Raw genomic sequence first — 56,743 nt, forward strand, 5'->3', positions numbered from 1 at the left:
CCCAGCGGAATTGATTCGCCATGCAGGCCATCGGGATAGCCGCTGCCATCGAAGGCTTCATGGTGGGCGCGGATCACCCGCGCCACTGCGGTGGCATCGCTGCGCCCGGTGGCCAGGAAAATGTGTTCGCCGCGCACGGGATGCTCGCGCATGATGTCGCGCTCCTCGGTGGTGTGGCGGCGCGGGCTCAGCAGCACGTCATCGGGAATGCCGATCTTGCCGACGTCATGGAAACGCGCGGCCAGGCCGATCAACGCGCAGGTTTCGTCCTGCTGGTCGCAGTGCGCGGCCAGGCGCTGGGCCAGCACGCCCACGCGGTCGCAGTGGTAGCGGGTGTAAGCATCGCGCATCTGCAGCGACATCGACAGCGCATCGATCAGGCAGGCATGTTCGTGCAGCAGGTCTGGGGCTTGGGAGTGGGGCATCGGTGTGCAGGCGCAGGCAGTGCGCGAAAGCGACCGGCCCGCAGCTGCGGGCCGGTCTGGAAGAGTGGCACCTAGGGTAACGCGTGCGGCCTGTGCACCGTGTGGCGCGCTGGCCGCATGCGCGATCAGCCGGTGGTCTGCAGCTGGATGCGGTTGGCCTTGGCGAACGCGTCCTGCGCATCGCTCAGTGCCTGCATGTCGGTGTCCATCTTCGTGGTGGCTTCATCCAGTGCCTGCAGCAGCGGCGTCACCTGCTCTTCGCTGTAACCATCGGGCAGGGCAGCGATCTTCTGCATCACCGCGAACATGTCGGCGGTGCTCTGCACCGAGTCGCGCAGGTCCTGGTGCAGGGCATCGGCATCCTTGCCGTGGGTCAGCAGCTCGATATGGGTCAGGCGGTCGGTGGCTTCCTTGTGGGCGTTGCCCAGGCCGAAGCGGAACTGTTCCAGGCTCTTGCCGTCCTGCAGCGCGGCGTGGAAGGCTTCGCCACGCGCGCCTTCGGTCCACAGCTGGACCGTGTTCACCATGCTGTTCCAGCTGGCAACGTTCTCGTACAGGTAATCGCGGTTGCTCATGCCACTGTGGCAGGCGGCCAGCAGGCCCAGGCTGGTGGCCAGCAGAAGGGGGGCGAATCGATTCACATCAACACTCCTTGTCGCGGGCGCAGGAACAAAAAGCGTGCCCTTCCGCCGCCCGCAGCGGAAAGGCACCGGGGGATTGCAGTCAGCGCACGGCCAGGGTCAGCAGCAGGGCGCGCGCGGCGTTGAAACGGTCTTCCGGCAACGGCAGCGGGTGCTTGATGCGCAGCTTGTCCGGCCCTTCCATCGCGTACAGGTTGGGCTGCTTCTGGATCAGCTGGATCACCGCCATCGGGTCGATGTTCGGCTTGGATTCGAACACGATGCGACCGCCGTTCTCGCCAAGATCCAGCTTGCGGATGCCCAGCGTGTTGGCCTGCAGCTTCAGCTCGGCAATGGCGAACAGGTTCTTGGCTGGATCCGGCAGCAGGCCGAAGCGATCGATCATCTCCACCTGCAGTTCGCGCAGCTCGGTGCTGTCGCGCGCGCTGGAAATGCGCTTGTACAGGGTCAGGCGGGTGTGCACGTCCGGCAGATAGTCTTCCGGAATCAGCGCCGGCACATGCAGTTCGACCTCGGCACCGCGCACTTCTTCGCCGGCATCCAGGTCGGGCAGCTTGCCCTGGCGGATGCTGCGCACGGCGCGTTCCAGCAGTTCGGTGTACAGGCTGAAGCCCACCTCGGCCATCTGCCCGCTCTGGTCTTCGCCCAGCAGTTCGCCGGCGCCGCGGATCTCCAGATCGTGCGTGGCCAGGGTGAAGCCGGCGCCCAGTTCGTCCATCGAGGCGATCGCTTCCAGGCGCTTTTCCGCATCCGGGGTGATCGAGCGGCGGTCGGGCACCACCAGATAGGCATAGGCGCGGTGGTGCGAACGGCCCACGCGGCCGCGCAGCTGGTGCAGCTGGGCCAGGCCGAAGCGGTCGGCGCGGTTGATGATGATGGTGTTGGCGTTGGGAATGTCGATGCCCGATTCGATGATCGTGGTCGACAGCAGCACGTTGAAGCGCTGCTTCTGGAAGTCCAGCATCACCTTTTCCAGCTCGCGCTCGGGCATCTGCCCGTGGGCGATGCCGATGCGCGCTTCGGGCACCAGCTCGGACAGCTCGCGCTGCATGCGGCCGATGCTTTCCACGTCGTTGTGCAGGAAGTACAGCTGGCCACCGCGCGAGAGTTCGCGCTGGAAGGCCTCGCGCAGCAGCGCGTTGTCCCACTGGGTGATGAAGGTCTGCACCGCCAGCCGGTTCGGCGGCGGGGTGGCGATGATCGACAGGTCGCGCAGGCCGGCCATGGCCATGTTCAAGGTGCGCGGGATGGGGGTTGCGGTCAGGGTCAGCAGGTGCACGTTGGCGCGCAGCGCCTTCAGTGCTTCCTTCTGGCGAACGCCGAAACGCTGCTCCTCGTCGACGATGACCATGCCCAGGTCCTTGAACTTCACGTCCGGCTGCAGCAGGCGATGGGTGCCGACGATCACATCGATGGTGCCGGCGGCGACCTTCTCCAGCTCGGCCTTGATTTCCTTGCTGGTCTTGAAGCGCGACAGCACTTCGACCTTCATCGGGTAATCGGCGAAGCGGTCGCGGAAGTTGCGGAAGTGCTGTTCGGCCAGCAAGGTGGTCGGCACCAGCACGGCCACCTGCTTGCCGGCACTGGCGGCGGCAAAGGCGGCGCGCACGGCCACTTCGGTCTTGCCGAAGCCCACGTCGCCGCAGACCACGCGGTCCATCGGCTGGCTGCTGGCCAGGTCGCGCAGGGTGGCGTCGATGGCGGCCAGCTGGTCGGGGGTTTCTTCGAACGGGAAGCCGGCCGCGAACGGTTCGTACATGGCGCGGTCCACGTGCAGCGCCAGACCGGCGCGGGCCTGGCGGCGCGCCTGGATTTCCAGCAGTTCGGCGGCCACGTCGCGCACCTTTTCGGCGGCCTTGCGCTTGGCCTTGCTCCACTGTTCGCCACCCAGCGAGTGCAGCGGCGCGGTTTCCGCCGATGCGCCGGAATAGCGGCTGATCAGGTGCAGCTGGGCCACCGGCACGTACAGGCGATCGCCCTTGGCGTACTCGATTTCCAGGAATTCGCCGGGCATGCCGCCCACGTCCATCGCGATCAGGCCCCGGTAGCGGCCCACGCCATGGTCTTCGTGCACGATGGGCGCGCCTTCGGTCAGCTCGCCCAGGTCGCGGATGATCGCCTCGGGTTCGCGGCCGGCACGGCGCGTGCGGCGGGTGCTGCCCGCGCGCTCGGGGAACAGCTGGCGCTCGGTGAGCACCGCGATGCGCGGTTCGTCCAGCGCGAAACCGTCTTCCAGTGCCGCCACGGTAATGGCGAAGCGCTCGGCGCTGTCCAGGAAGGCCGGCAGATCGGCCACCACCGGCGGCTTCAGTTCGGCCGCCTGCAGCACTTCCAGCAGGGCTTCGCGGCGGCCCGGGGAATCGGCCGCGATCAGCACCCGGCCCGGGTAATGGGCCAGGAAGGATTTCAATGCATCGCCGGCCGGTGCCTCGCGCGCGGCCACCGGCAGCGGCGGCAGCGGCTGGTCGCCCAGCGCATGCGCATCGGCGATGCGCGCATGGTCGGCCGCCCACACTTCGATGCGCGCGGTATCGTTCAGGCGCTCACGCAGCAGGTCCGGCGACAGATACAGCGCCGACGGCGGCAGCAGCGGCCGTTCCACATCGTGGCGGCGCTGCTCGTAGCGCTCTGCGGTCTGGGTCCAGAACGTTTCGGCGGCCTCGCCGGCGCCGGCACACAGCACCGGCAGACTGCCTGCGGGCAGGTAGTCGAACAGGGTGGCGGTGCGTTCGAAGAACAGCGGCAGGTAGTACTCGATGCCGGCCGGTGCCAGGCCGGATTTCAGATCCTGGTACAGCGCGCTGCGGCGGGTATCCACGTCGAAGCGTTCGCGCAGGGTGGCCAGCACGCGGGCGATGCTGGCCTCGTCCATCGGCACTTCGCGGCCGGGCAGCATGTGCACGGCCTCGACCTTGTCCAGCGAGCGCTGGCTTTCCGGGTCGAAGGCGCGGATCGAATCGATGTCCTCGTCCAGCAGTTCCACCCGCAGCGGCTCGTCGGCGCCCATCGGGAACACGTCCAGCAGGCCACCGCGCACGGCGAAATCACCCGGGTCCATCACCTGCGGCACGTTGCGATAGCCGGCGCTTTCCAGCCGGCGCTTCTCGGCCTCCAGGTCCAGGCGCTGGCCGACCTTCAGGTCGAAGCTGCCGCCGATGACATAGCTCTGCGGCGCCAGCTGCTGCAGCAGCGTCTGCACCGGCACGATCACCACGCCACGCTTCAGCGTGGGCAGGCGGTGCAGGGCGGCCAGGCGCTGCGAGATGATGTCCGGGTGCGGGCTGAAGCGGTCGTAGGGCAGCGTTTCCCAATCGGGGAAGGCAACCACCGGCAGCGACGGATCGGCGCCCAGCAGGGTGTGCAGATCGGCTTCCAGCTGGCTGGCGCCGTGGTTGTCACGGGCGATGACCAGCAGCGGCGCCGTGTGCGCACGTGCGGCCTGCACCAGGTACCAGGCCAGTGCAGTGGGCGAGGCGGGGGCGCGCCACCAGGCGCGAAGCTGGCCGGCACGGGGCAGCGGCGGGGCGGGGTATGGAGTACGCGACATGGACCGCCGATCTTAACAGATGCCCTTGTCGTGACCGTGTGCGTAACGTCGCGGTAGCGCCGGGCCATGCCCGGCGAACGTCGCGGTGGGGTCGGCACGCCGGGCAAGGCCCGGCGTCACCTCAGTTGTCCAGTTCCAGCACCATGCGCACCAGGCCTTCGGCGCCGTTGGGGTGCGGTACCGGCTTGAAGCCCAGCGAGGCGGCCAGCTGCTTCATCGGCTCGTTCTCGGCGGCCACATCGCCGTACAGGCGGTCCAGGTACTTGCCGCGGCCCCACTTCACCAGCTTGCGCATCAGCTGCCGGCCCAAGCCCTGGCCGATCAGGAAGCGGCTGATCAGGATCGCGTACTCGGCTTCACGGGTACCGGGAATGATCGAGGCGCGCGCCACCGCGCCCACCACGGCTTCGCCGGCCGGCAGCGATTCGGCCGCGACCAGGGTGATCTCGGTCTTGGGATTGGGGTGGGTCAGGCGCTGGGTCGTTTCCGGCGAAAGCTCGGTGACCGCCTGCAGGAAACGGTCGCGGATTTCTTCCGGCCCGAACAGGCTGAAGGCGGCCTGCAGCGGCGCGCCGTCTTCCGGGCGGATGGGGCGGATCAGCAGCTCGTGGCCGCTGGGAGCCTTGAAGATCTCATGCCAGGGCGGCATGCGGTTGCGAGTGGCCATACCGGGTGGTTCCTTGGTGGTCCATCGATTGTGGCATCACCGAGGCTGTGTTCCGTGAACAAAAGGCTCACGCAGGTACAGCCTCGTGAAGATGGCAGATCGTCGCTTATTCGGCGGTCTTCAGCCAGTCCAGGCGGGTCGTGGCACCCGGTTCACCCAGGTGCTGGCGCAGCGCCGGCAGGGCCGGGCCGACCACCCGGTCGAACTGCCAGGGGGCGTTGAGCACCAGCATGCCGCTGCCGTTGAGGCGCAGCGGGGAATCATCCGGGCGCACCAGGAATTCGATGGTCAGGGCCGACTTCACCGGCAGGGCGGTGGCCTTGCGCAGGAAGTGCAGGATGGTGCGGCGCTGCTTGATCGGGAACCAGACCGCGCAGGTGGCCTGCGGCCAGCGCGCCAGCGTTTCGGCCAGCGCGGCCAGGATCGCCTGGTACTCGGCATCCTGCGCTTCGTAGGGCGGATCGATCAGTACCAGGCCGCGGCCGATCTTGCTGCCGTTGACCTTGGGCGGCAGCAGGGCACGCAGCTGGCCGTAGCCGTCGCCGGGGTGCACGCCCACGCGGCTGTCATGGGCGAACAGGGCCTTCAGCGAAGCGGCTTCGTCCTCCTGCAGTTCGCACACCGCCATGCGGTCCTGCGCGCGCATGGCCTGGGCGGTCAGCAGCGGCGAGCCGGGGTAGGTGATCATCGCCCCCACCGGGTTGTCGGCCTGCACCGCCTTCAGGTAGCGCTCCACCACCTCGGGCAGCTTGGGCTGGGCCATCAGGCGCATGACCCCGGATTCGGCTTCCAGCGTCTTGCGGCTCTCTTCGCTGGCCAGCAGGTAGCGGCCGGCGCCGCCGTGGGTGTCCAGCACGAAGAACGGGCTGTCCTTGCGCTTGAAGCTGTCGATCAGGGCCAACTGCACGATGTGTTTGAGGACATCGGCATGGTTGCCGGCATGGAAGGCGTGGCGATAGTTCATGGGCGGCAGTGTACGGGGCGGCGGCCGCAGCGGCTATGCTGCGCGCCATGACAGCGCCCGTTGCCCATGTGCTGGTGGTCGAAGACGAAGCCGCCATTGCCGAAACCGTGCTCTACGCCCTGCGCAGCGAAGGCTATGCGGCCAGCCACTGCCTGTTGGGAGGGGAGGCTCTGCAGCGCCTGCAGGACGGGGGCATCGACCTGCTGGTGCTGGATGTGGGCCTGCCCGACCTGGGCGGCTTCGAAGTCTGCCGGCGCCTGCGTGCGCTGCCCGGCGCGGTGGCGCAGCTGCCGGTGATCTTCCTGACCGCCCGCAATGACGAACTGGACCGGGTGCTGGGCCTGGAACTGGGCGCGGACGATTACATGACCAAGCCGTTCTCGCCGCGTGAGCTGGTGGCGCGGGTACGGGCGCGCCTGCGCCGGGTGCCAGCGCCCGTCATCGTCGCCCCGGGCCCGGTCGAGGACGGCGGCTGGCGCGAAACCGGTGCCTTCGCGATCGATCGCGAGGGCCGGCGCATCCGTTTCCAGGGCCAGCCGCTGGAGCTGACCCGCTACGAATACGCCTTGCTGGACGCCTTGCTGCAGCGCCCCGGCGCCATCCTCAGCCGCGCCCAGCTGATGGACCGTGGCTGGGACAGCAGCGCCGACAGCGCCGACCGTACTGTCGACACCCACGTGAAGACCCTGCGCGCCAAGCTGCGCGCGGCCGGTGCCAGCGACGACCCGATCCGCACCCACCGCGGCGTGGGTTACGCACTGCAGGTGTAGCCATGCGGCTGATGCTGAAACTGTTCCTGGGCTTCTTCCTGATCGTGGGCATCGCCGCATTCTTCGTGATGCGCGTGTTCGTGAACGAAGTGAAGCCCGGCGTGCGCCAGGCGATGGAATCGACCCTGGTGGATGCGGCCAACGTGCTGGCCGAAATGGCCGCCGCCGACGTCAAGGCCGGCACCATCGGCAGCGGCAGCTTCACCCGCAACCTGGCCAAGGCGCGGCAGCGCGACCTGAAGGCCATGGTCTGGCGCTTTCCCAAGCGTGCGCTGGACTACCGGGTCACCATCACCGACGCCCGCGGCATCGTGATCTACGATTCGCTGGGGCGCGACGTGGGGCGCGACAATTCGCGCTGGAACGATGTCTACCGCACCCTGCGCGGCGAGTACGGCGCGCGGTCCAGCCCGGAGATTCCGGGCGAGGAAGGCAACACGGTGATGCACGTGGCTGCGCCGGTGTACGACCCGGCCGATGGCCAGACCCTGATCGGCGTGCTCAGCCTGGCCCAGCCCAATCGCAGCATTGATCCGTTCATCGCCGCCAGCCAGCGCGCCATCATCGAGCGCGGTGCGTGGCTGATCGGCCTGTCGGCGCTGGTGGGCATCCTGGTGACCGTGTGGCTGACCCGTGGCCTGGGCCAGCTCAGCCGCTACGCACGCGCGGTGACCAATGGCGAGCCGGTTCCGCCGCCACGACGCCGCCGCGACGAGATCGGCGAACTGGGTCAGGCGCTGGAAACCATGCGCCGCAAGCTGGAAGGCAAGGCCTATGTTGAACAGTACGTGCAGTCGCTCACGCATGAAATGAAGAGCCCGCTGGCGGCGATCCGTGGCGCGGCCGAGCTGCTGCAGGAACCGATGCCCGATGCGGATCGCGCGCATTTCGCGCGCAGCATCGTCGACCAGCAGCAACGGCTGACCGAAACCATCGACAAGCTGCTGGCGCTGGCCGAAGTGGAACAGCACGGCTGGCTGCAGACCCGTGCGCCGATCGAGGTGAGTGCCCTGCTGGATGAGGCCGCCGACGCCGCACAGGTGGCCGCGCAGGCGTCAGGCGTACAGGTTGTGGCCCACGCTGGGGCAGGCCTGCGCGTACACGGCGATGGCTACCTGGTGCGCCAGGCCCTGCACAATCTGATCGACAACGCGGTGGCGTTCTCGCCGCCCGGTTCGGTGGTGGAGCTGTCGGCACAGACCGAGGGCCAGGGCGTGCGCCTGCAGGTGGCCGACCGTGGCGCCGGTATTCCCGACTACGCGCGCGAACGGGTGTTCGAACGCTTCTACTCGCTGGCCCGGCCTGGCAGCGGTCGCCGCAGTTCCGGGTTGGGCCTGTCCTTCGTGCAGGAGGTGGCCCGCCTGCACGACGGCCGCGCTGCCCTGGCGGCACGCGACGGTGGCGGCACCCTGGCCGAACTGTGGTTGCCCGCCGGCAGCCCGGCCACGCGCGCCCGGCGCTGACTTCACACCCACTTCAAATTCGCCACAAACCCCGCTCACCGGCGGCGTCCATCCTGCAGTCCTCTCCAACGAGGATGGACCATGAAATCCCTGAAGATGCTGCTGCGGTTCGCCATTGTTGGCGGCCTGATCCTGCTGCTGCTGATTCCCCTGATGATGATCCGCGGCGTCATCAATGAGCGCAGCGCGTACCGTGATGAAGCGTATTCGCGCGTGGCCGAAAGCCGCGCCGGCACCCAGCGACTGATCGGCCCGGTGCGGGTGGTGCCGTGGGTAGAGCGCCAGCAGGTGGAAGTGGTGGACGCGCAGGGCGTGAAGAAGACCGAGACGCAGACGACCGAAGGGCAGTGGCTGCAGGTGCCGACCACCCTGGAAGTGAACGGCGAACTGCTGCCCAGCCAGCGCTCGGTGGGGCTCTTCAAGGTGCCGGTGTACAGCTGGAACGGCCAGGTCAAGGCCAGCTTCGCCGCCGACGACTACCCGGCGAAGGCCGGCCGCAGCTACGGCCAGCCGTACGTGGCGCTGGGCGTGTCCGACGCCCGCGGCCTGGTGGGCACGCCGAATCTACGCGTGGATGGCCAGCAGGTGCGGCTGCTGCCGGGTGTGGGCGCGGCCGATGCGCTGGGCCGTGGCCTGCATGCGCCGGTGGCCGGTTTTGCCGATGCCGGTGGCGGCACCCTGGCCGCCAGCAGTGTGGAACTGGAATTGCGCCTGGACGGCAGCCGTGCGCTGTCGGTGGTGCCGCTGGGCGATGACAACCAGATCGCGCTGCGCTCGAGCTGGCCGCACCCCTCGTTCACCGGTGCCTTCCTGCCCAACGAGCGCCGCGTCGATGGCCAGGGCTTCGATGCGCGCTGGGCGGTATCGTCGCTGGCCTCCGATGCGCAGCACCAGTTGCGCAAGGGCGGCAATCTGGACGCACAGGCGGTGGCGGTTTCGCTGGTGGACCCGGTGGACAGCTACACCCAGGCCGATCGTGCGTCCAAGTACGGCGTGCTGTTCATCGTGCTCACCTTCGTTGGTTTCATTCTGTTCGAGCTGATCAAGGCGCTGCGTATCCACCCGCTGCAGTACCTGATGGTGGGCCTGGCGCTGGCGATCTTCTTCCTGCTGCTGATCAGTCTGTCCGAGCACATCGCGTTCTGGCTGGCCTATCTGGTCTCGGCGGTGGCCTGCATCGGGCTGCAGGCGGTGTACCTGGCCAACGTGCTGGGGCACTGGAAGCGCGGGCTGGGCTTTGCGGCGATGCTGACGCTGCTGTATGGCGCGCTGTACGGGCTGCTGGTTTCGGAAAACAACGCGCTGCTGATGGGCTCGCTGCTGCTGTTCGCGATCCTGGCCGTGGCGATGTGGGTGACCCGCCGCGTGGACTGGTACGCGCTGGGCAGCGAGCTGAAGTAAGGAGCACACCATGGGCTGGCGCCAGGGATTGCGGCAACGGGCACAGCAGGGCATTCCTGCGCTGCTGGAAGTGGATGCACTGCTGCAGGCACATGGTGTGCTGGCGGCCCTGCCGGGGGCACGGATCGCCCCCGGCCTGGTCCGCTTCCAGCTGGCCGCGGTGACCTGCCAGGGCCTGCAGCAGCAAGGCCTGCAGTGGTTGGCCAGCGCCCGCCATGGGCGCGGCGCACTGGCCGGGCGGGTGCCACGCTACCGGCCTTGGCAGGCCGGCGCGGCCGCGCTGCAGGCCATCGGCATTGATGGTCTGCCGGCAGACTGGCCGGCGCACGCCGCGGTGTACGGCTGCAGCAGCATCGACCAGCAGCACTGGTTGCTGCTGCTGCCGGAACGGGCCCAGCTATGGCTGGGCTGGCGCGGGTGATCCACCGCGAACTGGTACGTGCGAACCGCCGGAACTGGTGGGTGCGAACCGCCGGAACTGGTGGGTGCGAACTGCCGGAACTGGTGGGTGCGAACCTTGGTTCGCACGCTTCATCCACGCATGGCGTGGATCCAGTGGATGCACCAGGGCCACCGCCCATGACCGATGGGACGGGGGGCGCCCGCCGCCGCTGGCTAGACTCGAAGGCTTGATGATCGAGCCGAAGGGCAGGGGTGCGGCGTGTTGAAGTGGAGTGGGCTGAAGTGGGGTGTACTGGCCGCAGCGCTGGTGATGGGCGGCAATGCAGGGGCGCAGCAGCGCGAAACGGTCGACCTGGACATGGTCAGCCGTATCCGCCAGGAGGCGTTCCACCGCTCGCAGGTGATGGACACCTTCGGCTATCTCACCGAACGCATCGGCCCGCGCCTGACCAATTCTCCGGCGATGGGCCGCGCCAACGCCTGGACCCGCGGTAAGTTCAGCGAATGGAAGCTGGACAACGTGCACGACGAAGCCTTCGATGACTTCGGCCGCGGCTGGGAGTTCACCTCGGCCAGCGTGGAAATGCTGGGCGACCGCGTGCAGCCGCTGCATGCCCTGCCCAAGGCGTGGACGCCGGGCACGAACGGGCCGGTGGAAGGCGAACTGCTGCAGGTGGAGATCAAGAAGCCGGAGGACATCGAGAAGTACCGCGGCAAGCTGCGCGGCAAGATCCTGCTGCTGGGCGAGGCGCGCGAGTACAAGCGCGGCACCGAGGCCGATTCGCACCGCCACGACGCCACCTCGCTGGAAGGCCTGCAGGAATTCACCCTGCCCAAGGATGCCGCCGCCGAGCGGGCCAAGCGGGTGAAGGAATACAAAGAGCGGCAGGAACTGGCGGCCAAGGTCAATGCGTTCTTCGTTGAAGAGGGCGCGCTGGCCTCGATCAGCATCAGCAGCTGGGACAACGGCATCATCCGCGTGGCCGGCGGCGGCTCGCGCAAGGCCGGCGAATCGGTCGGCATTCCCGAGCTGGCGATGATCGCCGAGCACTTCAATCCGCTGGTACGCGCGCTGGCGGCCAAGCAGAGCGTGCGCCTGCGCGTGGATGTGGCCGCTCGCTTCACCGACGAAGCCGACCAGCCCGGCTACAATACGCTGGCCGAGATCCGTGGCAGCAGCAAGCCCGATGAAGTGGTGATGATCGGCGCGCATCTGGATTCGTGGCACAGCGGCACCGGTGCGGCCGACAACGCCGCCGGCGTGGCGGTGATGATGGAGGCCATGCGCATCCTCAAGGCCACCGGCGCCAAGCCGAAGCGGACCATCCGGGTGGCGCTGTGGAGCGGCGAGGAACAGGGCCTGATCGGTTCGCAGGCGTATGTGGCCAAGCACTTCGGCCGCTTCCCCGAGCCCACCGACGCGGCGCAGAAGGCATTGCCGGCCTCGCTGCGCGAGCCCACCGGCGCGCTGCAGAAGACCCGCGATTACAGCAAGTTCCAGGTCTACTTCAACATGGACAACGGTTCGGGCCGCTTCCGTGGCATCTACGCCCAGGAAAACCTGGCGGCCCTGCCGATCTTCGAGGCCTGGCTGGCGCCGTTCCATGATGTGGGCGCCACCACCGTGGCCACCCGCAACACCGGCAGCACCGACCACATCAGCTTCGACCGCATCGGCCTGCCGGGCTTCCAGTTCATCCAGGACCGGCTGGATTACTTCACCAATGTCCACCACAGCCATCTGGACACCTGGGACCACGCCGAACCGGACGATCTGAAGCAGGCGGCGGCCATCGTGGCCTCGTTCGCCTACAACGCGGCGATGCGCGAGGCCTCATTCCCGCGCAAGGCTGAACCGCAGCCCTGAGAAAGCGGGCGGGAGGGGCTGGACGCGTCCGCCTCTCCTTGCCCTTGCGGGGCTGGTGGTAAAATCGGCGGATTCCCGTTCCCCGAGCGCCCCATGATCTGCCGCACCCGCTTCGCCCCCAGCCCCACCGGTTACCTGCACATCGGCGGTGCCCGCACCGCGCTGTACTGCTGGCTGGAGGCCCGCCACCGCGGCGGCGAGTTCGTGCTGCGCATCGAAGACACCGACCGTGAACGCAGCACCCAGGGCGCGATCGACGCGATCCTGGAGGCGATGGACTGGCTGGGCCTGGACTACGACGTCGGCCCGATCTACCAGACCGACCGCGTCGCCCGTTACCTGGAAGTGGCCGAACAGCTGGTGGCCGACGGCAAGGCGTACTACGCCTACGAAACCCGCGAAGAGCTGGACGCGATGCGCGAGGCCGCCATGGCCAAGCAGGAAAAGCCGCGCTACAACGGCGCCGCGCGCGACCTGGGCCTGCCGCGCAAGGACGACCCGAACCGCGTCATCCGCTTCAAGAACCCGCTGGATGGCACGGTGGTGTTCGACGACCTGATCAAGGGCCGCATCGAGATCGCCAACAGCGAGCTGGATGACATGGTCATCTTCCGCCCGGACGGCTACCCCACCTACAACTTCGCGGTGGTGGTGGACGACTGGGACATGGGCATCAGCGAGGTCATCCGCGGCGACGACCACATCAACAACACCCCGCGCCAGATCAACCTGTACGAAGGCATCGGCGCGCCGGTGCCGAAGTTCGGCCACATGCCGATGATCCTGGACGAGCAGGGCGCCAAGCTGTCCAAGCGCACCGGTGCGGCCGACGTGATGCAGTACAAGGACGCCGGCTACCTGCCCGACGCCCTGCTGAGCTACCTGGCCCGCCTGGGCTGGTCGCATGGCGACCAGGAACTGTTCAGCCGCCAGGAGCTGATCGACCTGTTCGACGTGACCAACTGCAATTCCAAGGCCTCGCGCCTGGACATGGCCAAGCTGGGCTGGGTCAACCAGCACTTCCTGAAGACCGAAGAACCGGCCAGCATCGTGCCGCACCTGGTTTACCAGCTTGAAAAGCTGGGCCTGGACGTGGCCGCCGGCCCGGCCCCGGTGGACGTGGTGATCGCCCTGCGGGAGCGGGTGCAGACGCTGAAGGAAATGGCCGAGAAGGCCGTGGTCTGGTACCAGCCGCTGACCGAGTACGACGAGGCGGCCGTGGCCAAGCACTTCAAGGCCGGCGCCGAACTGCCGCTGGGCAAGGCCCGCGAACTGCTGGCCGCGCTGCCGGAATGGACCGCCGAGGCGGTGGGAGTGGCCCTGCACGATGCCGCCGCCGCGCTGGAAATCGGCATGGGCAAGGTCGCCCAGCCGCTGCGCGTGGCCATCACCGGCACCCAGGTCAGCCCTGACATTTCCCATACCGTGTACCTGGCCGGCCGCGAGCAGGCCTTGAAACGCATCGATGTGGCCATTACCAAGGTAGCAACGGCCTGAGCCCTGCGGCCCAGCCCCGAACCGGAGAACGCGCATGCCCGCCAAACCTGCTTCTGCCTGTACCGCCCCGCACCACCACGTCCACGACGCATCGGATTTCGTGGCGGTGGTCGAGCGTGTCTCGCGCGAGCGTGGGCTGCGCCTGACCCCGATCCGCGCCAACGTGCTGAAGCTGATTGCCGAGGCCGGCAAGCCGGTGAAGGCCTACGAGCTGCTGGAATGGGTGCGCAGCGGCAAGGGCGTGGGCGCCGACGCCCCGCCCACCGTGTATCGTGCGCTGGATTTCCTGATGGCCAACGGCTTCGTGCACAAGCTGGAATCGGTGAACGCCTTCGTGGCCTGCCACCATCCCAGCAGCGCGGCGCACTCGGTGCCCTTCCTGATCTGCAACAGCTGCCACAGCGCGGTGGAGCTGGAAGATCGCGAGATCGTCACCCAGCTGGAAAAGCGCGCCAAGGAGCTGGGTTTCCAGCCGCAGGCGCAGACCCTGGAAGTGCACGGCCTTTGCGCGCGCTGCGCCGGGTAACGGACCGATAGTGCCGGCCGCTGGCCGGCAGCCCTCAACGTGGCAGCCTGGCCCTGAGGTGCTTGACAACCTTGCGCTTGGCATCGACCAGCACCGGGTCTTCCACCGCCAGTGCCTCGACCCAGGCAAGGGCCTGCGCCGGATCGGCCCGGCGCACGAAGAACAGCGCCTGGGCCAGGAAGTGCGGATTGGGATTCGGGTGGTCCCAGATGCGCCGGGCGATGCGCAGCACCGCTGCCTGGATATCCGGAGTGATCTCCACGCCGGCGTCTGCCGAAAGCGCCGTATTGAGGCAGTACAGCGACTGGCACGGCAGGTCGGTGGGGGCGCTCGCACGCGACCAGTCGGCGCGCTCGGCGACGTCGAGCAGGATGGCCACGGCCGCAGGCCCGCTGACATCGGCCAGCATGCCCAGTGCGAACGTCGCCAGTTTCGGGTCATCCAGCATCGGGCGCAGGCCCTCCACGCCGTGGCGCCCCCAGGCGGTGCACGCCCTGGCCCAGCCACCGAACGGCACGACCCGCGTGCCGTCGGCCAGCAGGCCATCATCCAGCCAGCCGTGCAACACCCGCAGCCGTTCGATTTCCTCGGCGCCTTCCGCCCCATGCTGCAGGGCATAGGCGATCAGGTCCTCAACTTCAATGTCGCCGCCGTATGCCAGCGGTGCAGTGCCTTTGGCCACTCGTCTGGCCAATGTGGTGAACTTCATGTCTGTTGCCTTTTCCCGGGGTAAGACAGTCGAGCACAGCTCGACGCTACAAAAAAAGTGGAGCCACAGGCTTGCCGCCTTCGGCGAGGCGGCACGGTGGGGCAGGACGGCAGTCGACGCTACCGGGCCCGCGCATCAGTCCATCGGCTTGGTCGCGGTATCCACCCGCGCGATCACCGACATGCCAGGCCGCAGCCGTGCCGCCAGCGGTTGCCCGGCGTCGATCGAAATCCGGATCGGCAAGCGCTGCACCACCTTGGTGAAGTTGCCGCTGGCGTTGTCCGGGCGCAGCACGCTGAATTCCGAGCCAGTGGCCGGCGCAATCTGCTCCACATGGCCGTGCAGCACCTGGCCCTGGAAGGCATCCACAGTGAACGTGACCGGTTGACCGATGCGCATCTGCCAGGTCTGGCCTTCCTTGTAGTTGGCCACTACCCACAATGCATCCGGCACCAGGAACAGCAGCTGCGAACCGGCGGCCACGTACTGGCCCACGCGCACGCTCGCCTCGCTGATCTGGCCATCGCGCGGGGCATGGATGACCGTGTTGGCCAGGTCGATGCGCGCCAGTTCCAGCTGCGCCTGCGCGCTTTCCACCTGTGCTTCCAGGCCCTTGCGCGCGACCTGGGTGGAGACCAGCGTTTCCTCGGCAATGCGGATCTGCGCCTGCGACTGCTGCACGCTGGCCTGCGCCGAGGCCTGGGTGGTGCGGAACTTGTCACGGTCGTTGATCGAGACCAGCTGCTGCGCCGCCAGTTCCTCGTAGCGCTTCAGCTCATTGCGCGAGCGTTGCAGTTCCGATTGCCCGGCCGCCAGGGTGGCGCGCGCCGATCCGATCTGCGCACGGTTCTGCGCCTGCGACTGGTCCGAATTGGCCAGCGCGGCGCGCGCACTGTCCAGCGTTGCCTCGGCCTGCGCCACCCGCTGTGCATAGATGCGGTCGTCGATGCGCAGCAGCGGCTCGCCCTGCTTCACGTGCTGGAAATCCTTCACCAGCACCTCGGTCACATAGCCGTTCACCTGCGGTGCCATGACCGTGATCTGCCCGCGCACATAGGCGTTGTCGGTCACCATCACGGTACTGGTGAACGGCCACAGGTGCCAGGCGCGCAGGATCAGGGCGATGCCCAGCAGCGCCACCACGATCATCACCACCACGCTGCGTGCACTGGGCCGCAGGTACTTGGGCGCGGCGGCCGCAGCCGGCGCCGCCGCCGGCGCGGCATCAGTGGGGGGCGGCGGGCTCACGTTGTCGGTGGTGTCAGGTTCGTCGGAACGTGGCGGCACGGGAGACATGGCAGGGGTACTCAGCGGGGTGCTGCGGCAGCCGCAGCGGGGGTAACGGGGTGGCGCTTTCGCCATTGCTTCAGCACGGCGGTGCGCAGCGACAACAGCAGCAGCCAGGCCAGGAAGCCGATGGCCAGCCAGCCACTCAGGGTGAACACATCGTTGAAGGCGCGCACATTGGCTTCGCGGCGGGTGGTCTGCGCCAGCTGTGCGCTGCCCTGCGCGCTGCGCAGCACCGGGTCGGTGATCTGCGCCGCATACACCTGCTGCTGGATGCGCAGGCGCTGCGCCACCACCGGATCGGCAGGATCGAGCTGGCTGGTCAACGCGCTGGAATACAGTTGTTCGCGGTGCAGCTGGAAGGTGCCCAGCACCGCCGAACCAGCCAGCCCGCCCAGTGTCTGGGTGATCGACAGGGTGACCAGGAAGGTGATCATGTGGTCCACGCCCTGCTTCAGCGCAGCGGAAATGCCGAGCATGATCAGCGGGCCCATGAACATGCCTGCGCCTACCGAGGCCAGGAACTGGCTGATGTAGAAATCGTGCGGGCGGTCCAGACTGGTGCGGTGCTGGTCCAGCACCGCGGCCGTGCCCAGCAGCAGGATGGCCATCAGAAGCTGCGGAATGAGACGCTTCGGCCCGAAGGTCAGCGAGGCCCCGGCGATGCCGGTGATCACCCCTGCCAGGATCACGCCGAACAGCGGCCGCATCTGGTCAGGGCCCATGCCCAGCGTCCGCATCAGGCTCACCACACCGTAGGACTGTTCGGTGGTGAGGAAGCGGATCAGGAACGCGCCGACGATGAAGTGCAGCACCGGCAATGTGGACAGCCAGCGGATCTGCAGCAGCGGGTTGCGGCGATAGTGCTCGATGACCAGTGCGGTGGTGGTCAGCGCGATCGACGCCACCAGCGCCCAGCCCAGCCACGCAGTGTCCAGCCACCAGCGCGTGTAGCCTTGGGCCAGCACCACCACCAGCAGCGCCACGGCCGGCGCCAGCAGCGCGAACGTGAGGAAATCCAGCGGCTCGAAGGCCTTGATCTGCACGCCGGGCGGGAGCTTCAGCAGCACCACCGCGGCGAACGCGCACAGCGCCAGGCCGGCTTCGAAGGAATACAACTGGTGCCACTGGCCGGTATCGACCAGCGTTGGCGAGACGATCCAGGCGATGGGCACCGCCAGCTGTGACAGCCCTACGCCGATCACCAGCAGGTTGCCGGTGAAGCGCCGGGGCAATGCCTGCAGCATGTACAGCGTGCCCAGGGTGGAACAGGCGGCGCCGGCAAAACCGCTGGCCGCGCGGGTCAGCAGGGTGGTTTCAAAGCTGCCCACGAACAGGTGCAGCACCGCCAGCGCCGCATACAGGCCCAGCCCGATTTCGGCGAACAGGCGGATGCCGTACTGCTGGCGGAACTTGAAGGCCAGCAGGTTGGCGGTCACGTTCACCATGGCGTAGGCGGCGACCAGCCAACTGCCCTGGGTGGGGGTAATGGCAAGCTGCCCCTGCAGGAACGGCAGGTTGGCGGTCACCAGCGCATTGCCCAGGCCACCGGTGATCGCCACCAGCAGCGACACCAGCGCGTAGGCCGCCCGCCGCTGCGGCGGGTGCCAGGGCATCGAGGCCGAGCCCGGCATGGTCGGCTTTTCGTGCTCCTCCCAATCCGGAATCGGTTTGAGATACGGCTGCACCATCAGCGGTCTCCGCTGGCTGTTCCCTGAAGGCCCCCACGCAGCAGCTGCAGGGCGCGCCCGGCAAGCTGCGCGCGCTCTTCGCGGGTCTTGCCGCGCAGGGCTGCGCCCAGCATGCCCGAGATCAGTGAAATATCCGTCTTCTCCAGATCCGGGCGGCACAGGCCGGCGGCCTTGGCACGCGCGATCGGTGCTTCCAGCAGGTCGCGCACGGTCTCGCGGGCGATGCGCATGGCGGCGACGTCTGAATCCACCGCGCGCCAGTAGTCGGCCAGCGCCGGCGAATCGATGATGCGTTGGGCCATGCCCTCGAAGACTTCGAACAGCGCATCGTCGCGGTCGCCCAGCTGTTCCACCTGACGACGGATGCGGTCCACCGTGCGCTGCAGCAGGGCCTGGATCAGGGCGGTGCGGTCGGGAAAATTGCGGTACAGGGTGGCGCGGCCCACCTGGGCGCGCTCGACCACCAGGTCCAGCGGCGCGGTGACGCCGTGTTGGCCGAACACATGGTCGGCGGCATCGAGGATCAGAGCCCGGCGGGCGGCAGCATCAGCGCGTTGTGCGGTCATGGCTTCATTATCGGACACATGTGTCCGGTTGGCGAGACGGTGAGTGACGGGAATGTCCGTTTGTTGCTGTACGCACATCTTTGTAAATGCGGTGTGAAGAAGATGATGAGCAGTAGCAACTGTTTTGTCAGGGGCTGCCGAGGGCCAACTCGGCGTCCGCTTGCGGGCATTGAGGATCACAAGCATTTTGCGCATGACCGCCACCAAGGCGACCTTGCTCACTTTGCCTTTGGCCTTCAGGCCAGCGTAAAAATCGCGCAGCCGTGGTTCGTACCGGATGGCTGTAAGGGCCGCCATGTAGAGAGCTTCACGCACCACCGCGCGCCCACCACTTATGCGCCGCTGGCCGTGCCACGTCCCACTTTCGCGGTTCATCGGCGCCACGATTCAGGAAGAATCCGGGGTGGGGACCCAAGCTACTTCACGGTCGCAAGACCTGGATCCACACGGTCGCCCACGCCGGGCTCTCGGCACCTAAAGTGCCAGATCGGCAAGAGATAAGATCCACGCCATGCGTGGATGATCGATCGCGAAAGCGTTCCTATTGCGAATCCGCTGGATCGGCCGCTTCCGACCGCCATCGGGCCAGCGCCGCCCTTGGGTTCAGACGACGCGCACGCAGTGTGTTGCTGTAGTCGGGCGGGATCACTTCGACATTGATCAACACCGTTTCTCGGGCGGGGTCGGTTCCAAAGAAGCCTTCAGCGTCCAACACACGCAGAGCCTCCTCCATCGCGCCAAGCCGGATTGCGTATTCCTCCGCCCAATCTGCTTCAGGCATGAACGGGTTCATGGCCGGACGAGCAGCAAAAAGCGCACGGACAGGCTCAAAGGCCTCCCTGCCGATATCGAAGTAGGGAGCGTCCATGCAGCTCCACTTCAAGTCGCTGGGTATTTCAGGCGACAACGAAGCATCGGCAGCGCGTTGGAGTGCCTCGGACGACCAAGCGCAAAGTACGGGAGCCAATGCTTCGCCTGTGGTCATGAGTACAACGTAGTAGAGGTGCTCATTCGTCTTCTTCAACTCGGCGACGGCGATCCTGACCGCTGAGATCAGTGCATCGCGGAGCATGTCTTGGGTTGGGAGGCGCGGAGGTAGAACGTGCATGTGTGTGGTTCGCAGGGGAGCAGCTTGGCTGCGCACAGTCTGCACGACATAAAAAACGGGGGCCATGAGGCCCCCGGGAGAGAACGGCGGTGAACGTCGCCAGGAAATGGTTGGCTGGGGTCAGAGCCCTTTCCTGCGGAAAGGGATCCGACTCCTCATGGCGCGATCAGAAGTACGCGCGGATGCCGAAGGCGACACCGCGGCCCGGCAGCGGCGAATAATCCCGCAGCAGCGACGTGTGCGGACGCACTTCGCGGTTGGTCAGGTTGTTGCCGTCCAGGAACACCTCGTAGCTGTTGCTGTCGTTGCGGTCCCAGCGGTAGGCGAAGTGCGCATCGACCAGGGTGTAGCCGTCGCTCGGTTCCTCGTTCTGCGCCACGTCCTTCTGCCGGCTGTAGCGCACCGCGCCCACCGACGCGCGCCAACCATCCTTGGCCCAGCGCAGATCCGCGCCGACGCGTGCCGGGGCGATGCGCGGCAGGTAACCGGTGTTGGCCAGTTCCACGGTGTAGTTGTGGTTGTGGTCGCCGTGCGGCACCGCCAGCGCCAGGTTGCGGCTGCCGCTGCCGTCCAGCTTGGCCTGCACGTAATCCCCGAACACGCGCAGGTCCCAATCGCCGGCGCCGCCTTCGAACAGGTGCACCAGTGCTTCGGCTTCGGCGCCCTTGAATACCGCGTCCTGCTGGGTCCAGGCACGCACCGGCAGGCTTTCGGTCACGCCGGTGTCGGCCAGGTAGATGAAGTCCTTGAATTTGGTCTGGTAGATCGCGGCAGAGAAGTCCAGGCGCTCGCTGTGGGTGTGGATGCCCAGCTCCACGCGCTGGCCGCGCTCGGTCTTCAGGTTGGCATCGCCGATTTCCAATGAACGCGTGGCGATGTGTGCGCCGGCCGCGTACAGCTCTTCATTGGTCGGTGCACGCTCGGAGCTGTCCACGCCGATGCGCAGGTCCACCGCATCGTTGAGCTTCCAGATGCCGGCCGCGGACAGGTTGGTGGCATCGAACGAGCGGCGGCGGTAGTCACCGGTGGGGTCCAGCTTCACCTGGTCGTGGCGGCCGCCGAGTTCCAGCTTGAACGGGCCGAACTGCTTTTCCTGCAGCACGAACAAGCCAACGTTCTTCGTGTTGGTGTCCGGCACGAAGGCCTCTTCGCCGCGGGCGCCGAAATCGCTGTTGCCGAACTGCAGGCCGAAGGCGCCGTCCCAGCCGCCGATCTGCTGCTGCACGGCTTCCAGGCGGGTTTCAATGCCACGGTTGGTGAAACGGGTGGACGGCGTACCGGCTTCCAGCTCCACGTGCTCGTAATCGGTGTAGGCCACGCGCGCGTTGACGTTCTTCAGGAACGACACCGGGTTGTAGATGCCCGCCTTGGTTTCAAAGCGGTTCTGCACCATGTCGATGCGCACGTCGTGCTCGTCACCTTCTTCCTCGTCGCCATGGTCGTGGTCGTGATCATGGTCGTGGTCATCGCCTTCGGCATGCACGTGGGCACCGTTGGGAATGCCGTAGTTCGTGCGGTAGGTGCTGGCAGACACGCCAAAGTAACCGCCTTCACCCAGCCAGGTCGCGCCCACACCACCGGCACGGGTGCGGATGGAACTGTTGTCCAGGCGGCCGCGGCGCGGCTCTTCGCCTTCTTCGCCGGCGTGGTCATGGTCGTGGTCGTCATGGTGGTCTTCCAGGCTGTCGATCACCGCATAGCCGGGAATGCGGTAGTCATCGCCGTTGCGCACCAGGCCGTCGACATGCAGCACCACGTTGCCGCTCACACCGTCCAGGCGGAACATGCCGCTGCGTTCGTCATTGACCGAGTTGCCGCGCAGTTCGGCGCGGCCGCTCAGCGGGCGGTCCGGCAGGTCACGGGCAATGCGGCCATCGACCACGTTCACCGCGCCGCCGATCGCGCCGCTGCCGAACAGCAGGGTGGCCGGGCCCTTCAGCACTTCGATCTGGTCGGCCAGGAACGGTTCGATGCTGGTGGCATGGTCGGCGCTGACGGTGGAGGCATCCATGTTGCCCATGCCGTTGGACAGCACGGCCACGCGCGGGCCTTCCTGGCCGCGGATGATCGGGCGGCCGACGCCGGGGCCGAAGAACGTGCTCTGCACGCCGGGCAGCTTGGCCACGGTGTCGCCCAGGGTGCCAGCCTTCTGTTCGTCCAGGCGTTCGCCGGTCAGCACGTCCACCGGGCGCGCCAGTGATTCGGCATCGCCCTGCAGCGGCGAGGCGGTGACCTGCACCGACGACAGCTCGGTCAGGTGGCGGTCACGTTGGCCAGCGTCGTCGCCAGCGGCGAATGCGGCCGTGGGCAGCAGCGCCGCGAGCGCCAAGGCAAGGGAATGCGGCTTCAACCGCGGGGAATGGGCAGACATCGGCAAGTCCTTTGTTACTTTGTATCAATCGGGTGGCGCACGTATCCCGTCGACTGACAGGGGGAGGGAAACCGTGCGGGGCAGGAGTGAATGTTATATTATTCCATAACGATTCGCCGACCCTGCTGGAAGTCATGTCCCTGTCCTCCTCGTTCCGCCGCCTGCTCGATCGCTTCGGTGCCACCGGTTCGATGCTGTGCGCCGTGCACTGCGCGGTCATTCCGGTGCTGCTTGCGATCGCGCCTTCGCTGGGCCTGTCGTTCTGGCTGAGCGACGGGGTGGAGATGGCGCTGGTGGTGTTCGTGACGCTGCTGGGGCTGTTCAGCCTGGTCATGGGCTACCGCCGGCATGGCGCGCTGCGCGCGCTGGGCTTCCTGATTCCCGGCCTGGTGGCACTGTGGGCGGGCGTGCTGTACGACCCGCTGCACCACAATGCAGTGCCGCATGCGGTGGTGATGACGGTCGGCGGCCTGCTGGTGGGCGTGGCCCACCTGGTGAACCTGCGCCTGAACCACGGCCACGTCCACGACGCCAGCTGCGCGCACTAGGCGCGTCGTGATAGGCTTTCTGATCGTGCGCGGGGGCGCCCAGCAAGGCGGCCCCGCCGAACCCGTGTCAGTACGGGGTAACCAGATTTCACACTTGAGGAGTTGAAGACATGGGTAAGGGTGACCGCAAGACCGCCAAGGGCAAGCGCTACAACGCCAGCTACGGCAACGCCCGTTCGCACACCGCGAGCAAGGTCGCTGTAGGCGCCGCCGCCCCGGTTGCCAAGAAGACCGTGGCCAAGGCTCCGGCCAAGAAGGCTGTGGCGAAGAAGGCAGCTGCCAAGGCCTGATCCGGCCGGCGGTTGCTTGAAAAAAACGCGGCGCCTGGCGCCGCGTTTTTTTTGGGCCGGTGTTGCTGGCCGGCGGAGGCTGCGCGGTCAGCGCAGCGCTTTCTTCAACGTCTCGGCATTGCCATCGTTCGGCGCCGCCGGTACCTGCAGCAGATGCGCCAGCAACGGGTACACATCCACGTTGTCGAACCCATCGATCAGCAGCCCCTGCTGGAACGACGGTCCGCGCGCCACGAACACCGCACGCATTGACGGCAGGGCATTGTCGTAGCCATGCGAGCCACGGTCCTGGTGGTCGCGCTTGGCGATGCGCTCGGCGCGCAGCGCATCCCAGCCTTCATCCATCTGGCAGACGATGGCCGGAACGCGCGGGTGGCTGCCGTACTGCCAGCGTGGCGGCAGCGCCTCCTTCTTCCAGCATTCGTAATGCGCGTGGCGGCCCAGCAGCGCCTTCTCGGCCTGCGTTTCGCGGCCGGCCACCGGCTCGAAGCCCACCGACTGGCCCTGGCTGACGTTGCGCGCCAACGACGGATCGACCATCGACTCGGTGGCGATCACCTGGCCTTCCGGTACCGACGCCATGCCGTGGTCAGAGACCACCACCACGTTGGTCGACGCGGCCAGCCCCTGTGCATCCAGGCCATCAAGTACCTGGCCGATCACCTGGTCGGCCAGCACGATCGCATCGGCATACTGCTGTGAATCCGGGCCATGGTTGTGCCCAGCCTTGTCCACGTTTTCCATGTACAGCGTGGTCAGCCGCGGCGCATCGGCATCGGTCTGAGCCAACCAGTCCAGCACGGTCTGCGCGCGTTGCTGCAGCGGCTCTTTACTGTCGTACACCTGCCAGCGGCTGGGCCGGGTGCCGTCGATCTCGGCTTCACTGCCGGGCCAGGAGGTCGTGGCAGTGCGCACGCCCACTTTTTCCGCGCCGACCCAGATCGGTTCGCCGCCCCACCAGTGGCTGTTGGTTACCGCCTCGCGGTCGCCCAGGCTGAAGCGCCCCAGCGCGCGGTCTTCCATGCTGTTGTTGACGATGCCGTGGTGGTCCGGGCGCAGGCCGGTCACCAGGGTGTAGTGGTTGGGGAAGGTCAGCGACGGGTACGAGGGGGTCATCCAGCGTGCGCGTACGCCGCCGTCGATGATGCGCTGCAGGTTCGGCGTCAACCCGCGATCCAGCGCATCGGCGCGCAGACCGTCGATGGAAATCAGCAGCAGCTTCGGTGGCGGCGCGTCGGCGCGCGCACCCGGCGCGGACGAAGAGGGCGTGGTCGTGCAGGCGGCCAGTGGCAGCAGCAGCGCCAGCGAACAGGTCAGGCGTACGGAAGTCATCGCCACATGATAAGCGGCGGCAATGACGTGCCCAAGACACGGCGTGCTGCCGCGCGCCGTGTCCACGCATTTTTCCTTATCCCCGCGCCTTCGGCGCGCCCCCTACACGGCGCTGGAAAGCGCGCCGTGTCCGCGCATTCTTCCTTATCCCCGCGCCTTCGGCGCGCCCCCTTGAACAAGAAGGGGGCTCCTCTCCAGACACATTCCGTCAGCCGATCCAGCGTGTCGACCAAGGTCGACACCTACCAACAGCCGCGGGAACCTGTCGAAGGTGGGGCGGTGTGGGTGGGCAGGACCGCAGGCGCCATGGATGGCGCCTACCCACCCACACCGCCCCGCCAACCCACGGAATGCCCGCTTTTGACGTTGCTTCAGTCGAGCACGGCTCGACTCTACAAGGGTGCAGGGCGCAGCCCTGCCGGCAAACCCCAACCCTTACACAAACAACGGTGCCTGCCGCTGCTCCAGCCGCAGCAGGGCCGCCTTGGTTTCCAGGCCGCCGCCGAAGCCGGTCAGCGTGCCATTGCTGCCGATCACGCGGTGGCAGGGCAGCACGATCGGCAATGGATTACGGCCGTTGGCCGCGCCCACTGCGCGGGTGGCAGTGGGCTGGCCCAGGTGCTGGGCCAGCTGCAGGTAGCTCCAGGTCTGGCCGAACGGGATGACCGCCAGCGCCTGCCACACGCGCAGCTGGAACGGCGTGCCACGCGGCGCCAGCAGCAGATCGAAGCGGCTGCGTTCGCCGTGCAGGTATTGCAGCAACTGTTCGCGGGCCTGCGGCAGCGCACCCGGCGCGTACTGCCAGTCGCCGCGCCCGCGTGCCGGGTGCCGGTTTTCCGGAAACAGCACATGGGCCAGGCCATGCTCGTCACCGGCGATGGTCAGCTCGCCGATCGGGCTGTCGAAACGATCGAACAACAGGGTCATGTCGGTTCTCCAACGAAAGTGCCGGACAGGTGCCACAGGTGCAGCACGGCATAGGCGCGCCACGGTCGCCACGCCTGCGAGCGGGCCTCGGTGGCGCGTTCGCTCAGCCGCTGGCCCTGCGCATGGCCCAGCACCTGCTGCAGCACCAGGTCGCCGGCGGGGAACGCATCGGGTTGGCCCAGCCCGCGCAGGGCGATGTATTGCGCCGTCCATGGGCCGATGCCGGGCAGGGCGACGCAGCGTGCAACGAATTCGTCCAGGGCCTGGCCGGGACCGAAATCCAGCGCACCGCTGGCGCAGGCCGCCGCCAGCGCACGCACCGTGGCTGCGCGCGTGCGTGGCAGTCCGATCGATTCCAGCGGCGCGTCGGCCAGCACCTGTGGCAGCGGGAACTGGCGGTCGAATGCCGGCGGCATGCCCGGCAGGTGGGCGCCCCAGGCATCGACCAGGCGGCGCGCGAAGGTGGTTGCAGCGGCCACGCTGACCTGCTGGCCCAGCACCGCCCGTACCGCCACCTCGAAGCCGTCCCAGCCGCCGGGCACGCGCAGTCCGGGGCGTTCTGCGATGCCACGGGCCAGCAGGGGTTCTTCGATCAGCGCGGCATGCACCTGCTGCAGGTCGGCGTCCAGATCGAACACCCGGCGCACGCGGCGCACGATGTCGGGGATCAGGCGGGGATCGACCGCGCCCATCTGCAGGCGCAGTTCGGGGCGCTTTGGATCGGCGGTTACCCGCAGCAGGGTGGGGCGTTCGGGCGTGCCCAGCACGCGCTGGTAGCTGTCCTCGTCGATCAGTTCGATGCCGGGCAGGCTGCGCTTGCGCAGGAAGGCCAGCATGCGCGGGAAATCCAGCGGCGGCCGGTAGCCCAGACGCAGTACCAGGCCATCGTCGGCGCCGACCAGCGGGGCATGCTGGCGGCGCAGCGCAGTGGGCGGCATGCCGCAGCCCTGCAGGAACGCGGTGTTGAAGCGGCGCAGGCTGTTGTAGCCAGCGGCCAGGGCGACGTCGGTCACCGGCAGCGCGGTTTCGGTCAGCAATTGCTTGGCCAGCAGCAGGCGATGGGTGGCGTGGATCTGCGCGGGCGTGGCGCCCAGATGTTCGACGAACAGGCGTTGCAGCTGCCGTGCGCTCAGGCCCAGGCGGTGGCCCAGTTCGGCCATGGACTGTTCCTGCAGGAAGCCGTTGTGGATCAGGGCCAGGGCGCGCTGCACGATCTGCCCGGCCAGGGCCTGCTGTGCCTGCGGCGCCAGTTCGGGGCGGCAGCGCAGGCAGGGCCGATAGCCGGCGGCAGCGGCCGCGGCGGCCGTGCGGTAGTAGCTGATGTTGTGCGGCTTCGGCGGTGGCGCCGGACACACCGGGCGGCAGTAGATGCCGGTGCTGCGCACGGCGGTGAAAAACACGCCGTCGAAGCGCGCATCGCGGGCCAGGCGGGCGCGGTCGCAGGCAGCGGTGTCGAGGGCGGGGGAGCTGTCCATGGCGCCAGTCTAGGCTGCGGTGCGGGTGGATACTCGCCATTTTCGGACATGGATGCTGAAGGGGGTACGGCAGGGCTGCGCCCTGCACCCGCTGAATCAACGTCAACGTCAACGTCAACTTCAAAAGCGGGCTATCCGGGGGATGGCGGGGTGGGTCCGGTTGCGGGGGACGCCGTAAATCCGTCCATGGAGGCTTGGCCGCGGCATCCATGCCGCGGACACCCCCGCAACCGGACCCACCCCGCCTTTGACAGATTCCTGCGATCTGTAGGGACGGCACGGGGTCGGATCCCGTTGCGCAGCAACGGGCTCTGACCCCGGATCTGACCGCCAGTCAGTAGACCCACGCCATGCGTGGAGGCGTTCCCCAGGGTCACCACGGGTTCAGTGGCACCCGCTGAATGCGCGGCGTTGGCGGGTAGACTGTGGCTCTCGCTTCCCTCGAATACCGGTTGCCCGATGTCTTTCCGATTCCGCTGGTTGCCCCTGTTGTGCCTGGCCCTTGCCGGCTGCAAGCAACTGGAAAATCCAGGCAACGTGACCGCGGCCGACAAGGCGACGCGGGCGCCGGCCAGCGATGGCGAGAACATGGTGTCGATCAATGCCGCCGATGCGCCGCCGCCGCCGGCACCGCCGCGCAGTCGGGCGGACCGGCCGTGGGCGGCGGCGCAGCTGGAAAACGGCAACGCCTGGATCAGCTGCAGCACCGACTACGCCGGTGAGGGTGGCGATGGCGTGGCGCTGGAAGGGCTGGGGCGCGATCAGATCCAGCAGGCGCTGGCGCCGTGCGCCGAGCGCGGGCTGCTGCGCGTGCGCTACACCGGCAAGATCAATCCCGGTTTCGCTGAACTGGTCTGGCGCTTGGCCGTGGTGGCCGACGCGCTGAAGATCCACAAGCGAATCCTCGATCTGGATTCCAGCGGCGGCCAGGTGGAATCGGCCATCGTGGCCGGCGACAGCATCGGTGAATCGGGCTGGACGATCTGGGTGCGCGAAGGATCGATCTGCCACAGCGCCTGTGTGTTCGTGCTTGCCGCGGGCGACAACCGCCTGCTGTCGGGCAAGGTCGGCATCCATCGCATGATGCGCATCAGTTCCAAGGCCACCTCGCGCGCCGAACTGAACCGCGAACTGCACGAGGTCTATGACAACGTGAAGGATTACCTGCAGCGCAACGGCGTTGCCGTGGGCGTGGCCGATCTGATGATGACCGTGCCCAACCGCAGCCTGCGCCTGCTCACGCCCGAGGAGCTGCGACAGTTCGGCCTGGATGGCACCAACGCGGTGCAGGACGATCTGGAGCGGATCAAGCAGATGCGCACCTGCGGCGATGATTTCGTGCAGCGCAAGGATGCCTTCCTGGTCGCCTTCGACCAGCAGTGCAAGCGCGAGGGCGTGGACATGGAATCGATCAACAGCTGCGGGCAGGCGCTGAAGGAACGCTTCGGCTTCCCCGATCCGGTGTGCCCGGAAGAAAGTCCGTTGTCCGAGATCGACGTGGCCACCCTGCCGCCGGCGCCGCCCGAGCCGCCGGTGGCCGAGCAGCCGCCGGCCGCAGGCAGCGGCGGCGCACCCGCCGAGGCCGAGGCCGCCGCAGTGGAAGCCAGCACTACGGCGCGCTGACGAGCCGATCACCGTGCTGGCGTAGACTGCGGTTCCATTCATTGAACCGGCGGTGGCCATGAAGCGCGCGTTCCTGTTGCTGTCCCTGTTGCCCCTGGCTGCACTGGCGCAGGCACCTGCGCCGGCCACGCCCGCACCGGCGCCGGCGCGCCCGGGACCGGCCACGCCCGCTGCTGCCAAGCCCGCCACCGCGGCCGCGCCGACGTTGACCCCGGCCCAGCAGGCCCAGGTGCAGAAGCAGGACGCAGAAATGACCGCCGCGGCGCTGAAGGCCGCGCAGCTGGTCGATGGCAACCGCGCCGGTGAGCTGTGGGACGGTGCTTCGGCCGTGGCGCGCCGCGCCGTTCCCAAGGCTGCTTTCGTCAGCCAGCTCGCGGCCGACCGCACCCGGCTGGGCGCCCTGGCCGGGCGTGGCCAGCCCAGCGTGACCCGGGTGAAGTACGGCCCCGGCGCGGCCGTGCCGGAAGGGCTGTACATCAACGTCAGCTTCCCCACCCGCTTTGCCAGCAGCGCCCAGCCGGTGCGCGAACTGGTGTCGTTCCGTTTCGACGAAGACCAGACCTGGCGCCTGGCCGGCTACAGCCTGCGCGCTTCCGCTCCCTGACGGAGATCGAACATGGCGACCGAACTGACGATGCTGGCCTGGGCCATGCTGCTCGGCTTCGTGCATATCTTTGCCGCCACCGGTGCGGCCACCCGCGAGCGCGGCCTGAAGTGGAATGCCTCGGCCCGCGACGGCCAGAACGCGCCGCTGGGTGCGCTGGCGGCACGGCTGGCGCGGGCCCAGGCCAATTTCTTCGAAACCTTCCCGTTCTTCGCCGCCGCCGCCATTGCGGTGGTGCTGTCCGGGCGCAGCAGCGAGCACACGGTGCTGGCCGCGCAGGTCTACTTCTGGGCCCGCGTGGTGTACCTGCCGCTGTACGCCAGCGGTGTGCCGTATGTGCGCAGCCTGGTCTGGGTGGTGTCGATCGTGGCGGTGCTGTCGCTGGTGCTGGCCCTGCTGTAGTCCGTGCTGTAAGGCCGGTAGAGGGGAGGGGCCGGCTGCTGCGCTGATCCAGATCAAGGTGCTTAACGCGCCCAGCGCTAAGCTGGTAGCGAACGGACAAGGGTCAGGAGACAGGCATGCGTGGAATGGACGTGGTGGTGGTGGGGGCCGGGCCGGCCGGCCTGTGCTTTGCGCGCGCGCTGGCCGGCAGCGGCCTGCAGGTGGGGCTGGTGGAAGCGCAGCCGCGCCAGGCACTGGCGGCGGCCGCCTTCGACGGCCGCGAGATCGCACTCACCCATGCCTCGCGCCAGACGCTGGAACAGCTGGGCCTGTGGCAACAGCTGCCGGCCAGCGAAATTGCCGAACTGCGCGATGCCAAGGTGCTCAACGGCGGCTCGCCGTTCGCGCTTACCTTCGCCAGCGAACGCACGGCCGATCAGCCGTTGGGCTGGCTGGTGCCCAATCACCTGATCCGGCGGGCAGCCTGGCAGGGCGTGCAGGACCAGGCGGGACTGCACCTGTTCGACGCGCGCAGGCTGCAGTCGCTGCGTGCCGATGCGCAGGGCCACGTGGTTACCCTGGATGACGGCAGCCAACTGCGTGCGCGCCTGCTGGTGGCCGCCGACAGCCGTTTTTCGGCGACCCGCCGCCTGCTGGGCATCGGCGCGCAGATGCGCGACTTCGGCAAGTCGATGCTGGTGTGCCGCATGCAGGTCGAGCGCGACCATCGCCACACGGCCTGGGAATGGTTCGGCTACGGCCGCACCCTGGCCCTGCTGCCGCTCAACGAAGGGCAGGCCTCCGCGGTGGTCACTCTGCCGCCGCGGCAGATCGAGCAGCTGCTGGCGATGGACGAGGTGGCGTTCGGCCAGGCCATCACCACGTTCTTCGAGCACCGTCTGGGGCAGATGCAGCCGGTGGCCACGCCGCAGGCCTATCCATTGGTGGGGGTCTACGCGCACCGTTTCGTCGGCAGCCGCTGTGCGCTGATCGGTGATGCCGCGGTGGGCATGCACCCGGTCACGGCCCACGGGTTCAACCTGGGCCTGGCCAGCGCGCAGCGCCTGGCGCAGGGCATTCTGGAACAGCAGCGACGCGGGGCGGACATCGGCGCCGACGGCATGCTGGCCCGCTACGAGCGCGGGCACCGGCTGGCCTCGCGGCCGCTGTATGAGGCCACCAACGCCATCGCCAGCCTGTATACCGATGATCGTGCGCCGGCGCGCCTGCTGCGCGCGGCCGGTCTGCGGCTGGCGCAGGGCGTGGCACCGTTCCGCAAGGTGATCGCCTCGCACCTGACCCAGCGCGTGGCCTGACCGTGCCTTGCCCGGCCGGGTCAGCCGGCCGCCAGCACGCGGATCTGGCTGTCGTTGAATTCCACCACCTGGCCCGCGCGGATCTTGCAGGCCTTGCGCAGCTCGATCTGGCCGTCCACCAGCACCTGGCCGTCACCGATCACCATCTTGGCCTCGCCGCCGCTGGTGACCAGGTCGGCCAGCTTCAGCAACTGCTTCAGTTCGACGTACTCGCCGTCGAGGTCGAATTCGAGAATCTGCATGGAACGCGGTTTCCTGGTGGGGGCGGGCCGGGGGCGGCCGCGCGGGTCGCGTATTGTGCGCCAGTGTGGGCGGCCATGGATGCGAACGGTTTCCTGTACGCGCCGTTCAGGCACGGTGCGGTATCATTCCGCTCTGAGCGAGTGAATCTCCCTCCGAACGAGCAGCGCCAGGGCACGCGATAAGAAGGGCGCCCAAAGCGCGGACCATCCCTTTTTTATCGCACTGCCATGCAGATGGCCGTGCCTTTGGAGTTTTCCATGTCCCAAGATTCCCAAGCGCCGCTGCAGTTCTCGCAGCTTGGCCTGTCCGAGCCTGTCATGCAGGCGGTCAGCGCCATCGGCTATGAAACCCCCTCGCCGATCCAGGCCGCCACCATTCCGGCCATGCTGGAAGGCCGCGACGTGCTGGGCCAGGCCCAGACCGGTACCGGCAAGACCGCGGCCTTCGCGCTGCCGGTGCTGTCCAACATCGATCTGCAGCAGACCAAGCCGCAGGCCCTGATCCTGGCGCCGACCCGCGAGCTGGCCATCCAGGTGGCCGAGGCGTTCCAGTCGTATTCCTCGAAGATCCCAGGTTTCCGCGTGCTGCCGGTGTACGGCGGCCAGCCCTACGGCCAGCAGCTGTCGGCCCTGCGCCGCGGCGTGCACATCGTGGTCGGTACCCCCGGCCGCGTGATCGACCACCTAGACCGCAGCACGCTGGACCTGTCCGAGCTGAAGACCCTGGTGCTGGACGAAGCCGATGAAATGCTGCGAATGGGCTTCATCGATGACGTCGAAGCGGTGCTGAAGAAGCTGCCGGAGCAGCGCCAGGTGGCGCTGTTCTCGGCCACCATGCCGCCGCAGATCCGCCGCATCGCGCAGACCTACCTGCAGGACCCGGTGGAAGTGACCATCGCGGCCAAGACCACCACCTCGGCCAACATCCGCCAGCGTTACTGGTGGGTGAGCGGCATGCACAAGCTGGATGCGCTGACCCGCATCCTGGAAGTCGAGCCGTTCGACGCGATGATCATCTTCGCGCGCACCAAGGCCGGCACCGAAGAACTGGCCAGCAAGCTGCAGGCCCGTGGCCTGGCCGCTGCCGCCATCAACGGTGACATGCAGCAGGCCCAGCGTGAGCGCACCATCGCCATGCTGAAGGAAGGCAAGCTGGACATCCTGGTGGCCACCGACGTGGCGGCCCGTGGCCTGGACGTGGAACGCATCAGCCACGTGCTGAACTACGACATCCCGTACGACACCGAAAGCTACGTGCACCGCATCGGCCGTACCGGCCGTGCCGGCCGCAGCGGCGAGGCGATCCTGTTCGCCACCCCGCGCGAGAAGGGCATGCTGCGCCAGATCGAGCGCGCCACCCGCCAGCCGATCGAAGAAATGCAGCTGCCGAGCGTGGAAGCGGTCAACGATACCCGCATCAACAAGTTCACCTCGCGCATCAGCGAAACCCTCGGTGCCGGCGGTCTGGATTTCTACCGCCAGCTGCTGGAGCGTTTCGAGAGCGAGCAGAACGTGCCGGCCATCGAAGTGGCTGCCGCACTGGCCAAGATGCTGCAGGGCGATACCCCGTTCCTGCTGCAGCCGCCGGTGCGCGCGCCGCGCGAAGAACGCGCGCCGCGCGAGCGTTTCGACCGTGGCGACCGCCCGGAACGCGGTGACCGCTTCGACCGCAACGAGCGTGGCCCGCGCTTCGAACGTGGCCCGCGCCGCGAAGAGGGCGAGGGTGGTTTCGAACAGCGCCCGCGCCGTGAAGTGCCGCCGCGTGGCGCACCGGACCAGGGCATGGAGACCTACCGCATTTCGGTGGGCCACCAGCACGGCGTGAAGCCGGCCAACATCGTCGGCGCCATCGCCAACGAAGCGGGCCTGGAAAGCCGTTACATCGGTCGTATCGACATCCACGACGATTTCTCGCTGCTGGACCTGCCGGCGCAGATGCCGCAGGACGTGCTCAGCCACCTGCAGAAGGTATGGGTGTCGGGCCAGCAGCTGCAGATGCGTCCGCTGGCGGCCGGTGAAGAGATCAACCCGGCTCCGCGTCCGTTCAAGCCGCGCTTCGACAAGCGTGGTCCGGGCGGTCCGGGTGGCCCGCGCCGCGGTGGCCCGGGTGGCCCCGGCGGTGACCGTGAAGGTCGCCCGCCGCGCCGTGATGGCTTCAAGCCGCGCGGTCCGCGCAGCTTCTAAGCACCACGCCTGAAGGGGCGGTGGTCGATCGGGCATTCATCTGCGGATGGCCCGGGCGGCCGCCGCCCTTTTTCGTAGGCTTCGCACCGTCCACACATCCTCGGTTCTAGGCTGAACGGGTTCCGCAGGAGGTTGCCACCGTAATCGCGTCCGGGGGGATCCAGGATGGGTAGGAGGGGTAGCGAGCAGCAGGACCGAAGGGTGCCGATGACCCGGGGGTTGGGGCTGCGGTTTGCATTGCTGACCGGCATGGCGATCGGCCTGGTCGGGCTGTCGGCGGTCATCCAGGAGCTGCAGGCGGCGTCCACCGCCTGGATTGCCGGCCAGGGGCACTGGTCACGCGGCCAGCAGGAGGCCACCTCGGCGCTGAGCCGATACCTGGTGCGCGGCCAGTTGATCGATCTGAATGATGCCGAGCGCGCGCTGCAGCTGCCGCTGGGCGATCTGCACGCGCGCCTGGCGCTGGAACAGCCCGAGCCGGACGAGACGAGCGCCCGCGCCGGCTTTCTGCGCGGCGGCAACGCCAAGGGCGATGTGGCACGGTTGGTGTTTTCGTTCCGCCATGCTCGCGATTTCGGCGCGTTCCGTGATGCCACCACCCTGTGGCGGCAGACGGACGCAGGCGTGCTGGCCATGCAGGCGCTGATCAGCGAACTGCGCCAGCGCCACCATGAAGGCCCCTTGTCGGTGCAGGCGCGCGATGCCTACCTGCAGCGCCTGCGCGACATCGACCAGACCCTGCAGGCGCAGGCAAAGGCGTTTTCCCAGGCCCTGCTGGACATGTCGCGGGCGGTACGCATCGCCACCCTGGTGGTCGGCGGCGTGTCGGTGCTGGGCATCACCCTGATGGCCATTGCCCTGGCCCGGCGCGTGGGCAAGGACATGGGCGAACATGAAAGCCGCTTCCGCGCCGCGTTCTACCAGGCCAACGTGGGCATGCTGAAGCTGGACGCGCAGGGCCGGGTCATCGAGGCCAACCAGGCCATCGCCGATATCCTGGACTACCGCCGCGACCAGCTGCTGCAGACCACCCTCGCCGAGCTGTTGATGGAAGGCGAGCTGGTGCTGGACGAGCAGGGACAGATCGACTGGGAGCGGCAGCTGCGGCCGGGCGAGCTGCGCTTCCGCCGGCGTGACGGCAGCCTGGTGTGGGGCCGCTGGAGTGGCACCGGCGTGCGTACCCCCGGCCGCGGCCTGTCGGTGTTTGCGATCATCGAAGACGTCAGCCAGCACCACGCTCTGGCCCGCGAGATCGAGCACCACGCCAGCCATGATCCGCTGACCGGCCTGATCAATCGCCGCGAGATCGAGCGGCTGCTGGAGAACGCCCTGCTGCAGGTGCGCTCGGAAGGTGGCGTGCATTCGCTGTGCTACATCAACCTGGACCACTTCAAGCTGGTCAACGACAGCTTCGGCCACGCTGCCGGTGACCAGATGCTGCGTGGCTTCGCCGAGTATCTGATCGGCGCGGTGCGCGACGGCGACTGGGTCGGCCGTCTGGGCGCAGATGAGTTCGCGGTGTTCCTGGCCCGCGCCAGCCAGGACGAGGCCAAGCGTGTGCTGCAGCGGCTGCTGCGCAACCTGGGCCAGGCCACGTTCCCGATCAGCGAGGGCAGCCCGCAGTTGAGCTGCAGCATCGGCGTGGTGGAAGTGACCGCCGACGCGCAGGACGTGAATTGGCTGATGAGCGCGGCCGACAGCGCCTGCTATGCGGCCAAGCAGGCCGGGCGCAACCGCATCCACTGTTTCAACGAAGACCGCCTGGCGCTGGAGGAGCGGCGGCAGGAGGCCGAGCGCCTGCAGCGGGTCAGCCGGGCCATGGCCGAGAACCGCATGCTGCTCTACGCCCAGCGCATCGCCAAGGTGGGCGATCCGGGCTACCTGCATTACGAGGTGCTGGTGCGCATGCGCGATGCGGCCGGCGCCCTGCACCTGCCGGGCCAGTTCATGCCGGCGGTGGAACGCTACGGCATGGCCGTGGCGCTGGACCGGCATGTGCTGGGCCTGCTGTTCCGCCACCTGCAGGTCTGCCCGGCGCACGTGCGCCAGCTCGGCCTGTGCAACGTGAACGTATCGGCGCAGTCGATCGCCGAGCCGGGGTTTCTGGCCTTCGTCTGCGACCTGCTGGAACGCAACCGCGCGCTGGCGGCCAAGCTGTGCTTCGAGATCACCGAAACAGCGGCGATCAGCAACCTGACCCAGGCGCGGGCGTTCATCGATGCGGTGAAGGCGCGCGGCTGCCGCATGGCGCTGGATGACTTCGGCTCGGGACTGTCCTCGTTCGGGTACCTACGGCAATTGCCGGCCGACATCCTGAAGATCGACGGGGCCTTCGTGCGCGACATGGGCAGCGATCCGGTCAGCCATGCCACGGTGCGCGCGATCAGCGAACTGGGCCGCGAACTGCAGATGGAAGTGGTGGCCGAATGGGTGGAGACCGAGGAAGTGGCCAACGCGCTGGCGGCACTGGGCGTGCAGGGTCTGCAGGGGTTCGCCATCGAGCGCCCGCAGCCGCTGGAACGGCTGACCCTGGCCGATCAGCGCCCGCTGCGCCTGGTCGGCCAGCCCGGAGCGGACCACTGATCCGGCGCGCTGCGCGGCCCCGCCTTTGGTCTACACACCGGCGCCGCCGCGGGCTGCGATAATGGCCGCAGGGGCGACGTGCACTGGGCGCGGACGTAAGCAGCAGTGGGACAGAGCGTGGTCGGCAGGCACGTGCGGTTTGAAGTAGGGGCAGTGCTGGTGGTGCTGCTGGCCTGCCTGGCATTGCCCTGGCTGGGCCATGCGCGCGCGGCCGAGGCCGGGCGCGACTATCTGCTGGTGGGCGCCGCTACCGATGTGCCCACCCCGCACCGTGCCTGCACGCCGCAGATGCTGGCTGGGCCGCGCCAGGAGGTGCGGGTGGATGCCCCGCCGGGCGGCTGGTCGGGCGAACCGCAGGCGCTGGATGTATTCAATGTCTTCGCCGGCGAAGTCCGGCTGCAGCACGGCGAGCGCGAGATCTGCGGCAACATGGACGATGCGCGCACCCGCGATTCGCGCTTCCGCGCCGGCATCGGCATGGTGGCCGTGCCCCGCGCCGGCAGCCATGAACCCTTCTTCGTTTCCTGGCAGACCCCGCTGAAGGCGCGCTGGGTGCCGACCCTGCGCCTGGGCGCGCCCAGCCCGGTGCAGCAGAACGACACCGCCCGCCTGCTGGTGCGTGCGGCCTGCATCGCGGTGGCCATCGCGCTGGCGCTGTCGGCCCTGATGGGCTACCTGACCACCCGCGACCGCAGCTTCCTGTTCTACATCGGCGCCACGCTGATCCTGGTGCTGTGGCAGGCGGTGCTGGGCGGCCTGTCCGGCTACCCCGAACCCTGGCTGCCGGTGGGCGAGCGCGCCGCGTGGTGGTTGATCGCGCTGACTGCGGCCACCCAGGCGATGGCCTTGCCCGCACTGTGGCGCCTGAACGGTGGTGATCGGCAGTTACCGCGCTCGCGCCTGCCACAGCAGATCGTGCTGTGGGGCCTGCTGGCGGTGGCCGCGCTGGTGCCGTGGCTCGGCCGCGACGGTCTGCAGGTGGTGGCGGTGGGCCTGCAGGTCAGCTTCATCCTGGGCTGCGCGCTGTCGCTGGCCGTGGGCCTGTGGGCGCGGCTGCGTGGTGATGTGTGGTCGCAGGCCGGGCTGGCCGCACTGACCCCGATGCTGGTGCTGATCGCCGCCGACGCCGTCAGTGCGGGCTGGTTGCTGGAATACCGCGTGGAAGCGCTGCAGCTGGCGGTGACCTGGCTGCTGATGATGGCCGCCTACGCCCTGAACCTGCGCCTGGGCCGCCTGCGCCAGCAGCGCGACGAGATGCGCCAGCTGGCCGAGACCGATTCGCTGACCGGCCTGCCCAACCGCCGCGCCGGCCTGCAGCAGCTGGGCGAACACCTGCAGCGCGGTGCGCGCGACGACGGTGGGCTGGTCATCGGTTTCCTCGACGTGGACCTGTTCAAGGACATCAATGATCGCCACGGGCATGAGGTCGGCGACCAGGTGCTGGTGGCGGTGGCCCGCGCCCTGCGCGCCAGCGTGCGCGGCCAGGACGAGGTTGCGCGGATGGGCGGCGAGGAGTTCCTGGTGGTGCTGCCGGGGGTGTCGCGCGAGGATGCGCGGCGGCGCCTGGACGTGTTGCGCCAGCGCATCACCGAAGCCTGCCAGAGCCTGCAGGTGCCCGGCCTGCAGGTGACCGCCAGCATCGGCCTGGCGCAGTGGCGGCCGGGCCAGGACGATCTGGCAGCCCTGCTGCGGCGTGCCGACCATGCCATGTACGTGGCCAAGCGCGGCGGCCGCAACCGGGTCTTCGACGGCGAAACCGCAGATTCCGTTGCCGTTGCATGAGGCGGGGAGGGTGGCAATGCCGGATAATGGGCGCATGACCACCCGACTCAACAAACATATTGCCGAAACCGGCTTCTGCTCCCGCCGCGAGGCCGACCGTCTGATTGCCGAACGGCGCGTGACCGTGAACGGCCACCCGGCCGGCACCGGCGCGGTGGTCGGCGAGGACGACACCGTGCTGGTGGACGGCCAGCCGCTGCGCGCCCGCACCGCGCGCAAGCCGGGCGCGCGCCGCCACGTCTACATCGTGCTGAACAAGCCGGTCGGGGTGACCTGCACCACCGAAACCTCGGTGAAGGGCAACATCGTGGAGTTCGTCGGCCACGAGCAGCGCATCTTCCCGATCGGCCGCCTGGACAAGGAGTCGGAAGGCCTGATCCTGATGACCAGCAATGGCGACATCGTCAACCAGATCCTGCGTGCCGAGAACGGCCACCAGAAGGAGTACCTGGTGGCGGTGAACAAGCCGGTCACCGACGAATTCCTGCGCGGCATGGCGCGCGGCGTGCGCATCCACAACCAGATGACGCTGCCGTGCCGTACTTCGCGGATTGCCAAGTTCGGTTTCCGCATCACTCTGCAGCAGGGCCTGAACCGGCAGATCCGCCTGATGGCGGCGGAGTTCGGCTTCCGCGTGACCCAGCTGCGCCGCGTGCGCATCGACAACGTCAAGATCGGCGCGCTGAAACCGGGCCAATGGCGCAACCTGACCGACCAAGAGCTGCACGGGCTGCTGCCGCAGCAGCAGGACTGGTAAGCCACGCTGGTGCGAATGGCCGCCGGGCATGCCCCGGCGCCAACATCGGCTAGACTCGGCGGCGACCTGCCGGAACATGACGCTGCATGATCAAGCCCGACAAGCCTGCCAACGAAACCGAGCGCCTGCAGGCGTTGTATCGCTACCGCATTCTGGATTCGGACCGTGAAAAATCCTTCGATGATCTGGTGGTGATCGCCAAGGCGGTGTGCGGTACCAGCATGGCCGCGGTCACCCTGATCGATGTCGAGCGGCAGTGGTTCAAATCCATCCAGGGCATTGATGCCGCGGAAAACCTGCGCAGCGAATCGATGTGTGGGCACGCCATCCTGCAGCCGCAGGAAATCATGGTGGTGGAGGACGCACGGCAGGACATCCGCTTCCACGACAACCCGGTGGTGACCGGCGATCCGCACGTGCGTTTCTATGCCGGCGCACCGCTGGTCAGCAGCGATGGCCTGCCGCTGGGCACCCTGTGCGTGTTCGATGCGCGCCCGCAGCAGCTGGCCCCGGACAAGGCCGAGGCGCTGGCCGCGCTGTCACGCCAGGTGATGCTGGTGATGGAACTGCGCCGCTTCGCGCTGGATATCCAGAACCACATGCTGGAGCGCGATGATTACGAACGCCTGCTGGCCGAGTACCACGAGGTGCTGCTGGCGCAGAACGCCGACCTGACCGAACAGAGCCGCACCGACGCACTGACGGGACTGCCGAACCGACGCGCGCTGGCCGTCGCCCTGGCCGAAGCGGTGGCCACCGCCGATGGGCAGCTGCGGCAGACCTGCGTGGCCCTGGTGGACATCGACCATTTCAAGCAGATCAACGATTTCCAGGGCCACGCCACCGGCGATCGGGTGCTGGCCGAACTGGGGGTGCTGCTGCGCTCGCATTTCGGCGGGCGCGGCATGGCGGCGCGCTATGGCGGCGAAGAGTTCGTGGCCCTGATGCCCGATGTGGACCTGCGTACCGCTGAACTGCAGTGCGAGTTCCTGCGCATGGCGGTGGCGGACCTGCCGTTGGGGTTCCCGGTCACCATCAGCATCGGCGTGGCCCAGTACCAGCCGGGCGAAAACACCGACCAGACCCTGGCCCGTGCCGACGCCGCGCTGTACCGCGCCAAGGCCGGCGGCCGCAACCGCGTGGAGCTGGCCTTGTAGAGTCGAGCCACGCTCGACTGATTCTGTAGCGTCGAGCCATGCTCGACGGCGATCAATGCCCGTGCGCGCGCCGGCGCCGCCTTATTCGGCGATGTTGCGGGCCTCGGCGGTGCCCAGTATTTCCGGGTGCTGCACCGGCTTGCGGCGGTTCAGCAACGGGTGCAGGAACACCGCGCCGACGATGATCGCCACACCCAGGTAGAACCACGGTGTCACTTCTTGCTGCTCGTTCAGCAGTACCACGGCCAGCAGCACGGCGTAGACCGGCTCCAGGTTGGTCACCAGCTGCACCGTATAGGCGCTCAGGTGGCGCAGCGCCACCAGCGCCAGCGCGAACGGCAGCAGGGTGCAGGCGCCGGCCAGGACCACCAGCCGGATGCCGTCATGCAGGTCCGGCACCACCCATAGCGGGCTGGCCAGGGCTGGCAGCAGGTACGGCATCAGCGGCGCCAGCAGGGTCAGGGTGAGGGTGCCGGCGCCCAGTTCCAGCGCGGTCACCGTCAGCGGGTCGGCATGGCTGACCATGCGCTTGTTGAGTGAGCCGAACACGGCCACCAGCAGCGCCGACAGTGCGCCCACCAGCACCCCCAGGCGCATGCCATCGGGCACGCCGCCGACCACGAGCGCCACCCCCGGCAGCACGGCCAGGCCGAAGGCCAGCTCGCGCAGCTGGAACGGCCGCTTGGCCACCCAAGGCTCGATGATCGAGGTGAACACCGGCGCCAGCGCGATGCAGGTGGCCGCCACCGAGGCGTTGGCCAGCTTCACCGCGCCATAGAAGGTCAGCCAGTGCAGGGCGACCAGCGCACCGATGCCGGCATAACCGGCCGCCAGCCGCAGGGGCAGGGTGCGCAGGCCACGCCAGACCCGCGGCAGCAGCGCCAGCATGGCCACCACCAGCAACATGCGCCACCACACCAGCGGCAGCGCCGGCAGGGTGATCAGCTTGCCGAGGATGGCGGTGATGCCCCACAGCAGGACACAGAAGTGGATCTGCCAGAGCGCTTTGCGGGTATCGGGCGTGGTCATGTGCGTATTGTGCGGCATGCATGTGCCGGCCGGCGACGGTCAGGCGCCGCGCCCTCTCCTGGAAGGGCAGCGGACCGGTGCGGTCGGCTCGCGCTCAACGTATTGCGCGTGGGCGGCGTGTCCGTGCTGGGCTGGATGCTGCCGTGGGGGCGGGATCGCTGGCACCGTCGCTGAGCCGCTGCAGTGCCATCGCCGCCGCCGGGTTGCGGGCCTTGCCTGCGCCGATGCACAGCAGGTAGACCTCGCGGGGTTGCGGCGCAGCGGGTTCGGCGAAGCAGGGGAGGTCCTGCACGGGTTTGCCGCGTGACCAGCAGCGCGCACGCTCCGCCCAGCGCTGTTGCTGCGGGCGCGGCAGGCCTTCGCGCAGGCGCGCCTGGCTGCGCTTGATCCGCGCGTAGACGAACCCGGCGCTGACGTCGCCGTGCAGTGGGGCTTGGTCACTGTCCTCGATCACCAGAGCCACGCCATGGCGGCGCGCGGCGGTGACAAGGTCGGCGCCGTGCACCTGCGCGTTGCGCACTTCCAGCGCGTGCTGCAGCGGCATGCCCTGCAGCGTCTTCGGCAGCGCGGCCATCAGCGCTTCCAGTGCCACCGCATCGGCCGGGTGCTTCGGGTCGAACTGCCACAGCAGCGGGCCCAGCCGATCGCCCAGCCCCAGTGCCGCCCGCAGGAACGGCGCAGCCGCGTCGACGGTGGAGGACAGATCGCGGCGCTGCACGAGATAGCGCGGTGCCTTCATTGAGAAACGGAAGCCGTCCGGCGTCTGCGCCGCCCACTGCGCGCACTGCGCTTCGGTGGGCGTGCGGTAGAACGTACCGTTGATCTCGATGCAGCGCAGTGCGTGGCTGGCGTGCGCAAGCTCATCGCGCTGCGGCAGGCCCGCGGGGTAGAACACGCCGCCGCGCCACTCGGGGAACACCCAGCCGCCGATCCCGCAGCGGATCGTGGCCGGCGTCACTGGCCGGGGTCCGCGCGCCACGGGTCGTAGCTGCCGAACCACCACAGATAGCCCTCCGGATCGGCGCAGGCATAGCCGCGGCCACCGTAGTCCTGGTCGGCGATGTCGATGACGATGCGCGCACCGGCGGCCTTGGCACGGGCGTAGTGCGCGTCCACATCGGCCACGATCACGCAGGCACTCTGGGTCTGCCGCCCATCCACCTGGTCGGGCATCACCGCCAGTTTCGACCATTCGCCGCCGTTGCTGGCCGAGCCCAGCATGATCATGCCCTGGCCGAACACCAGCTGGGCATGGAAGACCGTTTCGCCCTCGGCGTACACCGCCTGCGCATGGAACCCGAAGGCACGTTGCAGCCAGTCGATCGCTGCCAGCGCATCGCGGTAGCGCAGGCAGGGAATGATGGTGGAGCCGCTGCCCCCTGCATGATCGTCAACCATGGCACCCCTCCTATGGCACAGGGCAGGGTGGATCGGCGCCCGTTACCATCGTGCGAAACCCCGGTGACGGCCTGCACATGGCCGCGACCCCTGTTCGGAGATGGTGCTGGATGAAAACCTGGATCGGAGGAGCCGTGCTGCTGGCGTGCACCACCATGGCGAGTGCGGCCACCCCGCCGCAACTGCAGAACCTGGATGCAACGGTCGAGCGCGTGCGCGCGCAGTTCGACGTGCCCGGCGTAGCCGTGGCCGTGGTCAAGGATGGCCAGATCGTGCTGGAGCGCGGCTGGGGCGTGCGCGAACTGGGCAAGCCGGCACCGGTGCAGGCCGACACGCTGTTCGCCATCGCCTCCAACACCAAGGCGTTCACGGCCACCTCGCTGAACCTGTTGGCCGAGGACGGCAAGCTGAAGATGGACGACAAGGTGATCGACCACCTGCCGTCGTTCCGCATGTCCGACCCCTTCGTGACCGGGCAGATGACCCTGCGCGACCTGCTGTCTCACCGCAGCGGCCTGAGCCTGGGCGCCGGCGACCTGCTGTTCTGGCCCACCACCAGCTACAGCAATGCCGAGGTTGTGCAACGGCTGGGCCAGGTGCCACTGAAGGGCGGCTTCCGTGAGCGCTATGCCTACGACAACATCCTCTATGCGGTCGCCCAGCAGGTGATCGAAAAAGTGTCGGGCATGAGCTACCAGCAGTTTCTGCAGACCCGCATCTTCGACAAGGTGGGCATGGCCGGTACGCGCTACAACGCCGACCACCTGCAGCCCGGTGACAACGCGGCGGTGGGCCACGCCAAGTACGATTTCAAGGATCTGCGCACCGTTGCGCCGCTGACCTGGTCGAACAACGCCGGTGCCGGTGGTATCTATTCCAGTGCGCACGACATGGCGCGCTGGATGCAGGTGCAGCTGGCCGAGGGTGCGCTGGCTGACGGCACGCCGCTGTTCAGTGCCAAGACCCAGAAAGACATGTGGCAGATGATCACGCCGCAGGCCATCGCCACCCCGAGCGTGCCCGAGCTCGAACCGGCGCGGGCCAACTTCGCCGGCTATGGCGAGGGCTGGAGCCTGAGCGACTACCGCGGGCAGAAGCTGGTCTGGCATACCGGCGGCTGGCCGGGCATGGTTTCGCGGCTGACCCTGGTGCCGGGCCAGAAGCTGGGCGTGGTGGTGCTGACCAACCAGGAATCGGGCGCGGCCTTCAACGCGATCACCCTGAGCGTGCTCGACGCCTACCTGGGCGGCGAAAAGCATGACTGGGTCGACGCCTACGCCAAGGGCGTGGCCAAGGGCCAGGACAAGGCCGACGAAGCCTGGGCCAAGCACCAGGCCGAGCGTGCCAAGGGCTCTACGCCGTCGCTGCCGCTGCGTGGCTATGCCGGCCAGTACCGCGATCGCTGGTACGGCGACATGGCCATAGTGGCCGAGGGCAAGGGCCTGCGCCTGAGCTTTGCCAGGACCGCGCAGCTGACCGGCCGCCTGGAACACTGGCAGCACGACACCTTCATCGTGCGTTGGGACGATCGCTCGCTCAACGCCGACGCGTTCGTGAACTTCAGCCTGGACCCGGACGGCAAGGTGCGCGAGGTGCGCATGCAGGCCATCTCGGACCTGACCGATTTCAGCTTCGACTTCCAGGACCTGCAGTTCACCCCCACGAGCCGGTAGATGCCGACCTTGGTCGGCATTCGGCAAGGCGCCCACCACGCTGGGCGCCTGCCAGGCCCACGCCGGAACGCGGGACACACACCCGGCATGGGATAATCCCCGCGCTGATTGATGGCGAGGGACTGTGATGTTTCGTTGGTTTGAATCTCTGATTCCGGTGTTCCCGCCGGTCGATGGCCGCATGCCGCCGCAGAAGGTGCTGCCGTTCTACCTGCACTACCTGCGCCCGGTGTGGCCGGTGCTGCTGGCCACCCTCATCGCCGGCCTGCTGCTGGCGCTGGTGGAAGTGGCGATGTTCGATTACCTGGGCCGCATCGTCGACATGGTTGCCGAGCAGCCCGGTGCCGGTTTCTTCCAGCGCCACGCCAACGAGCTGGGCTGGATGCTGTTCATCACGGTCATCGCGCGGCCGATCCTGGTCGGCCTGCACAACCTGCTGGTCAACCAGGCCATCGTGCCGGGCCTGAGCAACCGCTCGCGCTGGCTGATGCACAACTACGTGGTGCGGCAGAGCCTGAGTTTCTTCCAGAACGATTTCGCCGGCAGCGTCGCCAACCGGGTGATGCAGACCGGTACGTCGCTGCGCGAATCGGCCGTGCAGATGGTCGATTCGCTCTGGTACATCGTGGTCTACACCGGCACCGCGCTGTACCTGTTCGCGCAGGCCGACTGGCGCCTGATGGTGCCGCTGATCCTGTGGCTGCTGGCCTATGCAGTGATCCTGGCCTACTTCGTGCCGCGCGCGAAGCAACGCGCGTGGATCGCCTCGGAGGCGCGTTCGAAGGCGATGGGCCGCATCGTCGATGGCTACACCAACATCCCGACGCTGAAGCTGTTCGCCCATGGCGGTCGTGAGCAGGCCTACGTGGCCGAGTCGATCCAGGAACTGGCGGTCAAGCATCGCGCACAGACGCGCATCACCACCGGCATGGACCTGACCATCGCCATCGTCAACGGCTTCCTGATTGCCGGCACCTGCGGCCTGGCGCTGTGGCTGTGGAACGGCGGGCATATCACCGTGGGCGCGATCACCCTGGCTACCGGCCTGGTCATCCGCATCCACAACATGTCCGGCTGGATCATGTGGACCATCAACGGCATCTTCGAAGACATCGGCACCGTGCAGGATGGCATCACCACCATCGCCCAGCCGCTGACCGTGCAGGACCGCGACGATGCCGTGCCGCTGCAGGTGAGCCACGGTGGCGTGCACTTCCAGGACATCCACTTCCATTACGGCAAGAAGGGCGGGGTGATCGCCGGTCTGGACCTGGTGGTGAAGCCGGGCGAGAAGATCGGTCTGGTCGGGCCGTCCGGCGCCGGCAAGTCGACCCTGGTCAACATCCTGCTGCGCCTGTACGACCTGGAGAGCGGGCGCATCCTGATCGATGGCCAGGACATCGCCCACGTCACCCAGGAAAGCCTGCGCCAGCAGATCGGCGTGGTCACCCAGGACACCTCGCTGCTGCACCGTTCGATCCGCGACAACCTGTTGTACGGCCGTCCCGATGCCAGCGACGACCAGCTGCGTGCGGCCGTGGCCAAGGCGCGTGCCGAGGCCTTCATCGACACGCTGGTGGACGGGCAGGGGCGCCGTGGCTATGACGCGCATGTCGGCGAGCGCGGGGTGAAGCTGTCCGGTGGCCAGCGCCAGCGCATCGCCATCGCCCGCGTACTGCTGAAGGACGCACCGATCCTGGTGCTGGACGAAGCTACCTCGGCGCTGGATTCGGAAGTGGAAGCGGCGATCCAGGACAGTCTGGATGAGCTGATGGGCGGCAAGACGGTGATCGCGATCGCGCACCGCCTGTCGACCATCGCGCGCATGGACCGGCTGGTGGTGATGGACCAGGGCCGCATCGTCGAAACCGGTACGCATGGCGAGCTGATTGCCGCCGGTGGCCTGTACGCGCGGCTGTGGGCGCGGCAGACGGGTGGCTTTGTGGCCGCCGACCAATAACCGCATCGGGGTCGGATCCCTTTCCGCAGGAAAGGGCTCTGACCCCCTGCTGGACCAGGGAGGTCCCATGAGACGCAATTGCAGACACGTGATCGCACTCGCCATGTGTGTTGGCGCTTCGGCAATGCCTTCTGCGTACGCCCAGAACGTGACTCCCGCCACCGATCCTGTCGTCCAGATCTTTGCAAAGAAAGAAGGGCTGACCGCGGAGGAAGCCGACAGGCGCCTGCGCCTTCGAATGGCGGCCGGAGAAGAGCTTCAGAAGATCGTAGAGGTCATGCCGGACAGGTTTGCAGGCAAGACGTTTACCGAGAACCCGATGGTCGTGACGGTCAGGCTGACCGGAGCCGACCCAGTGCCTTCCAGGATCGTTGACACCCGATACGGGCGGGTCACCTACCACTTCGTGGTGGGTGCGCCGCATTCGCTGGCTGAGCTTCAGAACGTAGTGGGATCTGGAAAGATCGAGGCGCTGTTCCCGGAGCATCAGGGGATAATGGTCGACGGCGAGCGCGGCGTCATCGTGGTTGAGTTGCTTGAAAAGGACTTTGAGAACAGTTACGAAAGCGAAGCGCTTGATGTCAGGCGTATGTTCTCTGTTCCGATCGAGCTGAAGAAGGCTGCAGTGCCTGTGAAGCCACTGTCCGTGCGGAATGCCATCCACGCATGGCGTGGATCTACTGACGCGGAGGAGTAGATCCACGCCATGCGTGGATGACGGTACCTGGCGGGTCGATCCACGCCATGCGTGGATGAAAAACGGCCCGGGTCTCCCCGGGCCGTTCCGTTTCCATCTCACACCCAACCAATCACTCGATCGGCTGGTCCAGCATCAGCTGGCGTGCGAAGCGCACCGGCGGTGCGCCGTAGGACAGCATCTGGTCGTGGTAGGCCTTCAGGTTGAATTTTTCGCCCAGCTTGTCCTGCATCGCCTTGCGGGTATCGAAGTGCTCCTGCGCACCGACGAAGTAGGTCGGCAGCTGCGCCGAGGTCAGCTGCGCGCGTACCCACTTGCCACTCGCTTCGCTCTCCTGCTGGAACGCATCGTGGGTCATCAGGTGCATCGCCTTCTCGCGATCCCAGTTGTCCACGTGCACGCCCTGGTCCAGGATCGCGTTGGAAATGGTGCGCAGGTAGAACTTCAGCTGCACCAGGTGGAACAGCGGGTCGTTGTTGAGGTAACCCTGCTCCTGCATCATGCGCTCGGTGTAGACCGCCCAGCCTTCGGCAAACAGGCCCGAACGCAGCACCGCACGCAGGGTCGACGGGAACTTGGCCGAATGCCAGCCTTCCAGGTAATGGCCTGGGGTGCCTTCGTGGATGCTCAGCAGGTGGATCATGCGCGAGTTGTACTCACGCAGGAACGAGTCGACCTGCTTGTCATTCCAGTCGTCGGGAATGGGCGAGACGGCGTAGAAGGTCTTCAGGTTCTTGTCCAGCGGGCCCGGCGAATCGCAGTAGGCCACGGCCACGCCGCGCTGGAATTCGGGCATCAGGATGATGTCGACCGGTGCATCGGGCAGGGTCATCAGGTCGTGTTCGCGGACGAATGCGGTGGACTGCTCCAGCGCGGCCTTGGCATCGTCCACCACCTTGTCGCGCGCCGGCTTGTCGGCGTAGGCCAGTTCCAGCGCGGCCTCGATGGCCTTCTGCTGCTGCTCGTCGGTCGGCTGCGCCGGCATCTCCGGTGCGCCCGGCTTGTCCTTCAGCACGGTCTGCGCGATGCCGTACATATCCTGGCGCACGCGCTTGAGTTCGGCACGCGCACGCTCGCCGATCTCCTGGCGCGACAGCGAGGAATTCAGCGCGAACTTCAGCTTCTGGTCGTACTTTTCCGCACCGATGCGGAAGTCGCCCTTGGCATTGGGCACCAGGGTCTTGTCCAGCCAGGTCTGCTGCTCGTCCACGGCCTTCTTCAGGCCGTCGATGGCCGCCTGCAGGCGCTGTTGGTCGGCCTGCGGCAGTTCACCGATATGCGGGGTGATGAAGGTATCGACGATGCTGAGGATGCCCTTGTTCTGCTTGGCCACCGTCTCGGCGTGGATCTTCGGCACGCGGGCCGGGTCGAGGTTCTCGCGCGCCTGGGCGAAGATCGCCGGCAGCTTTTCCATGCGTGCGGTAGCCGACTTCAGGCGTTCCGGCAGCGGCGCGAATTCGCGGGCCATCAGGCCGTAGATCGCACTGCCGGCCAAGCCGTTGTACAGCTGCGGGTCCCACTTGCCCGACTGCAGCACTTCGGCGTTCCAGATTTCCGACTGCAGCTGGTTGCGCAGGATCGCCGCGTCGACCTGGTTCTCGCGGCCCAGCTTCGCCACTTCGATCTTGTCCAGCTCGCCCAGCAGCGTCTTGTAGGCGGCCACGGTCTTCTGCTGGCCGGCGGCGCTCAGGTCGTCGATTTCGCTGTCATAGCGGTGGTCGCCGATCTGGGTGGCGCTGACCGGCGACAGCTGCATCCAGGTGTCCAGGGCGCGCTTGGACAGATCGGCGAAGGCCGCATCGGCGGCCTGGTCAGCGGCCTGCTGGCCGGCCGGGGTGGAAGCGTTGGTCGGGGCGTCGGCCGGCTGGCAACCGGCCAAGGCGGCAACCAGGGCAAGGGCAAGAAGATGCGGGCGCATCAGGCGTTCCTGTACGGGGTCAAACCCCGAGCATAGGCCGCCGGGGCTGCTTTGTCCCCCTGCCATAGGATTACCATGTGCGCCTCAGGGAATCTTCATTGGAGCGCAGGACATGCAGGAACAGGGACGCGGCCGCTACGGCACGATGCTGGTGATGGCCAAGGGGGCGCTGCTGGCGCTGGCACTGACCGGCTGTGCAAAGCACGGTGATATGGCCGCCGATGCCGGCGGTGTCGCCGCTGCCGCGGTCGCTTCACCGGAAGGCGCGTTCCTGGCCTACGAACACGATGTGCAGATACAGCTGCAGGCCGAGCAGATCAGTGCGCGCATCCAGCAGGTCGCGCAGGCCTGCCAGAGCGCGAAGTTCGGTGATTGCGCGGTGCTGGAGGTCGACCAGCGCAGCGGCGAACGGCCCAGCGGCGAGGTCAAGGTGCGCATCGCGCCCAAGGGTGTGGAGCCGCTGATCGGCCTGGCCGGTGAAGGTGGGCAGACCCAGGGGCGCAACACCCGTGCCGAGGATCTGGCCCAGCAGGTGGCCGACACTGCGCTGACCAAGGCGCGGCTGGAAAAGGAGCACGCCCGGCTGCTGTCCTACCAGGACCGCAAGGACCTGAAGATCGAGGACCTGATGGCGATCACCACCCGCCTGTCGGAAATCGAGGCGGGTGTGGAGCAGGCCAACAAGGACGCCGCACAGCAGCGCCGCCGCATCGACACGCAGCTGGTCACGCTGCACTTCGATACCACCTCCGGCCAGCGCAGCCGCAGCGAGATCGGCGAGGCGCTGAGCGAGTCCGGCAACATCCTCAGCCTCAGCGTGGCCTTCCTGATCCGCGCCGCTGCGGCCTTGCTGCCGGTCAGCATCGTGGCGTTGCTGGTGGGGTGGGGCATCCGCGCATGGCTGCGCCGGCGCCGCCGCAAAGCCTGATCGTACGCAACGGGTAGCGCCGGGCCATGCCCGGCGACGCCTCAACCCTCGTCAGTCTCGTATTCGACGAACACATCCAGTTCCAGCGCCAGTTCCTGCACCGCATCGCGCACCTTCTGCGCGGTGCTCTCGTTGCCCACTTCCACTTCCAGTTCATGGATGCCCGGACCGATGTCGTCCGACAGGCCGGCCGAACTGGAATCGTCGTCATCCATGTGCGGCATCAGGTCGTCGGTTTCTTCAACGTGCTCGATGCCTTCCAGCCCCAGCAGCAGATCGCTGATGGCGCGGGCATCGTCTTCGGTTCCGGTGATTCGCAGTCGCAGCATGGACATGGCAGTGGCACGTGGTGGGAGTTCAGCGCAGCCTAGCCAGCGGCAGGCAAAGACCGGGTGAGGGCGCTGTCAGCCGACGGTAGGCGAGCGGCCCAGCAGGCTGTCGGGCAGCGCGGGAATGGGCGTGCGCTCGTCGTGTGCCTGGCCCAGCAGCCAGTCGATGAACACGCGCGCCGCCGGGCCGGGCGGCTCTCCTTCGGCGTGCACGACGTAATAGCTGTAGCGCGCCTTCATCGCGGGGCCCGGCAGGCGCACCACTTCGTAGCGCTGCAGGTAGGGCTGGGCGATGTGGGTGCGTGCCAGCACCGCACCCATGCCATACACCGCCGCGCGCATCGCATCGGTGCTGTCGGCAAAGGTGTGCATCGGCGGCAGCGGCGAGGGCGGCCGCACCCCGGCGTGACGGAACCAGTCGCGCCAGCCCTGCGGTGACAGATCGCTCAGCAGCGGCAGGTCGGCGATGCGTGCCGGCTCGTCCAGTGCTTCCACCCCGGCCAGCGCCGGTGAAGCCACCGGGAACAGCTGGTCGTCCATCAGGTGTTGCGCGTGCAGTCCCGGCCATTGGCCCAGGCCGTAGCGGATACCGACTTCCGGGCCACTGTCGTCGTAGCGGTCCAGGCCGCTGCCGGTGTGCAGTTCGATGCGGATCTGCGGGTGGGCCTGGGTGAAGCGCGGCAGGCGCGGCAGCAGCCAGCAGTACGACAGCGACCGCAGCGTGGTCACCCGCAGGGTCACGCTGTCGGCGTCGGGCTGCAGGTGGTGGGCCACGGCGGCCACATCGGTGAAGGCGGCGCTGGCGGCGTCTGCCAGCTGGCGGCCCTCGGCGGTCAGGCGCACGCCGCGGGCGTGGCGCAGGAACAGGCGCACCTCCAGCACCTCTTCCAGGCGGCGCACGTGGTGGCTGACCGCGCTGGCGGTCAGGTGCAGCTCCAGTGCGGCCTGGGCGAAGTTCTGGTGGCGTGCGGCCACCGCAAAGACGGCCAGTGCAGGCAGCAGGGAAGGGCGTAGCAGCATGTCCAGCCTCAAACCATATTTGTGGCTGACAGCGATACTACGCGCTTGTGCGGCAGGCGTCTGCGGCCGATGCTGTGTGCCCGGTGGCTTGACAGACGATGGACGGAGGCAGCACATGAATGCGGTACCACAGGTAGCCGAGCGCGATTGGCGCACGCCGCTGGAACTGACCCTGCTCGGCGCGATCTGGGGCTGCTCGTTCCTGTTCATGCGGGTGGCCGTGCCCTCGTTCGGTCCGTTCGCGCTGGTGGAAGTGCGCCTGGTGCTGGGCGCACTGGTGTTGATGCCGTTCCTGTGGCGCGCGCGTGCGCAGTTCCCGCCGCGCCGCTGGCTGTGGCTGGCGCCGATCGGGCTGATCAATTCGGCGTTGCCGTTCGTGCTGTTCGCCTATTCGGCCGAGCAGGCGCCGGCGGCGATCGGTGCGATCTGCAATGCGATGACGGTATTGTTCGCCGCGCTGATCGCGTTCCTCTTCTTCGGCGAAAAGATCGGCGTGCGTCGTGCTGGCGCGCTGCTGGTCGGCTTTGCTGGCGTGGTGGTGCTGGCCACCGCCAAGGTGTCGGGCCTGAGTATCGGCATGGCGGTGCTGGCAGGCGCTGCGGCGTCGCTGCTGTATGGGCTGGGGGTGAACCTGGTGAAGCGCCACATGACCGGCCTGCCATCGGCGGCCGCCGCTGCCGCGACGCTGGGCTGTGCCTCGCTGTGGATGCTGCCGATGGCCGTGACCCATTGGCCGCAGGGTGCCATTCCGCTGAAGGCCTGGGGCGCCGCGATCGCGCTGGGAGTGGCCTGCACCGGCCTGGCGTTCCTGATGTTCTACCGCCTGATCGGCCGCATCGGCCCGTCACGCGCCTCCACCGTGACCTACCTGATTCCGCTGTTCGGCGCCGCCTTCGCCTGGCTGTTCCTGGGCGAACCGGTGACGCTGCAGATGCTGGTTGCCGGTGGATTGATCCTGGGCAGCGTGGCGGTCAGCCAGAAAAGCTGAGGCATCGAGCTCGCGCTGCGTGGGCGCGCGGCTGTGGGTTTTGATCTGGGTCCGCCTTGAAGCGAGCCGAGCACCGCAGGTCCGGCGAGGGCGGAGAGGCGCGGGTGTCTGAGCGCAGCGAGTTCCGCGCCGTCCCTCGACGGACCGAGGAGCACAGGGTACCGGCGCGCAGCGCCGGCTCGCGGACGGCGGCGCGTTTCTTTTGGTTACTTTTCTTTGCGCGGGCAAAGAAAAGTGACGCCCATGAACAATGATGTGCCTTCAGCATGCGCCACGCACGGAACCCGCCGCCACGCTCGCCGGGCATGGCCCGGCGCTACCGCACCGGCACCGGGATGTTGCACAGGTCGATATGCCCGGCCGGGCGCTTGTAGAAATCGTCCACGCGGTTGCGCCGTGCTTCCACCGTATCGGCGAAGGTCTTTGAATCGGTACGCAGCACCTGGACCGGGGTGCGCTCGGCCGCTGGCACGTCGCTGGCGCGGCGGATCGATATGATCGGCGTGCGCAGCGTCGGGTCTGCATAGAAGCCCATCGGCGCCGGTCCGCGCGGAATCGCACTCAGCAGTTCCATGCCTTTCAGCACGCGGCCAACCAAGGTGATGTTGCGGTCCAGCTGACGCGGCGACTGGCCGGTCACCACGTACAGCTCGGCGCCGATGCTGCTGTCTTCCTCGTTGCTGCGGCCGGCACCGAGCATGCCGTAGCAATGCGCCAGCCAGGCCTTGCCGGCCTGCGCGTCCTGGCCCACCGGGAAGCCATCAACGAAACCGGTCTGCGCCGCCCAGCCATCGCGGTCGGGCAATACGCTCACCTTCAGGCCAGTACTGGCGCGTTCGAATTCGGCCGGCAGCTTGCGCGCGGCGCTGCCGAACGGCTTGGCCTTGGCTGCGTCGTCGGCGTCGGCATCGCCGAACTGCACCACGAAGTTGTCCTGCGAACGGTAGATGCTGGTGCCGTCCCAGAAATGCTCGTGGGCGAAGGTCTGGATGTTGGCCACATGGCGCGGGGCGAACTGCGGCGCCAGTTCGATGATCACCCGACCGGCCGGCAGATCCATGTACAGCAGGTTGGCCGGGTCCGGGGTGCGCCAATCGCTGGCCGCAGAAGCATCAAGGATCTGCTGCGGGCTGCGATAGGGCGTGGCAGCGCTGGCCAGGGCGGGCAGCAGGCAGGCGAGGGCAAGGGCGGTCAGGGCAGTGCGACGGCGGTGCGGCATGGGATCCCCGGAACGAAGGTGTCAGCCGATTCTGCGCCACCGGCGGCGCCTGCGCCATCGATGCCCTCTGGTCTTGCCGATGCGCGTACGGCACTGTGTGCACATCGGCAGGGAAGCATGCAATGAGCGAACAACACTCCGCCACGCCCGAAGCGGCGTTGCGCGCGCTGGTCAAATGGACGCTGAGAGGCTTCGTTGATGATGACGTGGACGCTGTGCGCTGGTTGCAGGCACTCCCTCCTCGCACGCTGTTCGACGTCGATGAGCGTCTGCGCAGCTGGTGGGCACCACGGCAGAACGAACTGCTTTCCAGCGTGCAGATCTACCAGGGCGCATCGCTTGAAGTACGTGCGGCGGCATTGTTCCTTGCCGGATGCGATGGCAATGGCCATACCCGCGAGGCGGCGCTGCGGACGATGCGCTCGGTGCCCAGCCACCTGACCTTGTCCTGCGCCCTGCTGCGCTGCAATGACTGGGTGGCCGAGGTGCGTGCGGTGGCGCAGGAGGTGGTGCTGTCCCTGCTCGGGCAGTGCGCGGTCCATCAGGTGCTGGCGGCGTGGCCGATCGTGGTGCGCCTGCGCAATGCGCAGCGCATCGACCGCGCGTGGCTGCAGGACAGCCTGCTCGCGTGGTTGGCATCGCCGTCCCGCCGGGTAGTGCTTGAGGGACTGCTTGGGCATCCCGACGCACGCACCCGGCTGGTGGCCTATGCCATCGCTCTGCAGACACATCCAGACCAGGCAGCACTGCGCGCGCATGCGCTGGGCGACAGTGATCCGCACGTTTCCTACCTGGCGCTTACCGACCTTCTGCAGCATGGCGCGCGCGCGGACGTCAACCGGCTGTGTCCGCTGGCCCTGTCCGCGCCATCCGCTCGCGTGCGGGGTGCCGCGCTGCGCGCGCTGGTGGAGCGCGACGTGGCTGGACTGGACGCGCACATCGAAGCGGCGGCATTTGACCGTTCGCGCGGTGTGCGGCGCTTGGCTGCATGGCTGCTGCAGCAGCGGCAGGCCCGTCCCGCCATCGCATTGTGGCGCCAGGAGTTGCATGCGGCAGGGCGCGGACGCTGGCGCGAGGCGTTGGCGGCGCTCGCCGATCACGCCGAGGCCGAAGATGTGCCTGCATTGCGCGCCTGGTTGCCGCAGGTGTCGGCGCGTCATCAGCGCAACTGCCTGCGCGGCTGGGTGCGGGCCGAGGGCGGCGCCGGCCTGGCGTTGCTGCGGGTGGCACTGGAAATGCCGGGTCGCACGGTGAATGCGATGCTGGACAGCGCGAACGCGCTGTGGATTGCGGAGCTGGATCCACCGAGGCTGCTGGCGTTCTGCCACGACGGACCCTCACAGGTGGCGCAGGCCGGCCTGCGCAGGCAGTTGCCGCGGCTGCCGCTGTGGCAGCACCTGGACCTGCTGCTGGACGCGGTGCCGCAGCGCGAAGATGAGCGCGCGTGGCACCTGCAGCTGGCACACGACTGGCTTCGCCGCAGCGAGCAGTACTCGCCGCTGGGCCCCGCCCGCCGGCAGGCACTGGTCAGTCGGCTTGAAGCGGGCAGGCATGCCTTGCCCGAGGCCGTTGCGGCACAGGTGCTGCTGGCCGTGCGCCAAGCCTGACGCCCCCTTGCCTCACGGCAGGGTGACTAACGACACATTCGCTATACCGGACTTCGCACTACTGTTGACTCCAACATAGTGGAGGGCCGGCCATGTCCGACGACGATGTCCACCTGAAGAAGTTCCAGAAGGAGCTCAGTGCCGGCACGGTGTCGCTGGCCCTGCTGGCGGTGCTGGCGCGAGCCGGGGAGCCGCTGTACGGCTATCTGATTGCCAAGGAGCTGGAGCGCGTGGGCGAGGGCGTGCTGAGTGGCAAGCAGAGCGCGCTGTACCCGGTGCTGCGCAACCTGGAAGGCGCCGGCCTGCTGGAAAGCCACGTCGAGCCGTCCAGCAGTGGCCCACCGCGCCGCTACTACCGCATCAATGAACGTGGCCACGAGGTGCTGGCGCAGTGGCGCCAGGCCTGGCAGGCCACCCGCGATTCCGTCGATTCCGTGTTGGAGGGGGTACCGCAATGAACGACCTGAACCTGGCAGGCACGGCCCTGCCCACCACCATTGCCCAGTATCTGGCGCAGCTGCGGGCGGCGCTGGAAGGGGCCGACCCGGCCATGGTGCAGGATGCCCTGTACGACGCCGAGGAATACCTGCGCTCTGAACTGGCCGCGCAGTCCGGTCGCAGCGAAGCCGAGGTGATTGCCGATGTGGCCGGCAGCTATGGCGCGCCGCAGGAAGTGGCCGAGATCTACCGCGAAACCGAGGTGACCGTGAACCGCGCGCTGCGTACGCCACGGGCCGACACCGCGCCGGTGCTGCGCGCGGCGGCCGAAGCCAGCGGGGCGGCACCGGCGGCGGCGCTGCCGGCGGCGAAGCCGCGTACCTGGTGGGCGCGCTTCTTCGGCGTAGTGGTGGATCCGCACACATACGGCGCGCTGTTCTACATGCTGCTGTCGCTGGCCACCGGCACGTTCTTCTTCACCTGGGTGGTGACCGGCCTGTCGCTGTCGCTGGGCCTGATGATCCTGATCATCGGCGTGCCGTTGACGGTGCTGTTCTTCGGTTCGGTGCGCGGTCTGGCGCTGCTGGAAGGGCGGCTGGTGGAAGCGCTGCTGGGTGAGCGCATGCCGCGGCGGCCGCAGTACACCGATCGCAGCCGCAGCTGGCTGCAGCGCATTGGTGACATGTTCACCGATGGCCGTACCTGGCTGACGCTGCTGTACTTCCTGCTGATGCTGCCGCTGGGCATCGTGTACTTCACCATCGCGGTCACCCTGCTGTCGGTGTCGCTGGCCTTCATCTGGTCGCCGGTGGCGGCGCTGTTCGATGCCACCGCGCCGAGCATCTACATCGATGGCACCAATGTGCTGCCGCTGGCCGCAACGCCGGTGCTGGCCGTGGTGGGCGCGCTGCTGCTGCTGCTGACGATGCACCTGGCACGCGGCATCGGCAAACTGCACGGCATGCTGGCCAAGCACCTGCTGGTGCGGCTGTAACCGTAAATGCGGGCCCGCTCTGGTAGTGCCAACCTTGGTTGGCACGCACCATCAGACGTCGCGATTCACGGTAGGTGCCAACCTTGGTTGGCACGCACCATCAGACATCGGGAATCACGGTAGAGCGCCAACCAAGGTTGGCATCTACCAAAGCGTACCGACCAAGGTCGGCACCTACCGCTGGGGCATTTACCCGGCCTTGCGCCGCAGCGGGGTGACGTTGCTCTTCTTCTTCGTCGCCTTCGCAGCCGGGGCTTCGGCATGGGCGGCGAAGAAATCGCGCACCTTCGGGTACACCACTTCGCGCCAGCGGCGGCCGCTGAAGATGCCGTAGTGGCCGGCACCCTCGACGATGAAATGCTCGCGGCGGTCGGCCGCGATGCCGGTGCACAGCGCCTGCGCCGCTTCGGTCTGGCCCAGGCCGGCAATATCGTCCAGCTCGCCTTCGATGCTCAGCAGCGCGGTATCGCGGATCGCCGACGGGTCGACCTTCTCGCCGTTCACCACCCACTCGCCACGCGGCAGCAGGAAGTCCTGGAACACCACCGAAATCGTGTCCAGGTAGTACTTGGCCGGCATGTCCAGCACGGCGTTGTACTCATCGTAGAAACGACGGTGCGCGTCGGCGTCTTCCAGGTCGCCCTTGACCAGGTCGGCGTAGAAATCCCAGTGCGAACTGAAGTGGCGGCTGGGGTTCATCGACAGGAAGCCCGCATGCTGCAGGAAGCCCGGATACACGCGACGGCCCACGCCAGGGTAGCTGGCCGGCACGGTGTGGATCACGTTGTTTTCGAACCACGACAGCGGGTTCTGCGTGGCCAGGTTGTTCACTGCGGTGGGGCTGCAGCGCGCATCGATCGGCCCGCCCATCATCACCAGCGTGCGCGGGGTCGGCTCGCCACGGCTGGCCATCAGCGAAACCGCGGCCAGCACCGGCACCGTCGGCTGGCACACGCTCACCACGTGCAGGCGTTCAACGCCCAGGTGGCGGATGAATTCCTGGATGTAGGCGATGTAATCGTCCAGCCCGAACTCGCCTTCGCTGGCCGGCACCATGCGCGCATCCACCCAGTCGGTGACGTACACGCGGTGGTCGCGCAGCAGGGTGCGCACGGTGTCGCGCAGCAGCGTGGCGTGGTGCCCCGACAGCGGCGCCACCACCAGCACGAACGGCTGGTTGAGCATGGTGTGCAGCTGCTCGGCTTCGTTGCTGTGGCGCTTGAAGCGCAGCAGCTTGCAGAACGGCTTGCTCACCTCTTCGTGCACCACGATCGGCACGCGTTCGCCTTCGACGTCGATTTCGTTGATGCCCCATTCGGGCTTCTCGTAATCCTTGCCGATGCGATGGAACAGTTCATTGACGGCCGCCAGGCGATCAGCGCCGGGCATCTGCGACCACCAGTGACCCTGGTTGGTGAAGAAGCGGGCGTTGGCCTGGGCCT

The 56,743-nt window shown here is 67.8% G+C and carries 49 protein-coding genes and 1 pseudogene (2 of these 50 cut by a window edge); 26 read left to right on the top strand and 24 right to left on the bottom strand.

Annotation, left to right across the window (positions count from 1 at the left end):
- The 5 genes from C1922_RS06430 to rlmJ form a co-directional block, all read right to left on the bottom strand.
- Window positions 1-425: the 5' portion of an HD domain-containing phosphohydrolase gene (locus tag C1922_RS06430; protein WP_108749006.1), read on the bottom strand. 181 nt of this gene lie to the left of the window's left edge; only the first 425 of its 606 coding nucleotides appear in the window; its start codon is at window positions 423-425; the stop codon falls past the left edge of the window.
- A gap of 125 nt (window positions 426-550) precedes the next feature.
- Entirely contained in the window at window positions 551-1,066 is a 516-nt protein-coding gene (locus C1922_RS06435) for a hypothetical protein (RefSeq protein ID WP_108749007.1), read from the bottom strand.
- 82 nt (window positions 1,067-1,148) lie between these two features.
- Complete coding sequence (mfd, locus tag C1922_RS06440) at window positions 1,149-4,613, bottom strand: transcription-repair coupling factor (protein ID WP_108749008.1); 3,465 nt, start codon at window positions 4,611-4,613, stop codon at window positions 1,149-1,151.
- Window positions 4,614-4,734: 121 nt separating this feature from the next.
- Window positions 4,735-5,280 carry a GNAT family N-acetyltransferase gene (locus tag C1922_RS06445; protein ID WP_019659177.1) on the bottom strand — a complete coding sequence of 182 codons (546 nt, stop codon included), beginning with the start codon at window positions 5,278-5,280 and terminating at the stop codon, window positions 4,735-4,737.
- Between the two features lie 106 nt (window positions 5,281-5,386).
- Complete coding sequence (gene rlmJ, locus C1922_RS06450; RefSeq protein WP_108749009.1) at window positions 5,387-6,244, bottom strand: 23S rRNA (adenine(2030)-N(6))-methyltransferase RlmJ; 858 nt, start codon at window positions 6,242-6,244, stop codon at window positions 5,387-5,389.
- A gap of 35 nt (window positions 6,245-6,279) precedes the next feature.
- Between rlmJ and creB the strand changes: the two genes are divergently transcribed.
- The 7 genes from creB to C1922_RS06485 all read left to right on the top strand — a co-directional run bounded on the left by creB (window position 6,280) and on the right by C1922_RS06485 (window position 14,170).
- Window positions 6,280-7,014, top strand: a complete 735-nt coding sequence (creB, locus tag C1922_RS06455; protein ID WP_108749010.1) for a two-component system response regulator CreB — start codon at window positions 6,280-6,282, stop codon at window positions 7,012-7,014.
- A 2-nt stretch (window positions 7,015-7,016) separates the two neighbouring features.
- Complete coding sequence (gene creC, locus C1922_RS06460; RefSeq protein ID WP_108749011.1) at window positions 7,017-8,477, top strand: two-component system sensor histidine kinase CreC; 1,461 nt, start codon at window positions 7,017-7,019, stop codon at window positions 8,475-8,477.
- Window positions 8,478-8,558: 81 nt separating this feature from the next.
- A complete protein-coding gene (gene creD, locus C1922_RS06465) occupies window positions 8,559-9,878 on the top strand; it encodes a cell envelope integrity protein CreD (protein WP_108749012.1) in 1,320 nt (439 codons plus the stop codon).
- 10 nt (window positions 9,879-9,888) lie between these two features.
- Window positions 9,889-10,299, top strand: a complete 411-nt coding sequence (locus C1922_RS06470; protein WP_108749013.1) for a hypothetical protein — start codon at window positions 9,889-9,891, stop codon at window positions 10,297-10,299.
- A gap of 291 nt (window positions 10,300-10,590) precedes the next feature.
- Window positions 10,591-12,147 (top strand): M20/M25/M40 family metallo-hydrolase, encoded by a 1,557-nt coding sequence (locus C1922_RS06475; protein WP_108751503.1) that lies wholly within the window; start codon window positions 10,591-10,593, stop codon window positions 12,145-12,147.
- 93 nt (window positions 12,148-12,240) lie between these two features.
- Complete coding sequence (gene gltX / locus C1922_RS06480) at window positions 12,241-13,644, top strand: glutamate--tRNA ligase (protein ID WP_108749014.1); 1,404 nt, start codon at window positions 12,241-12,243, stop codon at window positions 13,642-13,644.
- A gap of 34 nt (window positions 13,645-13,678) precedes the next feature.
- Window positions 13,679-14,170, top strand: coding sequence for a Fur family transcriptional regulator (locus tag C1922_RS06485; protein ID WP_108749015.1), 492 nt, complete (start codon window positions 13,679-13,681; stop codon window positions 14,168-14,170).
- 34 nt (window positions 14,171-14,204) lie between these two features.
- Here the strand turns inward: C1922_RS06485 and C1922_RS06490 are convergent, their stop codons facing one another.
- From C1922_RS06490 to C1922_RS06520, 7 genes and pseudogenes are all read right to left on the bottom strand, one after another.
- The gene (locus C1922_RS06490; RefSeq protein WP_159091877.1) at window positions 14,205-14,879 is read right to left on the bottom strand and encodes a hypothetical protein; all 675 of its coding nucleotides are present in this window, start codon (window positions 14,877-14,879) and stop codon (window positions 14,205-14,207) included.
- A 135-nt stretch (window positions 14,880-15,014) separates the two neighbouring features.
- Complete coding sequence (locus tag C1922_RS06495) at window positions 15,015-16,175, bottom strand: HlyD family secretion protein (protein WP_108749017.1); 1,161 nt, start codon at window positions 16,173-16,175, stop codon at window positions 15,015-15,017.
- An 11-nt stretch (window positions 16,176-16,186) separates the two neighbouring features.
- A complete protein-coding gene (locus C1922_RS06500; protein WP_108749018.1) occupies window positions 16,187-17,857 on the bottom strand; it encodes an MFS transporter in 1,671 nt (556 codons plus the stop codon).
- Entirely contained in the window at window positions 17,857-18,423 is a 567-nt protein-coding gene (locus C1922_RS06505; protein ID WP_108751504.1) for a TetR/AcrR family transcriptional regulator, read from the bottom strand. The genes C1922_RS06500 and C1922_RS06505 overlap by 1 nt, the downstream gene beginning before the upstream one ends.
- Before the next feature lie 127 nt (window positions 18,424-18,550).
- Window positions 18,551-18,807, bottom strand: a pseudogene (locus C1922_RS06510) (transposase); the annotation flags it as partial.
- A gap of 157 nt (window positions 18,808-18,964) precedes the next feature.
- Window positions 18,965-19,495 carry a DUF4303 domain-containing protein gene (locus C1922_RS06515; protein WP_159091879.1) on the bottom strand — a complete coding sequence of 177 codons (531 nt, stop codon included), beginning with the start codon at window positions 19,493-19,495 and terminating at the stop codon, window positions 18,965-18,967.
- Window positions 19,496-19,697: 202 nt separating this feature from the next.
- On the bottom strand, window positions 19,698-21,902 hold the full coding sequence (locus tag C1922_RS06520) for a TonB-dependent receptor (protein ID WP_108749020.1): 2,205 nt from the start codon (window positions 21,900-21,902) through the stop codon (window positions 19,698-19,700).
- 134 nt (window positions 21,903-22,036) lie between these two features.
- Between C1922_RS06520 and C1922_RS06525 the strand changes: the two genes are divergently transcribed.
- Both C1922_RS06525 and C1922_RS06530 read left to right on the top strand, forming a co-directional pair.
- Window positions 22,037-22,450: a MerC domain-containing protein gene (locus C1922_RS06525; RefSeq protein WP_108749021.1), complete on the top strand. Its 414-nt coding sequence runs from the start codon at window positions 22,037-22,039 to the stop codon at window positions 22,448-22,450.
- Between the two features lie 110 nt (window positions 22,451-22,560).
- A complete protein-coding gene (locus C1922_RS06530; protein ID WP_108749022.1) occupies window positions 22,561-22,740 on the top strand; it encodes a 30S ribosomal protein THX in 180 nt (59 codons plus the stop codon).
- A gap of 87 nt (window positions 22,741-22,827) precedes the next feature.
- Here the strand turns inward: C1922_RS06530 and C1922_RS06535 are convergent, their stop codons facing one another.
- From C1922_RS06535 to C1922_RS06545, 3 genes are all read right to left on the bottom strand, one after another.
- Window positions 22,828-24,072 (bottom strand): ectonucleotide pyrophosphatase/phosphodiesterase, encoded by a 1,245-nt coding sequence (locus tag C1922_RS06535; protein ID WP_108749023.1) that lies wholly within the window; start codon window positions 24,070-24,072, stop codon window positions 22,828-22,830.
- Between the two features lie 435 nt (window positions 24,073-24,507).
- Window positions 24,508-24,999: a methylated-DNA--[protein]-cysteine S-methyltransferase gene (locus C1922_RS06540; protein ID WP_108749024.1), complete on the bottom strand. Its 492-nt coding sequence runs from the start codon at window positions 24,997-24,999 to the stop codon at window positions 24,508-24,510.
- Complete coding sequence (locus tag C1922_RS06545; RefSeq protein WP_108749025.1) at window positions 24,996-26,474, bottom strand: AlkA N-terminal domain-containing protein; 1,479 nt, start codon at window positions 26,472-26,474, stop codon at window positions 24,996-24,998. Before C1922_RS06545 ends, C1922_RS06540 begins: the two co-directional genes overlap by 4 nt.
- Window positions 26,475-26,933: 459 nt before the next feature.
- Between C1922_RS06545 and C1922_RS06550 the strand changes: the two genes are divergently transcribed.
- From C1922_RS06550 to ubiM, 4 genes are all read left to right on the top strand, one after another.
- Window positions 26,934-28,097, top strand: coding sequence for a hypothetical protein (locus tag C1922_RS06550; protein ID WP_108749026.1), 1,164 nt, complete (start codon window positions 26,934-26,936; stop codon window positions 28,095-28,097).
- 58 nt (window positions 28,098-28,155) lie between these two features.
- On the top strand, window positions 28,156-28,701 hold the full coding sequence (locus tag C1922_RS06555) for a DUF4019 domain-containing protein (RefSeq protein ID WP_108749027.1): 546 nt from the start codon (window positions 28,156-28,158) through the stop codon (window positions 28,699-28,701).
- A gap of 12 nt (window positions 28,702-28,713) precedes the next feature.
- Complete coding sequence (locus C1922_RS06560) at window positions 28,714-29,103, top strand: MAPEG family protein (protein WP_108749028.1); 390 nt, start codon at window positions 28,714-28,716, stop codon at window positions 29,101-29,103.
- A gap of 116 nt (window positions 29,104-29,219) precedes the next feature.
- Window positions 29,220-30,398, top strand: coding sequence for a 5-demethoxyubiquinol-8 5-hydroxylase UbiM (gene ubiM / locus C1922_RS06565; RefSeq protein WP_108749029.1), 1,179 nt, complete (start codon window positions 29,220-29,222; stop codon window positions 30,396-30,398).
- 20 nt (window positions 30,399-30,418) lie between these two features.
- On the opposite strand, the gene C1922_RS06570 is transcribed toward ubiM, so the two are convergent.
- On the bottom strand, window positions 30,419-30,640 hold the full coding sequence (locus C1922_RS06570) for an RNA-binding S4 domain-containing protein (protein ID WP_108749030.1): 222 nt from the start codon (window positions 30,638-30,640) through the stop codon (window positions 30,419-30,421).
- A gap of 258 nt (window positions 30,641-30,898) precedes the next feature.
- Here C1922_RS06570 and C1922_RS06575 point away from each other — a divergent pair, with 258 nt between their 5' ends.
- The 5 genes from C1922_RS06575 (at window position 30,899) to C1922_RS06595 (ending at window position 39,103) form a co-directional block, all read left to right on the top strand.
- Window positions 30,899-32,824, top strand: coding sequence for a DEAD/DEAH box helicase (locus C1922_RS06575; protein ID WP_108751505.1), 1,926 nt, complete (start codon window positions 30,899-30,901; stop codon window positions 32,822-32,824).
- A gap of 165 nt (window positions 32,825-32,989) precedes the next feature.
- The gene (locus tag C1922_RS06580; protein ID WP_108749031.1) at window positions 32,990-35,407 is read left to right on the top strand and encodes an EAL domain-containing protein; all 2,418 of its coding nucleotides are present in this window, start codon (window positions 32,990-32,992) and stop codon (window positions 35,405-35,407) included.
- Window positions 35,408-35,524: 117 nt separating this feature from the next.
- The gene (locus C1922_RS06585; protein ID WP_108749032.1) at window positions 35,525-37,189 is read left to right on the top strand and encodes a diguanylate cyclase; all 1,665 of its coding nucleotides are present in this window, start codon (window positions 35,525-35,527) and stop codon (window positions 37,187-37,189) included.
- Between the two features lie 34 nt (window positions 37,190-37,223).
- Window positions 37,224-37,946, top strand: coding sequence for a pseudouridine synthase (locus C1922_RS06590; RefSeq protein ID WP_108749033.1), 723 nt, complete (start codon window positions 37,224-37,226; stop codon window positions 37,944-37,946).
- Between the two features lie 86 nt (window positions 37,947-38,032).
- The gene (locus tag C1922_RS06595) at window positions 38,033-39,103 is read left to right on the top strand and encodes a sensor domain-containing diguanylate cyclase (protein WP_108749034.1); all 1,071 of its coding nucleotides are present in this window, start codon (window positions 38,033-38,035) and stop codon (window positions 39,101-39,103) included.
- Window positions 39,104-39,184: 81 nt separating this feature from the next.
- Here C1922_RS06595 and C1922_RS06600 read toward each other — a convergent pair whose 3' ends face one another.
- The 3 genes from C1922_RS06600 to C1922_RS06610 form a co-directional block, all read right to left on the bottom strand.
- On the bottom strand, window positions 39,185-40,132 hold the full coding sequence (locus C1922_RS06600; RefSeq protein WP_108749035.1) for a DMT family transporter: 948 nt from the start codon (window positions 40,130-40,132) through the stop codon (window positions 39,185-39,187).
- A 94-nt stretch (window positions 40,133-40,226) separates the two neighbouring features.
- Entirely contained in the window at window positions 40,227-41,090 is an 864-nt protein-coding gene (locus tag C1922_RS06605; protein ID WP_108749036.1) for a DUF72 domain-containing protein, read from the bottom strand.
- Entirely contained in the window at window positions 41,087-41,530 is a 444-nt protein-coding gene (locus C1922_RS06610) for a VOC family protein (protein ID WP_108749037.1), read from the bottom strand. The genes C1922_RS06605 and C1922_RS06610 overlap by 4 nt, the downstream gene beginning before the upstream one ends.
- Window positions 41,531-41,640: 110 nt before the next feature.
- On the opposite strand from C1922_RS06610, the gene C1922_RS06615 reads away from it, so the two are divergent.
- The 3 genes from C1922_RS06615 to C1922_RS06625 all read left to right on the top strand — a co-directional run bounded on the left by C1922_RS06615 (window position 41,641) and on the right by C1922_RS06625 (window position 45,860).
- Window positions 41,641-43,203 carry a serine hydrolase gene (locus C1922_RS06615; protein WP_108749038.1) on the top strand — a complete coding sequence of 521 codons (1,563 nt, stop codon included), beginning with the start codon at window positions 41,641-41,643 and terminating at the stop codon, window positions 43,201-43,203.
- A gap of 127 nt (window positions 43,204-43,330) precedes the next feature.
- Window positions 43,331-45,163 carry a multidrug efflux ABC transporter SmrA gene (smrA, locus tag C1922_RS06620; RefSeq protein WP_108749039.1) on the top strand — a complete coding sequence of 611 codons (1,833 nt, stop codon included), beginning with the start codon at window positions 43,331-43,333 and terminating at the stop codon, window positions 45,161-45,163.
- Window positions 45,164-45,251: 88 nt separating this feature from the next.
- Window positions 45,252-45,860 (top strand): hypothetical protein, encoded by a 609-nt coding sequence (locus C1922_RS06625; RefSeq protein WP_159091881.1) that lies wholly within the window; start codon window positions 45,252-45,254, stop codon window positions 45,858-45,860.
- Window positions 45,861-45,972: 112 nt separating this feature from the next.
- On the opposite strand, the gene C1922_RS06630 is transcribed toward C1922_RS06625, so the two are convergent.
- On the bottom strand, window positions 45,973-47,778 hold the full coding sequence (locus C1922_RS06630; protein WP_108749041.1) for a DUF885 domain-containing protein: 1,806 nt from the start codon (window positions 47,776-47,778) through the stop codon (window positions 45,973-45,975).
- A gap of 154 nt (window positions 47,779-47,932) precedes the next feature.
- On the opposite strand from C1922_RS06630, the gene C1922_RS06635 reads away from it, so the two are divergent.
- On the top strand, window positions 47,933-48,706 hold the full coding sequence (locus tag C1922_RS06635; protein WP_108751506.1) for a DUF4349 domain-containing protein: 774 nt from the start codon (window positions 47,933-47,935) through the stop codon (window positions 48,704-48,706).
- Between the two features lie 41 nt (window positions 48,707-48,747).
- Here C1922_RS06635 and C1922_RS06640 read toward each other — a convergent pair whose 3' ends face one another.
- Together C1922_RS06640 and C1922_RS06645 are read right to left on the bottom strand one after the other, a co-directional pair.
- The gene (locus tag C1922_RS06640) at window positions 48,748-49,041 is read right to left on the bottom strand and encodes a hypothetical protein (protein ID WP_108749042.1); all 294 of its coding nucleotides are present in this window, start codon (window positions 49,039-49,041) and stop codon (window positions 48,748-48,750) included.
- 69 nt (window positions 49,042-49,110) lie between these two features.
- On the bottom strand, window positions 49,111-50,055 hold the full coding sequence (locus C1922_RS06645) for a LysR substrate-binding domain-containing protein (protein ID WP_108749043.1): 945 nt from the start codon (window positions 50,053-50,055) through the stop codon (window positions 49,111-49,113).
- Window positions 50,056-50,170: 115 nt separating this feature from the next.
- On the opposite strand from C1922_RS06645, the gene C1922_RS06650 reads away from it, so the two are divergent.
- Entirely contained in the window at window positions 50,171-51,043 is an 873-nt protein-coding gene (locus tag C1922_RS06650; protein WP_108749044.1) for a DMT family transporter, read from the top strand.
- A gap of 316 nt (window positions 51,044-51,359) precedes the next feature.
- Here C1922_RS06650 and C1922_RS06655 read toward each other — a convergent pair whose 3' ends face one another.
- Window positions 51,360-52,262 carry a peptidylprolyl isomerase gene (locus tag C1922_RS06655; RefSeq protein ID WP_108749045.1) on the bottom strand — a complete coding sequence of 301 codons (903 nt, stop codon included), beginning with the start codon at window positions 52,260-52,262 and terminating at the stop codon, window positions 51,360-51,362.
- A gap of 122 nt (window positions 52,263-52,384) precedes the next feature.
- Here C1922_RS06655 and C1922_RS06660 point away from each other — a divergent pair, with 122 nt between their 5' ends.
- From C1922_RS06660 to C1922_RS06670, 3 genes are all read left to right on the top strand, one after another.
- Window positions 52,385-53,869, top strand: coding sequence for a HEAT repeat domain-containing protein (locus C1922_RS06660; protein ID WP_108749046.1), 1,485 nt, complete (start codon window positions 52,385-52,387; stop codon window positions 53,867-53,869).
- Between the two features lie 92 nt (window positions 53,870-53,961).
- Window positions 53,962-54,327 carry a PadR family transcriptional regulator gene (locus tag C1922_RS06665; RefSeq protein WP_108749047.1) on the top strand — a complete coding sequence of 122 codons (366 nt, stop codon included), beginning with the start codon at window positions 53,962-53,964 and terminating at the stop codon, window positions 54,325-54,327.
- Window positions 54,324-55,301, top strand: a complete 978-nt coding sequence (locus C1922_RS06670) for a sensor domain-containing protein (RefSeq protein WP_108749048.1) — start codon at window positions 54,324-54,326, stop codon at window positions 55,299-55,301. Before C1922_RS06665 ends, C1922_RS06670 begins: the two co-directional genes overlap by 4 nt.
- Window positions 55,302-55,490: 189 nt before the next feature.
- On the opposite strand, the gene phaZ is transcribed toward C1922_RS06670, so the two are convergent.
- Window positions 55,491-56,743: the 3' portion of a polyhydroxyalkanoate depolymerase gene (phaZ, locus tag C1922_RS06675; protein ID WP_108749049.1), read on the bottom strand. Its footprint extends 55 nt past the window's final position; the window shows 1,253 of its 1,308 coding nt (coding positions 56-1,308); the start codon falls outside the window, past its right edge; it ends in the stop codon at window positions 55,491-55,493.

The organism is Stenotrophomonas sp. ZAC14D2_NAIMI4_7 (assembly GCF_003086675.1).
Lineage (GTDB): Bacteria > Pseudomonadota > Gammaproteobacteria > Xanthomonadales > Xanthomonadaceae > Stenotrophomonas.

Excerpts from the sequence above, each read along its gene's own strand:
- mfd (WP_108749008.1), bottom strand. The coding sequence starts at position 4,613 with ATGTCGCGTACTCCATACCCCGCCCCGCCGCTGCCCCGTGCCGGCCAG.
- C1922_RS06445 (WP_019659177.1), bottom strand. The coding sequence starts at position 5,280 with ATGGCCACTCGCAACCGCATGCCGCCCTGGCATGAGATCTTCAAGGCT.
- rlmJ (WP_108749009.1), bottom strand. The coding sequence starts at position 6,244 with ATGAACTATCGCCACGCCTTCCATGCCGGCAACCATGCCGATGTCCTC.
- creB (WP_108749010.1), top strand. The coding sequence starts at position 6,280 with ATGCTGCGCGCCATGACAGCGCCCGTTGCCCATGTGCTGGTGGTCGAA.
- creC (WP_108749011.1), top strand. The coding sequence starts at position 7,017 with ATGCGGCTGATGCTGAAACTGTTCCTGGGCTTCTTCCTGATCGTGGGC.
- creD (WP_108749012.1), top strand. The coding sequence starts at position 8,559 with ATGAAATCCCTGAAGATGCTGCTGCGGTTCGCCATTGTTGGCGGCCTG.
- C1922_RS06470 (WP_108749013.1), top strand. The coding sequence starts at position 9,889 with ATGGGCTGGCGCCAGGGATTGCGGCAACGGGCACAGCAGGGCATTCCT.
- C1922_RS06475 (WP_108751503.1), top strand. The coding sequence starts at position 10,591 with ATGGGCGGCAATGCAGGGGCGCAGCAGCGCGAAACGGTCGACCTGGAC.
- gltX (WP_108749014.1), top strand. The coding sequence starts at position 12,241 with ATGATCTGCCGCACCCGCTTCGCCCCCAGCCCCACCGGTTACCTGCAC.
- C1922_RS06485 (WP_108749015.1), top strand. The coding sequence starts at position 13,679 with ATGCCCGCCAAACCTGCTTCTGCCTGTACCGCCCCGCACCACCACGTC.
- C1922_RS06490 (WP_159091877.1), bottom strand. The coding sequence starts at position 14,879 with ATGAAGTTCACCACATTGGCCAGACGAGTGGCCAAAGGCACTGCACCG.
- C1922_RS06495 (WP_108749017.1), bottom strand. The coding sequence starts at position 16,175 with ATGTCTCCCGTGCCGCCACGTTCCGACGAACCTGACACCACCGACAAC.
- C1922_RS06500 (WP_108749018.1), bottom strand. The coding sequence starts at position 17,857 with ATGGTGCAGCCGTATCTCAAACCGATTCCGGATTGGGAGGAGCACGAA.
- C1922_RS06505 (WP_108751504.1), bottom strand. The coding sequence starts at position 18,423 with ATGACCGCACAACGCGCTGATGCTGCCGCCCGCCGGGCTCTGATCCTC.
- C1922_RS06515 (WP_159091879.1), bottom strand. The coding sequence starts at position 19,495 with ATGCTCCGCGATGCACTGATCTCAGCGGTCAGGATCGCCGTCGCCGAG.
- C1922_RS06520 (WP_108749020.1), bottom strand. The coding sequence starts at position 21,902 with ATGTCTGCCCATTCCCCGCGGTTGAAGCCGCATTCCCTTGCCTTGGCG.
- C1922_RS06525 (WP_108749021.1), top strand. The coding sequence starts at position 22,037 with ATGTCCCTGTCCTCCTCGTTCCGCCGCCTGCTCGATCGCTTCGGTGCC.
- C1922_RS06530 (WP_108749022.1), top strand. The coding sequence starts at position 22,561 with ATGGGTAAGGGTGACCGCAAGACCGCCAAGGGCAAGCGCTACAACGCC.
- C1922_RS06535 (WP_108749023.1), bottom strand. The coding sequence starts at position 24,072 with ATGACTTCCGTACGCCTGACCTGTTCGCTGGCGCTGCTGCTGCCACTG.
- C1922_RS06540 (WP_108749024.1), bottom strand. The coding sequence starts at position 24,999 with ATGACCCTGTTGTTCGATCGTTTCGACAGCCCGATCGGCGAGCTGACC.
- C1922_RS06545 (WP_108749025.1), bottom strand. The coding sequence starts at position 26,474 with ATGGACAGCTCCCCCGCCCTCGACACCGCTGCCTGCGACCGCGCCCGC.
- C1922_RS06550 (WP_108749026.1), top strand. The coding sequence starts at position 26,934 with ATGTCTTTCCGATTCCGCTGGTTGCCCCTGTTGTGCCTGGCCCTTGCC.
- C1922_RS06555 (WP_108749027.1), top strand. The coding sequence starts at position 28,156 with ATGAAGCGCGCGTTCCTGTTGCTGTCCCTGTTGCCCCTGGCTGCACTG.
- C1922_RS06560 (WP_108749028.1), top strand. The coding sequence starts at position 28,714 with ATGGCGACCGAACTGACGATGCTGGCCTGGGCCATGCTGCTCGGCTTC.
- ubiM (WP_108749029.1), top strand. The coding sequence starts at position 29,220 with ATGCGTGGAATGGACGTGGTGGTGGTGGGGGCCGGGCCGGCCGGCCTG.
- C1922_RS06570 (WP_108749030.1), bottom strand. The coding sequence starts at position 30,640 with ATGCAGATTCTCGAATTCGACCTCGACGGCGAGTACGTCGAACTGAAG.
- C1922_RS06575 (WP_108751505.1), top strand. The coding sequence starts at position 30,899 with ATGTCCCAAGATTCCCAAGCGCCGCTGCAGTTCTCGCAGCTTGGCCTG.
- C1922_RS06580 (WP_108749031.1), top strand. The coding sequence starts at position 32,990 with ATGGGTAGGAGGGGTAGCGAGCAGCAGGACCGAAGGGTGCCGATGACC.
- C1922_RS06590 (WP_108749033.1), top strand. The coding sequence starts at position 37,224 with ATGACCACCCGACTCAACAAACATATTGCCGAAACCGGCTTCTGCTCC.
- C1922_RS06595 (WP_108749034.1), top strand. The coding sequence starts at position 38,033 with ATGATCAAGCCCGACAAGCCTGCCAACGAAACCGAGCGCCTGCAGGCG.
- C1922_RS06600 (WP_108749035.1), bottom strand. The coding sequence starts at position 40,132 with ATGACCACGCCCGATACCCGCAAAGCGCTCTGGCAGATCCACTTCTGT.
- C1922_RS06610 (WP_108749037.1), bottom strand. The coding sequence starts at position 41,530 with ATGGTTGACGATCATGCAGGGGGCAGCGGCTCCACCATCATTCCCTGC.
- C1922_RS06615 (WP_108749038.1), top strand. The coding sequence starts at position 41,641 with ATGAAAACCTGGATCGGAGGAGCCGTGCTGCTGGCGTGCACCACCATG.
- smrA (WP_108749039.1), top strand. The coding sequence starts at position 43,331 with ATGTTTCGTTGGTTTGAATCTCTGATTCCGGTGTTCCCGCCGGTCGAT.
- C1922_RS06630 (WP_108749041.1), bottom strand. The coding sequence starts at position 47,778 with ATGCGCCCGCATCTTCTTGCCCTTGCCCTGGTTGCCGCCTTGGCCGGT.
- C1922_RS06635 (WP_108751506.1), top strand. The coding sequence starts at position 47,933 with ATGGCCAAGGGGGCGCTGCTGGCGCTGGCACTGACCGGCTGTGCAAAG.
- C1922_RS06640 (WP_108749042.1), bottom strand. The coding sequence starts at position 49,041 with ATGTCCATGCTGCGACTGCGAATCACCGGAACCGAAGACGATGCCCGC.
- C1922_RS06645 (WP_108749043.1), bottom strand. The coding sequence starts at position 50,055 with ATGCTGCTACGCCCTTCCCTGCTGCCTGCACTGGCCGTCTTTGCGGTG.
- C1922_RS06650 (WP_108749044.1), top strand. The coding sequence starts at position 50,171 with ATGAATGCGGTACCACAGGTAGCCGAGCGCGATTGGCGCACGCCGCTG.
- C1922_RS06655 (WP_108749045.1), bottom strand. The coding sequence starts at position 52,262 with ATGCCGCACCGCCGTCGCACTGCCCTGACCGCCCTTGCCCTCGCCTGC.
- C1922_RS06660 (WP_108749046.1), top strand. The coding sequence starts at position 52,385 with ATGAGCGAACAACACTCCGCCACGCCCGAAGCGGCGTTGCGCGCGCTG.
- C1922_RS06665 (WP_108749047.1), top strand. The coding sequence starts at position 53,962 with ATGTCCGACGACGATGTCCACCTGAAGAAGTTCCAGAAGGAGCTCAGT.
- C1922_RS06670 (WP_108749048.1), top strand. The coding sequence starts at position 54,324 with ATGAACGACCTGAACCTGGCAGGCACGGCCCTGCCCACCACCATTGCC.